This window comes from Vibrio phycocola (assembly GCF_054404255.1).
In genome coordinates this window covers 230,687-272,428 of sequence record NZ_JBTAMQ010000008.1, presented here as the reverse complement: position 1 = coordinate 272,428, position 41,742 = coordinate 230,687, and the positions used below count along the sequence as shown (strand labels likewise).

The window sequence follows — 41,742 nt, the reverse complement described above, 5'->3', positions numbered from 1 at the left end:
GCATCACTGGGCGATATTGTCACGTTAGAAGTGAACGGCACAGAATACACCGGTGATGTGATTGATGATGGCGCGGGGACACTTGTTTACTCAATTCCTGTTGCAGGCTCTGACTTAGATCAAGATAGCAGTGTTACTGCTAGCGTCACTGGAAGTGACAACTCGGGTAACACTTATAGTGCAAGCACCGTGGAGGAAGTCACACCTATTGCTGAAGTAGAGATAATAGATACTAACTCAACTTCAACTGGTGATGGTCTCCTTCTTGAACAATGGTCGGGTATCGCTAATGGTAGCGGGCGAGGAATGACAGAAGAGGAGTTTTCTCAGTTCATTATTGATACGAAAGCAACGAACCCAACACCAGATAGCAGCACCGTGATATCTGAAGTTGAATCTGCAAGTGTGTCTGGAGGGGATTTTTCAATCATATCTGGTTATATATACCTCGAGGCGGGCTCGACTTATGTATTTGATGGTACGGCCGACGATACTCTTTCAATTAGTTTAGGTGGTGACGACACTGGCACGCTTCAGTGGAGTGCGGATAGAAGTAATATCAATGAACTGACCGTTTCGCCAACCGAGAGCGGTTATTATGCGATTGAAATTGCTCACGCTAACCAGAGAGGCCCCGGTAATTATGATATTACCGTTGAAGTAGATGGCGCAGACGCAATCGATTTAAGCTCAGATAACTTCCAATTATTTAGTTCACTTGATGCTTTAGAAGCATCTGGTGTCGGGAATGTATCGAATACTATCGAGACTTCAGAGGGCGATTACGTCGTTGTCTATGGTCTAAACGAAGGCGTTGAGAATAGTAATATTACACTTGAGCCATTTACGGTTACCTCGCCGGATGTTGATGATGTGATTACAGTCGCGGTTAGTTCAACCATTTCAGGGATAACACTAACCGATGGCAATGGTCAAACGATCACCATAACCGATGAAACCACGAGTTATGATGTAACCGGATTTGATTTTGAAACTTTAGTTGTAACTCCACCTGAAGACTATGTTGGAAGTGTGGAACTGCAATTTGATGCCTTATCCACCGATGGTTCAGCTACGGCTACTCAATCCAAAACTATCACTGTGAATGTTGAGTCGAATTCAGGGCTTCGGGGGGAGTTTTATAACTATGACGATTCAATGGGTGATTATGGAAACTTAACGTCGATCGCCGATGCGATAGGCGTTATTGATGACCAAGATCCTAATGCGACCTTTATATCTACAGGTGTCTCTTATTCTAGTGGCGTTGGTATTAATACCGATGACGACTTAGGTGGTACCTCGACCGATGGGGCCAATTCTTCTAACTTTGAAACTTGGCTCGGTGAGGATGCAGGCTCCATTAATTACCATAATAAAACAACGTCTAGTGATGCTGTTGTTCGTCTATATGGTGGGGTTGAATTATCTGCAGGCGACTATTCTATTCAGGTTACGGCTGATGATGGCTACCAAATTAAAATAGACGGTGTAGTTGTGAGTGAGGTCGATCACAACCAACCACAAGCTGTTGATACATTCGAATTTAGTGTGTCAGATAGTGGTATTCATGAGATAGAAATCATCTATTGGGATCAAGGCATAAATTACGTACTCGATGTTCAGTTATCAAGTAATGGCTCTGATTATTACTTATTAGGTTCGGATGAGTTTCCTGTCGTACGTAACTATGAATCCGAACCAATATCTGTAGAGAGTTTTGCAAGCGCCCTAGATTCTAACTTAGAGGCTGAAAGCGTTGATGAAGAGCTCGTCAGTAACAGCAATCAAGGTGACACAATATACGGTGACTCAGGAAATGATGTTATTGAAGGGGGGGCAGGTAATGACTACCTTGTTGGAGGCGAAGGTGAAGATTGGTTATTAGGTGGAGATGGCGATGATACATTGATCAGCTTTTCCTATGATGAATCTGGTGATAGCTATGATGATGAAAGTGGTGACGTGCTCGATGGAGAAGACGGTGACGACTACCTAGTCGGCCTTGGTGGTGATGATATTCTTATAGGTGGAGAGGGCAGTGATGACCTCTATGGTGGTGATGGAAATGATATTTTAACTGGAGCGAGTTACGATTATTCAAGTGACACGATAATTTCAGACAACTCATCTGATAACCTCTATGGAGGCCAAGGAAATGACCGATTTGTCATAGACTCAAGTAAAGATACGTTACAGGATTTTAATAGTAGTGATGATTCAATTGACTTATCGGAAATATTAGATGTAGATGTCAGTGCGGAATATTCAGCTATTCAAGAATACTTAGAGTCACATGTGAAGATAACGGAAGATTCATTACAGGTTGATGGAGTATCTGTCGCTAATTTTGGTGATTCAGCATCGATTGGAGCTGGCGCTGATGTTTCAGTCATTGTGAATGATCTTGAATTCACGATAAAAGCGTAACGTTTCGTGTAGCGAGTAAACCAATCAGTGCATATCGAACTGACTGGTTTACTCAAATACGAAAATCAAATTTAGTAAACAGCTTGATTTTAATAACTTTATTTTTGTAGCATCATTTTTGTAAGTAATGGAATAGCTTTTCACGTTCGTGATGATTGAGCTCTTCCATTTTTTTTATGTTGATTTCAGGTATTTCATCTGGGTTAGGGTAATGTGCCAGGACTTTTTCCATGCTCGCTTCTCTAATTAAATGGAAGATCGGGTAAGGAGAGCGATTGGTTAAGTTTTCACTATCTTCGGGCTGACTACCTTGAAAGCAATAATTAGGATGGAAAGTTGCTATTTGATAAATTCCTTCCCATCCTTCTGTCTTCAATACTGCATTTAACCAATCAGTAAAAAATAAATAATCATCGAAATCACTCAGCATGTTCGGCACAACAACTACTGTCGTTTCTAGCTCATGATCAGGTAGTGTGTCTAAATCTTTCAGCTGTAGATAGACTGATTCTAATAGCGCTTCATCGTTGTCCGCTGATGTGACTGCAATTCTAATTTGGTTATTTCGCTGTGGTTTAGCAGCGAAAGGACACAAATTGAGGCCAATTACTATATTATCAAGCCATTGGTTTACTTCATTTTCGATACGTGTAATTTCAGAAGACATAGGTATTTTAGCCAATCAAAAAAGATATTAAAGATATTATCACGAGATACCAAGTGTAGGTTATATCATGGGGTTAAAAGATAATTTGCCGTAACTAGTGATTAGTCGTTTAAACACAAATTTAGGTACAAGGTGCACATTGAACAATGGATGTTATAAAGCGTTATTTAAAGGGGTACCCTACTCATATTATCGAGCAAGTAGAAGGTTTAGTTGCTCGTGGAAAGTTTATTGCTTGGTTCGACCAACGCTATCCAAAGGTACATCATATTCAAAGTGAAAAGGCACTCTATGCTTATACAATGGCAATTAAAGAGCGCTATTTAAAGAAATCACAGTCGATTAATAAAGTTGTATTCGACAGTAAAATACACGTAATTAATAACGCTCTTGGACTGCATACGTATGCGAATAAAATCCATGGAGGTAAAATAAAAAGACGGAATGAGATAAGGATTTCGACGCTGTTTAAAGATGGTCCTGAAGAGCTTCTTAATATGATTGTGGTCCACGAGTTAGCTCATATTAAAGAAAAAGAACATAACAAAGCCTTTTACCAACTCTGTTGCCATATGCTACCTAATTACTTTCAGCTTGAGTTAGACGCTCGGCTCTATATTATTTATCGCGAACTTAACGTTTGATTGGTTTAATATGACGCCTTGATGAGTAGAGAGTAATAACAAACAATGAAACAAAGTCCATTGCACCCGAGAAATCGCCACCGTGGTCAGTATGATTTTACGAAATTGGTCGAAGCAGTTCCTGAATTAAAGGCGTATATGATTCAGAACCCAAAAGGGCAGCCTACAATAAATTTTTTTGATCCCTTAGCTGTTAAATTATTGAATAAGGCGTTGCTCGCCTATCATTATAATATTCAATATTGGGATATTCCTGATGGATACTTGTGCCCACCTATACCGGGAAGAGCGGAATACCTGCATCGAATCTCAGATATGTTTAGTCAGAGTGAAGGTAAGGATAACAAGATAAAAACAGTGCTTGATATTGGGACCGGAGCAAACTGTATCTATCCCATTATTGGATCTGCTCAATACAAATGGAAGGTCGTTGGAAGCGATATTGGACAGAAATCGTTAGCAAACGCTAAGGTAATAGTGGAACAAAATCCTTCAATTCGAAAATTGATTCAATTGCGTTTGCAACAAAACCCCACTCATATATTCAAGGGCATCATTCATCAAGCTGATCGATTTGACGTTACGTTGTGTAATCCGCCATTTCACCGTTCTCAACAAGAAGCACGCCAAGGTTCATTAAGAAAAGCAAAAAATCTAGCGAATAATAAGAGTAAAAATGGCCATTCACCTCAACCGAACGTTAAGAAAACACCAGCACTAAATTTTGGTGGAAAGAGTAATGAGTTGTGGTGTGATGGTGGAGAAATTAAGTTTATAACAAATATGGCTTATGAAAGTCGTGAGTTTGCGAATCAAGTTCTATGGTTTTCTACACTATTGTCGAAATCGGAGAACATCAAACCATTTAAACAACTATTGAAAAAAATTGAAGTAGAGGCTGTTAAAGTTGTGGAAATGAAGCAAGGTCAAAAAATATCCAGGTTTGTTGCTTGGACATTTCAAAATGAAGTGCAACGCAAAGAATGGTCAAAGTTGAGGTGCTAGGCTTAGCTTTATACAGGTAACATTTTGGAGGTAGCATGAGCATAAAAGACGTTGAATTTTTTGTGCCGTGTCAACCAGGCTGGCTATGTGAACCATTTATATTGTTTTTTTCTGTACTTGTTTTGATCGGCTTTATGTTTTTCGTTCGTTTGGTATACCGAGAATATAAGCGTATAGAAAGATCTAGAAAAGTGATTAAACATCGCAAAGTTCACTATACAATTCGAAAAAATATGAATAAACCCTATAAACCTTTAAGGCAACCCAGGAATAAAAAACGTTAATTAAACTGTTTCGCGAGTTGATGATACTTGCCTTCATAAGCAAGAGGGAGTTTGTAATCAACAAGCGTGCGGTAGCGCTGCATCAGTCGGTACGCAACTCTATCTTTATTTTCCGCTAAAGCCAGTTCAATAAGCATTTTATGAGCAAAATGATTATTAGGATCAAAAATCAGAATTTTCGATGCGAGTTTTCTTGCTTGACTCGAGTGATTGGTTTTTCGCGCGCATATCGCTGCATTTTGTAAACTAGCTAGGATTTTATATCCAGAAGCTAACTGAAATACACGTTTAAAATATTTATTTGCAACATCCTCCTTCCTGAGCTTACACATTAATGTGGCATAATTAGTCAGGAGGGTAATATCATGAGAATACAATTTAAGCATACTTTGGTATAGGTACTGACCGCGAGGGTAATCACCAAGGGTTATGTAATAGTGGGCAAGCGCTAAATTGGTTGAAAGGTCATCAGGAGCATATTGATGGGCGAGAATTAGATTGAATTTTGCTTTTTCTAATTGGCCTGATTCTAAATATGCCAAGCCTAGTTGTGTTCTAACTTGTGCAGCTTTGGGATAATCGATCATTCCAGTAGAGTCGCTGTTGACGCAACCAACCAAGACAAAACACAGGTATATAATGGGTAAACACCTGAATTTTACCATCGATAAACTCCAATAAGATAAACGAAGACTAGATATTACTTGTCAAAATAAAAGTAACATCTAGTCTCTATAAATTTATCGGTCAGAGTTCCTTTTAGGCACACCTAATAAACAATGAGTACACTAACGGATGCGATCTAATCGTCATTAGTAAAGTTCGCTTCACTAAATCGGTCAAGGTCGTAAGGTGTTTGTTGGTAAACGCAGTAATTTAGCCAATTAGAAAAAAGCAGGTGGCCGTGGCTTCTCCATGTTGCTTTGGGATCATTACTGGCGCTGTTATTTGGATAGTAATTGAGTGGAACTGAAGGCTCTAATCCTTCAGCTAAATCGCGTTTATACTCGTTACCCAAGGTTGCTGCTTCATATTCTGGGTGACCAGTGACAAATACGTGGCGTTTATCTTGAGTTGCTGCCAAATAAACACCTGCTTGCTCAGATGTAGCTAAAATATCTAAATCAGTATTTTCACGAATAAATTCGACGGGGAAATCAGCATGCCGAGAATGAGGAGCGACAAAAGTATCATCGAAACCGCGTAATAAAGGGTGATACGTGTGCTGTATCTGGTGAGTATAGACCCCTGATAGTTTGTCTTTTTTGGTGCGTTTTGGTAAGTCATATAAAATATTGAGCCCAGCTTGAACTGCCCAACAAACATATAAAGTTGAGGTTACATGATCTTGAGCCCATGTAATGATTGTTTTAAGGTGGTCCCAATAAACAACATCTTCAAACTGAACTAATCCAAGAGGCGCACCAGTAATAATCAAGCCATCAAAATTACGGTCTTTGACTAACTCGAATTGACGGTAGAAGTTATTTAAATGTGCTTCAGGGGTGTTGTTGCTCGGGCGATTATCAATACGTAATAACTCGACGTCTACTTGTAATGGGCTATTTGATAACAACCGGAGAAACTGAGTTTCAGTATCAATTTTTTTTGGCATCAAGTTTAGAATTATCACTTTAAGTGGACGTATTTCCTGAGTAGATGCGCGAGTTTCCGACATAATGAAAATATTTTCATTTCTCAGAATATCAGTAGCGGGTAATTGGTCAGGTATTTTTATAGGCACAATAAACTTCCTTGAATGCTATTTTAGACGTCTATACTTCTAAAGTATACTGATCTTTGATGTGATGTCGAATTAAAATTATGCTGAAAAGCGACGATATAGTGAAATAATCGCAGTGATTTTTTATTAACTAAGGTGGAAGTTCCATTGTCTCAACGTTTAATTCTTATCCGAGGTTTGCCAGGATCTGGCAAAACAACTTTGGCGCGTAGTTTCGCAGCTGTTCATATTGAAGCGGATATGTATTTTATCGACCATAAAGGGGAGTATCGCTTCGATGCGAATAGGCTAAAAGATGCCCATCAATGGTGTTTTCAAACAGCGGTAGCGAGTTTACTCGAAGGCCATAGCATCGTTGTATCGAATACTTTTATTCAATATTGGGAAATGAAGCCATACATTGAATTTGCGACAAAAAAACAAATCGCGATTGATGTTATTTGCTGTGTAGGTGAATTTGAAAATATTCATGGAGTGAATGATGATACTCGCGATAAAATGAGAAAGAAGTGGCAGAAATGCCAGTGGCTGAAGCAAAACGTGCATCAGCCACTGAGATAATATTATCGATAGAGTGCTATTTCTGATGTGAAGGACAGCAAAAATCGGCTCTCCAAACTAATCGCTTATTTCCAACCATTGAATGCAACACTTCTCTACCTTGCATTTGGGGTATTGCTAGCAGCACATGTGCTTCATCTAGGTGACGTGAATGTTCAGCTTCATAAGCTCTGATGTGTGTAAATGTAGCGTTTAAATTTTCAGATAAAAGCTCATGAGATAAACAAATTCCTAATTCATCGCGAACCATAACTATTCCCTCATTTTTAGGCCTTTCCTAAGGTCGTTTACATCACTTCCATTTGTACAAAAATTATACATTAACCACGAATTGATGAAATATAAATCACTCATACTGGCGTGATTGACTACACAGAAATGAATGAAATAATGTTCGGTGTCTTTTGAATGAGATTGAGTCAAATTTTCATTGTTTGTGGAGTCCCTACCGAAATAGCATATAAATCGAGGACAAATAATGACAATACAATGAGTTATCATATAAATTATTACTAGTCTGAGTTATTTTAATGAAAGCAGAGGCCACGATGGCAAATATTTTTATCGTTGTACTTATACTCGCCGTTTTTTTTATTTTTGTTCAAAAATATTTGCTTAAAGGAGACGAGAATAAAGATTTTCCGTATAAAAAGAAGGGACCTGTGTTAAGTAGCTCTGAGTCCGCTTTTTATCACGCGCTGGTACAAGCCGTTGGCGAGCATGGTATTGTTTTATGCCAAACAAGTATGGCAAATTTGGTACGCCCAGCGGACATAAAAAATAAACGAAACCTCTATATTGCAAGTAATCGAATAAATAAAAGTCTATTTCAGTTTGTCATCTGTGACCCTAGAACGTTTGAACCAAGAGTTGTCATTGAGATGGACGATGGGAAGCCGCTTTCTAAATCGAAGGCAGAACGTGAAAAATTACTTATTCATGTATGCAAAAGCGCAAATTTGCCCTTAATTGGCGCTAACGTAAAATTCAGTTACCAAGTAGGAAAATTAAGGCGGCTGCTTGCAGCGCATATTGATCTTATTGAAGTCGAAAAAGAAGTGAGATTTTGCAAACGATGTAACAGTCCAATGATAATCAAGATAGCCACTCAAGGTGAACATAAAGGTCGGCGATTTTTTACGTGTAGCCGACAACCTCAATGTACCTATACCGAAAACTATAATGTCGTATTCGAAGAAGATGAAGAATAGGGGTTAGCTCGTGGTGTTCATCACGGTAGTAAGAATATCTTCACTACTCTGTTGGCAAATACAAACTTGATTACGGCCATTTCGTTTAGCTTTATATAACTCGACGTCCGCTAGTTTAAGTAAGTCTGAGAGTTGATTTTGTTGCGAATATTTGCATATCCCGATACTCAATGTGATCGGAATATGTATTCCACCAATATTAAATCTATTGTTGGCAACTGAGGTACGCAGTAACTCTCCGATTTCTGATGCTTGTTTTAAGTCCATGTCGAATAATGTAATGCAAAATTCTTCTCCCCCAATACGAAACACATTATCTTCGCCGACAAGAGTTGCTAGTAAAAGAGTTACATCAATGAGTACTTTATCACCGACATCATGACCGTGTGAATCGTTGATCTTTTTGAAATAATCGATATCTAATACTAATAAATAAAGTTGTGGATTTTTGCTTCGGTGAGATTTGTAGTGGTTAAACACCGTGTTCAATGAGAGCCTATTGTGGGCGTTGGTTAATTGATCTCGAGATGCAAGATAAAGTAGAGAATTTTCTATGATTGTCCGACTCGATTCGTAGCGATACGAAATAATCCAAATTCCACAATAACAGAGGGCAACATTGATCAGCTCTTTTGATTGTACAATCACTGCATCGGTATGGAATAAGAGAATTATTACCGTTTGAATCAATAGAACACCCGCAACGGCAACGGTAGCGTGTCGCAGGCCCATCAATAAGTATAAACCAGATGGAGCGGCACATGCCCATATATATAACCCACCAGATAGTGGCTGAGTTAGGGTACATAAAATTAGAACGCCAATCAAAAGGTAAGCATAGTAACAATTGAACAGTGGGGTACTCTTACCTTGCTTGAGTAAGGTATAAATAATACCGGAGAAAATTGAAAAGGTAGCTTCTATAAGTGTGACGAAATAGTCTCCGCCGTAGATTAAGTGGTAAACAGAAAAAAACAGTCCAGTACAGGTTAAAAATAAGCTAACACCAATTAAGACCGATGTTCTAAGTTCGTCAGATTGCTTAAATAATCTTTGGTCCATCTTGGTAATACCTTGGTGGTAGAAACTATCGAAGAGGGCACATATTACTCTTTGTACTACGCAGTTCAATATTCATCATTCAAAATTAGTAAATAAATTTCACATATGTCGCTTAAAATATGCATTTTAGCTACTATTATTCGCTGAAAAATTGAGCGAATTGTCGACATTAAGCGCAACTAACTCAAAACCAAAAAAATTATCTTGCACTCACTCTGTCGTATCGATAATATCCTTGCGTTCAAAAAAATGCGTCCGTAGCTCAGTTGGTTAGAGTATCGCCTTGACATGGCGGGGGTCGGCAGTTCGAATCTGCCCGGACGCACCAAGATTTTAATATCTCAATTTTGAATCACAATATAGATTTGGGTCCGTAGCTCAGTTGGTTAGAGTATCGCCTTGACATGGCGGGGGTCGGCGATTCGAATTCGCCCGGACCCACCAAATTTATTAACAGAACCCGCTAATTATTAGCGGGTTCTGTTTTTTGCGCTCAACGATTCTTCCTGCTTCAATTGGATGGAACCGCTAGGTACTTAGTTTACTTTTGTCAGCCCATCAATCTAAACATATCACCAGTGTTTGTTCCCCCTCTCCAGAACAATAGCTCGTTATTCTAAGAATAACTTGCTCTACCATCATTCGCCGCTCATCTATGTGGTCGCACTCTAGGCAGAGAATGAGCAGTAGAAAATAACTTGTTTTATTATTCGTTTCCCTAAATTAACCGCTTCTTATTCAATGTGCTATGTTTATTATTAATAGGCAAATTATTGTTATCTAATGGTCTTTGTCTATTCTTAGTATTAAGTGAAGTATATACACGGTTAATCGCAGTTAATGTTGATTAACCACGGTTGCATATAACCTGATGTGATTTTCTAATGTCTAGAAAATTCCATTAACCAGAAATAAAAACGCAACCAGTATCTAGGATGTATTGAGTAGATGGGAAAACTAAATAAGCAGGTATATGTGTGTACTTTTATTGCCTGCAATATATTAATTTTGTTTTGGGGGAATAACGCGCACGCAAATACGCGTGTTGATTCTTCAATGGCCAATGATCAGTCTAATGTACTGAATGTTAGCGATTCTTTTAAAAATAAAATTAACATGAATAACCTGCAGACTAGTCAAGGTTACCCTGTGGGTTTTGACGATGTTTTCGAGTATGCCCTTGATGTGTCAAAAGAATACCATGCCTTAACACGAGAAGTGGAATCTAAAGAAATTCTTAAAGATAAAGAAGAACGATATTACTACCCTGATATTACGTTTAGCTCTGAAACGACGGAATATTGGGGAGGCCCATCACCAGATCAAGAAGAAACTCAAAACTTTATAATAACCTTAGAAGCAAAACTCTATGGCAGTGGCGTGAAAGATAGGATCGCTGCGAGTGAAATGACGCTAGAAGCCGGGAACATCGGTTTAGTTGCACATGAAATTTCGATCTATTACACCGTATTGAAGTATTTGACGAAAATCGAATTAACACGGGAATACGAAGCCTTTGCTCAAGAGCTTCGAAAAGATATAGAAGTCTATTATCTCAAACAAGTCAATTCTACTAATGTCGGTGTTTCGACACAGAGTGATGCAATGCAGGCAAGGCTTGCAGTCGCCGAATTTGACGACACTGTTTACTCCGTAGTTTCGAACGTTGAACAGTATTTTAATAAGTTGGTGGAAGAGACGGGCATCGACATTGACTTTAGCGACCCTATAACTCAGGGCAAAGTTGGCTTAGATTTTGCAAGTTTAGAACCATTGCTTGTTGATGAAGAAAAAACGGTCACTTCCGACGAATTATTGGCGAATAACGCAGAATTACTGCAAACACAGAAGGCGCTTAAATCGTCCTTCTATAACGCTCGGTCAACAAGGGAGTTGGTGAAAGTAGAAGTAACCTCAGAAAACTACCTCCAAACAAATGGTGACAGTAAGACTCAAGCATTTGGTGATACCGATGAATCATCGATACAACTCAATGTTGAACTTGATATTTTTAATTATGGCTTGAAGGCTGATCAGGATTCTGCTTATAAGATGTATGAGGCAGAGAAATTTAGGTTTGATATGCAGTTTCAGCAAGTTATGGACAACTTTAGAACCAGTGTTACAACCTATAATCAGCAGAGAATCCAGCGTGATAAAACCGTAGAACAAATCGATATTCTTGCTGAATTAATCGAGAATCAAAAAGAAGAGATCTTCACTGATCAAGTAACTTATAAAGACATTGTTGAGAGTATTAGTAAGCTGAATAAAGCTAAGCAGACATTACTAAATATTGATTTGATGCTGTTTGACACTCTCTATGAGTTAGAAACATTAAAATCAAATAAAATTTTATAACTCGATTTAGATTGAACAATCAAAAAAGTGACGTGATGGCATGGAACTAATGAAACATCGAAATAAATTAATACTATTTATACTCGTGATCATCGTAGTTATCTATACGTTGTTAGTAAAGGATGTCGAGGTTGTTGCGCCAGGATCTGGGCTTACAGGCATTAAGCAAAGTAACGTTTCAGTTATTGCGCCAACTAAAAGCTACATAGTTGAATTGATGGCAGCTCAGGGAGACAAGATAACCAAGGGTGATCCTCTTTTAAAATATCGAAACCTCGAAGACGAATATCAGCTACAGCAAGTAACGGAAGAGTTAGAGCAAAATCAAAGGTTGCTCGATATTTACTATAATGAACGCTGCTTTTTAACGGGGCCAAAATTTGCCTCAATGACGAGTGAGTTACTTGATAATGAATGTGATGAATCAAAACCGCTAGCAAATGCTGGCGGGCTGTATGTATTGAGTTTTTATGAGGATTATCTGTTAGAACAGCAATATTTACTTGATATTGAAAAAGAGAGACAGAATAAAGAGCGCGAGCTACTGACCAAACAAAATATTTTGACTAAAAAGAAAAAAGCTTTGTATCGAGGCAAAGGTGCTACGGTGAGCTTTTATGATGTTGAAACCGAGTTATCGAACTTAAAGACAGAAATTATCAATTTTCAAATATCGTCGATCGATGCGAAGAAAAAGCTTAATGACAAATTGATGATATTTCGCTTACGTCGTTCTGAGCGTTTGTTAACGTTAGAAGAACAGATAGATAAAGTGAAACCTCTTATAAGCAAAGAAAAATTCACAAAACAATTACTAGAAGAAAAGCAGAATAAATCAATCATTCGTTCACCGATAGATGGTCACGTTTTGGAGCTTATTGATGGGGTATCTGAAGGGACATTTATACAAGAAGCTACCCCTCTTTTTGTGTTAAAAAAACAAGGTTCATCTCAGCAGGTAGAAGCTAAATTTGACTCGCGTTATCGCCATTTTTTAAGTATTGGTAGAGAAGTCCGCTTAAAGATTAATTCTCCTGGTTTTAGTGAAATCTTCAATGGGAAAATTGTAGAGTTAAGTTCGGATTCGATTGCTTATGAGGAACAGGGTCAGCAAGGAGAGCGATACTATCGCGTTACGGTTCAACCAGATACGGCATTTTTAGATTTGTCGCTTGATTTGGGTATGGATGTTCAGGTGCTTGTTGTCGATGACCAAGTGAGCGTACTTGAGTTTATTTTAAGTGTCTTGCCTAACGATATTAAGTTTGAGGTGTGGTAGGTGATAGGATTTGTTTCGGCAATCACTGCATCGTTAGCCGTTATCATTCTGGTGGTTATTTCCAGTCTAATCGGTTTTGTGCAATCAATCATGCCAAGCACAGGTATGGTTAAGATTAGCCAGGTTACCTATCGGTACAATCAACAAACTCCTTATATCAATGAGGATATCCTCCACGACCTTGTAGTAACTGCGGAAAAAATGCAGATTAGTTCTCGAATTAAAGCGTTTCAAATAGGCTGCAACTATGGCTTTAATGCCAGTCAGTATGAAATGAAGCACATTGCGACCTATAATTATATTGTGATCAATAAGTACCTTGGTGATACGTACTCGATTGATCCGATTCATGTAGATTCAGAGCCCGATAAAATGAATAGCTGCTTCGTCGACCTAGAAATATTTAGTGATGCTGAACTCGAAAAGATGACCGAGTCTGAAAGCTTCAGTGAAGAGAAAGAGGGAGAGAACAATGGATGATGATTCATTAGCACCGTTTGTCGATGCCTTATCTTCGGCCCTAATTATAATGGTGTTGGTTTGTATTTTCTTTATGTTACAAACAGCAACGTCATTGAGTTCCGCGGCTCGACAGCATACGTTGAACAATATAGAAGAAGAAGACAAGTCACCAATTATCTATCAACAAATTATTCGAGCCAACCTAGATGAGCACCAATTCGATTATCTGATTAACTTTAAATTGGAGAAAGAGTTTGTTGAACAAATTAAAGCACAACTGCAGGGTGCAAACAAAGTTGAGATTGTTATTCAAAGTCGCGATAACAATAGAAAAAATACGGTGAATTTAATGCGGTTTCTAGCTTATTTAAAATTACCTTCCGATATAAAGGTCCATACGTCGATGAAAATAACAAACAACGTGGTGTCTACTGTGAAATGGGAGATAGAGTAAATGTATTATTTCGGGTTGTTACTCTATATCGGTATTCCGGTATTTACCTATGTCTTCCCTCCTGCACATGAGCTGGTTGCGCAGTGTTTTAACTTGTCTCCAGAGATCACTGTATTAATTACTATCACCTATTTTTATCCGTTGTCGAACTTCATTTACAGTGTGATTAAGAAGCAAGGCGACGCCGCACATTTAGCGCACTTTAGAAGTCAGGTCATGTTGGCTTCGTCACTAGCGGTTTCATTTGGTCTTATTGGTACTTTTATTGGACTATCCGATATGATTTCTGGTATCGCTGCAGGTTTAGGGGCTGATGGTGACTTTTCACAAAAAATGGAAGCGCTTCTCGGTTCAATTGGTTCAGCACTAGGTTCGATGTCATTTGCCTTTTTAACCTCTATATTGGGCGTAAGTTGTTCAGTGAGTGTATTATTTGCATCCAATTACCTAAATGCATTTTATGAAAAAGAACTCGTTCAGGGAGAGAACGGCAACGAAAGTGGCCCGAACAACCTAATTGATGGTATTCCTGATGAAGCTCAACAGGTCATCAATGACAATTTGAAAAAGATGCAAGAATCAATAGAAAGTACAATCGAGCTCATAAACAGCAAAGATAAGATTTGGACTGATCTCTTCACCTTGTTGGAAAATAACTCAGGTTCTACAGTGGTACAGGAATTCAGCGCCAACTTAGCGGAAAATAACCGTATCAATCAATCCCAATCTGACATGGTTCGTCAAATCCATGACGATCAAGTAAGCATGTATCAAAAGATGGACGCATCACTAACGAGTTATTCAAATCATATGCAGGAGCAAACTAATGCGATCGTGACAGCAATAGGTGATATGTCCTCCGAAATCGATCGAATGGGACATGTTATTGACCAAACATCTGATAAAACTGTGCTTACGATCAGTGAAAATGGGGAAGTGATTGAAAGGGTAAATACTGCGTTCGGCGAAACATTGACAGTCACAAACCAGCAACTAAAAAGTGTTACTGATGTGTTGCACGATATTCGTGTTGCGACCGCTGTTCCATTGGAAGAATCCCTTAATATCGCGTTGAGAGAAAACGCATTTAGTTTGGTATTCCAACCTCAGTTTGATGAAGATAAACATGTGGTTGGTGCCGAGTCGTATATCCGTTGGGTTGAGCCCGTTCGCGGACCAATTCCAAATGCGAAACTGTTTAAAATCGCCAAGGACGAAGGACTTTCCATTCAACTTGAATTTTGGGTTATGCACAATACGATCAAGCAGGTATCCGAGTGGCAAGAGAGTGGTACTTGGGGGAGTGATTGGACAATTTCCATTAATGCCACTAGCGAACTATTATTAGCGCCAAACTTTATCACCGAAGTGGAAAGTACCTTAAAACTAAATAATGTCCTCCCAGGATCGATAGCATTTGAAGTCACCGAAGATGCAATCATGCTCCATGCCGCGCAAGCGAAAGATAAGATCCGACAGCTACACAATATGGGTTTGAAACTGTATATCGATAACTTTGGCACCGGTTACACCAATATTGGTCAATTAAGTGAATTCCAACCCGATCGTTTGAAACTCGCAAGAGATATTGTCAACAATATTACTGACAGTACTCAATCTGGCATTCCAGTGGTGCGTTCAGTTATGTCATTAGCACAGCAGTTGGGTATAACGGTGTCCGCTGATGGTGTAGAAACCGACGAACAATACCAACAATTGAAAGAAGAAGGGTGTCGCTTGTATCAAGGTTGGTACTTTGAGAAACCGTTAGAAGTCGAAGCTTTTGAGGAAAAATGTAGTTAATTTTCTGATAATTATGAAACAAAGTTAGATTATTAAGCAAAATCTCAAACCACAGCTAAAATTATAGTAGTTAATAGTGTAATTCGGTAAAGATCTGGCTTGACCGAACCACTAGAAATAATTTTTAGTTGGGGCAGAATATGGCATCAGTTGTAATTAATTCAATTGACGATATCAAGATCAATGGATTTGATATCGAATATAAGACACCGGAAGGCGAAACGAAAGTTATCACCGATGGGGTGATTGCAATTGCCGATGGTAGCCTGAGTGTGGAAACGCGTGAAGGTGAATTTTCGATGAATGACCTGATAAATCAATCAGGGGTCAATCTCGAAACCGCTTCTAGTGTGTTCCTTGAAAACAACTTATTTGCTTCGGGAAATTCCACCGATCAGGATCTCTTGATTGAAGGAACGAACGAGGGTGAAATACTTAGTGATGCAGAAAGTGGATCGTTACAAGCAGAGCAACTTGCCGAATTGCAAGCCGAACTTGAGGCTCAAAAGGAAGCGTTACAGCTTGCGATAGAAGAAGCGGGTATAGAACGCTTAGATACATTAGACGAACGATATCAACAGCTTAACGAATGGCAATTACAACTTTCTGCGAAAGAAGCTGAAATTGATGCTGAGCAAGAGGATTTACTTGAGCTTGCTGAAGCGATCGTTAGTCGAAGTGACGTAAACGGACAGTCATACGTTGAAGATTATGTCGTGGAATATGCCGGAGATGGCGTTGATGTTGACCCTGGGATCGAAACCAGTTCTGAACTTGTTCAAGCGATTGAAACACTCATCGAATCCCAACAAAGTGCTATTGAGTCTGCGGTTGCGACATCTTTAAGCGAAGAATCAAATACAACCTCTACAACACAATCTACCACGACTCCAACGAATACAACTAGCTCTTCGTCAAGCTCTTCAAGTTCTTCATCAAGTTCGTCTTCTAGCTCATCAAGTTCGTCTTCTAGCTCTTCAAGTTCTTCATCGACTTCGTCTTCTAGCTCCTCAAGCCCACAGCAAGAGGATGGTACGGGAGATAGTGAGGACGCAGGCCTTGAAGATTACTTAACCCTTCTGTTAGATAGTGAAGATGATTCGGGCTCGGTAGGGGATTTTATAACCAATCATAATACCGATCTAACGTTTTATGGCCAGACTGATCCAGAAACAACTGTTAACTTTGTTCTTATTGACGCCGATGGAAACACGGTTGTTGATGAATTTGTCGTTACTAATTCGTCTGGTGAGTACACCGTTGAACTTGATAGTATGTTTGCCGATGGGTCTTATTCGGTCAGCGTCAGTACGATACTTGAATCAGGTGTAGAGCTTCGTACCGAAGAAACATTTGTCATTGAAACACAAGCGCCAGATGCGCCGACAGTATCGCTTAGCACCGATTCAGATACAGCAGCATCATTTAATGATGCCGACGATACTCCAGGATATAACGTCGACACCTTAACAAGTGAAACAACGCCAACATTTGAAGGTACTGCTGAAGCGGGCACGATAATCACGCTATCGCTTGTTGATATTACTTCAGACTCAGACAATCCTACTTATACCGATTATACGGCCCTAGTCGATGACGACGGTAACTGGTCGCTCACCATTTCTTCACAGTTGGCTACAAACGGCACCTATGATTATTATGTTACCGCAACAGATACCGCAGGAAATGAGTCTGAGCGCACTGAGGCAAGCTTCACATTAGACACCAGTGTAACTTCGGAATCTGGCGATCTATCAGAAAGTTCAGACACCGCAGCAGATTATAATCAAGATAGCGATGGCCACAGCGATGGCATCACATCAAGCAGCTCTCCGAGCTTTAGTGGTACTGTCGAAGTTGACGCCGAGGTTACGTTGGTCATTAGTATCGATGGTGTCGATTACTTTGTTTCACCAACGAATAGCCAATATGTATTAAATGGTGAAGGTGCACAGTCATGGACGATAAACTCGACATCTGATGGTTATGATGGCGTGTTCACAGATATAGAGGATGGTAGCTATAGTTACTATTTCACCTACGAAGATGCAGCAGGAAATGTCGCTACATCAGATACTCAAACCCTTACAATCGATACCACAGCACCAACGGTTACAAGTAGCCTTACCACAGAGACTGATTCTGCTCCAGCAAACACGACCAACACAGATTTAAAACTGGATAACATCACCAATGATACTACTCCAAGTTTGGGTGGAGAGGCGGAAGCTGGTGCATATATTTCGGTCACCATTACATCAGCAGACGCAAGTGTAACCAATTCATACGATACGTTTGTGGATGACGACGGGAACTGGGTTGTAGAGCTCACTGAATACTTGGCACAAGGTGACTATACGGTTGATGTAACTGCGACTGATGCTGCTGGTAACTCAACCGATATCTCACACTCAATTACGATTGATACAGAGTCAGCGCTTTCTGTTACTACCGATATAGCGTCAAATATCATTGATCCTGTACAAACGCTAACAGGTACTGCCGAAGCAGATTCTATCATTACGATTTCAATCATCGCAACCGACGGAACCGAGTACACTCAAACGGTTAACGCTGATGAGAATGGTGATTGGTCATTAACGGTAGATGCCGCAGCAGGCTTAGCGGATGGGATATACAGCTACACGGTCTCAGCTGAAGATATTGCAGGAAATATCACTACAACGGATGCTGACAACTTTACCCTAGACACAACAGTCTCGCCATTTACAGTTGAGCTTGATAGTGATTCTAATAGTGGTGACATTGACGACACCATCACCAACGTGGCTACTCCGACCTTTAGCGGTACAGTAGAAGCGGGTAGTTCAATTTCATTTAACATTAATGGTGATGAATACACCGTTGATAGTAGCGATACATCTGATGGTACATGGTCAGTTACGCTTACAAATGCATTAACAGAAAGTGAAGATGCGTATCAATACACAGTGATCGCCACAGACAGTTTGGGCAATAATTCGACCCTAACCGGTGACGTTACGATTGATACCAGTATTAGTCTTTCCGGTGCACTTGATCCAGACAGCGATACGATGGATAACAGCGATGGCATTACCAGTGATAACACGCCACTATTCTCTGGTACGGGTGATTCTGGTGATACCATTAGCGTTACCATCACCAATACCGAGAATCCCAATTTAGCCGCAATAATTGAAACCGTGACGGTAGGTGATGACGGCAGTTGGTCAATCCAGTTTGCTGACGGTGCGCAGTTATCTGACGGTAACTACGAATATGTAATTAGTGCAGTCGATGATGCAGGTAATAGTACAAGTCTTGCTTCAGAGAGCCTGGTTATTGATACTCAGAACCCAGAAACGTTAACCGCAGGATTATCTGAGGAGAGTGATTATCTTTCTGCAAGTGAGCTTAGTGCCATTCAAGCTATCGATACCGATTACGTTGACACTCTAGATAATCAAACCACAGACGATACTCCTTCGTTAATCGGAAGTGTCGACGCAACTAATATCGACAGTGTTGTTATTTATCTCGACGGTAGTACGACTGGGTTAACCGCAACCTTAGCAACAGATGGTGACGGCAACCTGATTATTACCACCGACGGCAATGGTAACGAAGTGGTTGAATGGACACTAGATATCGACTCAGCTCTTGATGACGGTGAACACAGTTTTAGTATTACCGCGACGGACTTGGCGGGAAATAGCACAACATTATCGGATCAGACATTTGTTGTAGATAGTACCACCAATCAATTACAGGGTAACTTACTTGATGCCGAATCTGATACTGGCACACAAGACGATTATATTACCTCTGATCTCACCCCAAGTTTTAGTGGTAATGCTGGATCAGCTGAAGCTGGCTCAACGATTGTTCTCGATATTAATGGGGCAAGTTATGAAACAGTCACTAACGCAGACGGGAGTTGGTTTGTTACCACTGCAGATGAGTTAACGGAAGGAACGTTCAGCTTTACACTGACTCAAATTGATAGTACCGGTAACTATGCATCTGTAACAGATACACTGTACGTCGATACCAGCACAGACGTAACAATACAACTGGAAAGTGGAAGTGATTCAGGTGAGTTGGGAGATAATATTACCAATGTCACATCACCTACCTTTACAGGTACTGGTGAAGATGGTGCCACGATTGAGTTGACCATCAATGACCAAAACTACACGGAGACCGTAACCAGTGGAACATGGTCTATTGATGTATCGGGTCTCACACCGACGGCTGCTGATGAGAATACCGGAGCGCAAGAGTTTGATTATACCGTTACCAGTACTGATATCGCGGGTAATGTCGATAGTGAAACAGGTTCATTGACGGTCGACGATGAATTGATCTGGGATGGGGATCTCGACTCAAGCATGAATACTGCGTTGGGTGATGATGGGATAACCTATCTTGGTTCAACCTACGTAAGTTTTAGTGGAAGTGTTGAAGAAGGAGGAAGCGTTGAACTTACGGAGTTTAATGGCGTTACCTTAACCACGCCAATTGAAGCAACGATCAATGGTGACGGTACCTGGGATATTGATTTCTCGGCTTCTTCGGAACTACAAGGTCTAGTCAATGGCACGAATTATACCTATACGATAGAAGCGACTGATAGTGCAGGCAACGTAGATACAACCAGTGGGAACTTTACTGTAGAAACGGCACTACCTAAAATTCTAGAGCTAGATTTAGATTCAGAAACCGGACTTTCTGGTGTCGATACGAATACCGATTCCTCTTGGGACGACAATATTACGTCCGACACAACACCAACGATTTCTGGGTTAAGTCAGGTGGGTAATGACCTCACGATTGTAGTCACGGATTCGAGTGGAACAGTCATTGAAACCATTACAACTACCGTTGCCGATACTGATGTTGTTATCATCAATGAAGATGGAGAAGATCAAGAATTTGCTCCTTGGTCTATAGACTTGAGTGATTTAGGCTCTGATGCTGCATACACTATAACGGTTACCGCGGAAGATAATTCGGGTAGAACATCTTCCAGTAGTATCAATATTGAAATCGATACTCAAGCGCCGTTGGACCTAGAAAGCACGACATCTGACGATATTTTAACTAATGAAATGCCAACCTTTACCGGTTCTGTTGATGCCTCTGGTCAGCAAGTTACTCTAATTATTTCTAACCAAGATGGCACTGAAGCGTATTCGATTACCGAAACGTTTGCTGCTGATGAAGCTTGGTCGATTTCAGTACCAGATAGCACGCTTGATGATGGAAGCTATACCTATTCTATTGCTTCTCAGGATTTAGCTGGGAATTTAGGTGAGACGATATCGGCCAGTTTGGTCATCGATACAACGGGGCCTACATTTACAGCAAACCTAGACGATGCTTCGAATACTGGTGACACGAGTGATACGGTTACCTCTGATTCGCAACCAATCGTCAGCGGTAACATTGATGATCCTGACGCGACCATTAGTTTAGAAATCGACGGTCAAACCTATACTGATGCAACGATTACTGACAATGGTGATGGCACTTACGCGTGGGCGATCGCTGTTACAACACCGTTATCAGAGGGCGAGTCAAACTATACAGTTACTGCCACTGATGAAGTTGGTAATGCCAACATTGTAACTGGCGTAATTACTACCGATTACAGTATTGATGTGACCACTCAATTTGATTCACAAACCAATGAACTATCAGATGATAGCGTAATAAGTAACGATAATACGCCAACATTTAGCGGAACCGGCAATGGCGTTGGCGATACAGTCACACTGAATATCGACGGTATTGACGTTGATGGCGGGTCGGTGAGCTACACCTTTACAACGGAAGTTACGGATACCACCGATAGTGACGGAAATTATACCTGGGAGTATACAGTTCCAACGACAGATACCTTAGTCGAAGGTGATTATTCATACACCGTGACGGCGACAGATACCGCTGGAAATAGTGAAGCCGTATCAGGGGAAAGCTTTACAATTGATCTCGGAATCAGTGAATTTAGTGCATTGCTCGATTCAGAACATTCCGACGATGCTGAACCTTTCACACAAGACACATCTCCTAACTTTTCTGGTCAGGTTGAAGTTGGAAGTTCGGTTACCTTATTAATTGGTGGCGTGAGCCTTGCGGCAACCGTGAATGCAGATGGAACGTGGATAATTGATGACGGTGTTTGGGATAGCGCCGGTCTCGCTGATGGTTTGGTCGATGGTGAATACAGTTATTCACTAAGCGCAGAAGATGAAGCAGGAAATACCGATACGATTACTGGAACGTTAAATATTGATGCCTCGTTAAATTTCTCTGGTAGCTTAGATGACTCCTCTGATACCAAAGCAACCGATGCCAACGCAAATCCATTCAGCTACGATAATTACACCAGTGATAATACTCCGATGTTTTCTGGAACAGGTGATGAAAGTGATACTGTCACTTTGTCTATTGAAGCCGTTATATCTGGAGCAGGAACGGATAATGAGCTTACTGAGATCGTTGCAACTTATACTACAACGGTAGATTCAGGCGGTACTTGGGATATCAACGCCGAATCTGTAACGGCTGATGATGGCCAAATGTATACACTGGGTGACGGAGAGTACCGTTATTCATTAACCGCAACAGACACTGCTGGAAACAGTTCAGTTATATCTGAATTAATGACTATCGATACTGAGACATCGCTTTCTGGTCAACTACAAGATTCAACAGTCATCGATACCGGCAACAGTAGCACCGATGGCGTTACGCAAAATACGACGCCAATCTTTACAGGTACTGGCGAAAATGACGCTACCGTAACCTTGGTATTACATAACGAAGCTGACGGCTCTGATACGTCTGGCGATATCACTAAAACAGTAACCGTATCGGACGAAGCATGGTCGATTGCGTTTACAGACTCTGATGCTCTCAGTGATGATACAACCTACACCTATACCATTGTCGCAGAAGATATTGCTGGAAATGTGTCAGAAACTATCTCGGACAGTTTGGTTATTGATAACAGTGGCCCAGTTATTTCAGTTTCAGCTCACCTAGATACTTCAAGCGACAGTGCTCCGGTTGATGAATCACTGGTTAACAATCCAGCTAATGCCGACCTCGATGCCGATGGAATTACAGCGGATACAACGCCTCGTATCTCTGGCAGCGCCGAAATTGGTGCGTCTGTTTCTGTTGTTGAAACCGGATCAGATGCAGCTCCTGTAACAACAACAGTCGGAGATGATGGAAATTGGTATGTTGACTTAACGGAGATCTCTGGAGAAGGCACCCACGAGCTGACAGTTACCTACACTGATGGCGCTGGGAATACGACAACCGAGACCATGGATTTCGTACTCGATACACAAAATACTGTCGATGGCTCCCTTGATATTGGCAGTGATAGCGGACGAGATATTGGCAGCGATACCGACACACTCGAGGCTGCAACGGATTCGATCACTAACGCCGATACACTTGTGTTCTCTGGAACGGGTGACGAAGACCAGAAAGTGATCCTTCATATAAACGGCAGTACTTATGACGCTGTAGTTGAAGATGGAGAATGGGCGATTGATGTCTCTGGCCTTGCCGAAGGTACTTATGAGTATTATATCGATTCTAACGATACTGCCGGAAACTACGGTTCATCAGGTGTACAGAGTGTAACGGTTGACCGAACTGCCCCTGAAGTGACAACAATCTTGGATCTGAGTTCCGATACAGGAATACAAGGTGATGACATCACAAATGACAACTCGCCTTTGTTTAGTGGAACGACTGACGACGGTGATGCCATTGTACAGATTCAAATTGGCGGTGAGACAATTACTGCTGAAATAGGTGAATATGATGCTGACACCGGATTATGGTCTTGGAGCGCACAATGGACGTCGACGTTAACCGAAGGCGACCACGATTACACCATAACTGCAACCGACAAAGCTGGAAATTCAGTCAGTAATACCCAGACCCTAACCATAGATACGGTTGGAGAGATTACGGCAAGTATTGTCAGTGATTATATCGAAGAGGGTTCAGGGCTACTTATTGAAGCTGATGAACAGCTTATCTTTGCAGGAACTGCTGAAGTTGGTTCATCACTCGAATTGGTCATCACTGATAGTGAGGGTAATATCAGTAGTTATACCGACATTACCATTAGCGACAGCTACGATAGTGATGGTAACAATTGGACGTACACCTTAACCGCCGCTGAACAGGCTGCATTAAGCGACGGCAGCTACAGCTACCAAGTTGTTATGACGGATACTGCAGATAATGTTGGGAGCACGACTTCAGAAAACTTTATCATTGATACTCAAGTTGGTGGTTTTACATCAGAGTTAACCTCAGATTCGGGGCGTGCAACGGAATTCACCACCGATGAAATAACCAATGAACTTCCATTAACATTTAGCGGTTCTGCAGAAGAAGGCGCGACCGTGGTTGTTGCAATAGATGGTTACTCCTATCAGGCGGTGTTTGATGGCGTGGATCCTACCAGTTGGACGGTTATCGTCTCATCCGAATACTTAGTTTCTGGTGAAACATGGGAATCCGGTTATGCGTTAGATGCAGAAGGTGACTACGATTACAGTTTTACTGTCACTGATGTTGCTGGAAACCAGATCACGAGCACCACCGCATTAGACTCAGATTTAGTGGGAAATGGTACGGTTGTTGATGATTTAACTGGAACCATAACCATAGATAGCTCTGTCGATGCAACAGCACAACTAAGTGATAGTACTGATACAGGAAATGATTCAAGTGACGGCGTCACTCAGTCTGTGAATCCAATTTTTACTGGTTCGACAGAGCTGGATGCAGAAGTGACTATCTCCATATTGTTAGATGGTGGAGAAGTATATAGCGCTACCTTTATAAACAGTGAAGACGCCGCTGCTAGTAATGATCAGCTAACGTTTGTTGATACTGGAGGCGATACAGGTGAATGGTCGTATACCCTCTCTGATTCGTTATCAGAAAACAATGATTATACTTATGAAATTGAGGTGACGGATAAGACTGGAAACACTTCGGATACGATTTCAGGTTCAATAAGTATCGATAATGAATCGAGTGTCTATATTTCCGGTATCAGCTCATCATCTGATTCTGCACCGGAAGGTGTGGCGGATGATGACGCACGCCTTAGCGACCAGATCACCAACATAACCCCAACTCTTGAAGGAACTACAGAAGCAAATGCTGAAGTAAGCGTGATATTGACCACTGTCGACGGAACGGAAATCACACTGACTACTACTGCTGATTCTGATGGGGCGTGGAACCTCAATTTACAAGGTAACGACACACTTGACGATGCTGGGTTGTTGGACTTAGATGGTAACCTTAATGAGGATGGTGAGTACTATTACAGTGTCACTTCTACAGATGTTGCTGGTAATGTGAGTAGTAGCGAAACTGGCAGTTTTGAATATGATTCTACTGCAGAAACCGAATTCGCGTTTTCAGGAGGCTTGGCTCAAACTGAAGAAAGTGATACAGGATTACATCAAGATGACGGCATAACTACGGCACAATCTCCGACATTTAGTGGCTTTGGTGAGGTTGGAGCGAGCGTTGAATTAACGATAGATGGTCAAACGTATACCACAGAAGTAATTAATAGCGATGGTTCTTGGACTATTGATCTTGCCGAAGAGTCCACTGTACTCGATGCAGGCGATTATAGTTACACATTATCGCTAACTGATGATGCTGGTAACACAACAGCGCTTGATGCACAGCAGGTAACCGTTGATTTAACCGATCCCATCGCTACCGCAGAACTTGAAAACAGTAGTGAGTCTGACACCGGTACGTACAATTCAGATGACTATACATCTAATATACAGCCTGTATTTGAAGGGACGGTAGATGAAACGTCCAATATAAGTTTTACTATTTACCAGAAAAATAGCGATGGTGATGTAGTTGATAGCTTTACCTATGATGTGGAAGAGGTAACGGATACGTGGTCAATCGATTTATCCAGTACTGACTATGAAATGACCTCATCAGGTACTTACTATTACGCGGTCACTGCGACAGACCTTGCAGGGAATGAACTCGCCAGCAGCGAATACAGTTTCACTTTAGACCTCGAAAATACGCTACAAGTGGACATCGATGCAACAAATAACAACGGTGCGGTAGATAGTCCTGCGGTCATCTCTGGCGATACCACCACAATACAGCTAGCGGACAAAATCACTAATGACTCCGAGTTACACTTTACCGGTAGCGGTGAAGCGGGTGATACCGTAGAGATTACCGTTTACGATAGTGATAGCAATGCCGTTGCAACAGAAACCATCGTTCTTCCAGGAACACAGGGCAATGGTACGTCTGAAACCTGGTCATTCGATACCGAAGCATTATTAGATCAGGCGGATAACTCACTTTCCGAAGCCTTCACTTATAACGTTACATCAACGGACTTAGCTGGAAATACTAAAACCTATACGGGTTCGGTAACGGTTGATCAAACCATTGTGACGACATTAACCACCGAAGGCTTAACGGATGCATCCGACTCCGAGCCGAGTGGTGTGTCAGAACAGAATGATAATATTACTTACTTAACCCCAGTCCTAGAAGGAACAGTAGGTGATGAAGCAGTCAGCGTAGACATTATATTAACGTCTATCGATGGCATTGCATTAACGAGTGATGAAGCTGATCGAACATATACCGCAACGATTACAAGTGGAGAGTGGGAAGCGGAAATTGATGGCTTAACCATTGATGGTGTCTATGCCTATGATGTGGTGGCCTACAACGACCTTGGTTCGGCATCTGATACGGTGAGTGGTTCTTTTGAAGTTGATACTGTGATTGATCAATTCACAGGAACGATGAATTACGACAGTTCGAGTGCAGACGAAACAGGTGATGTTGTTAAGGTTTCGACTGAACCTGGATTTTCTGGAACAGGTGAAGTTGGCGCAACGGTCACCGTTGAATTCTTCTTGGTTAATGGTGATGGGTCTACTATTTCACAGGGTACTGAAGCTGCAACTGTCAACAGTGATGGCGAATGGGTCATAGTCGCGAGCGATTACAGTGGCTTGAATCTAGAATCTGGAGATTATGCCTATGAGATCGCGATTACTGATATCGCCGGCAACACCAATTCAGAAGAAGATTTGATCACTGGTTCATTTGAACTCGATTTTACCTTACCAATTATAGATTCTATTGATCTGGTCACTAGCAGCGATACTGGTGACTCTCAATATGATGATTATACCAATGATACCACACCAGCCTTTTCTGGTGCGGTGAGTAATGCTGATTCAGGAACGACGGTTGTCATAACTATTACTAACTCTGATACGAGTTATGACTTTACAACGAGTGTGGACACTGACGGAAATTGGTCTATCGATCTCGCAAGTGACACTGATGACACCGGGGCTTCGGTTGAACTGACTGATGGTGAATATGACATAAGTGTTGTCGCAACCGACAGTGTTGGTAATGTCAGTGAAATTAACGCAGCGAGCACCGAGTCGTTCACCATCGATACTGTAAATACCTTATCTGGAGAAATGGAATCAGGTGAACAAGATACAAACGACCTTAGTACTACAGCTACGTCAACTCTGGGTGATGGTTCAATATTAATAGAGCAGCCCGATAGAATTACAAATGACGCTACTCCAAGTTTCAGCGGAACAGGAGAAGAAGGCGATGTCGTTACTTTATCGATTACTCATGATGATGGAGACGGTGCTGTTGAAGTTTATACCACAACAGCAACGGTAGAATCTGGAGAGTGGACAATTGACGTTGACTCCGACCTTTCGGCGGATGGCGAGTATGCCTACAGTATTACTTCAAGTGACTTAGCGGGTAACAACACTGAAGTTCAGGGCGAGTTTACCCTTGATACTGGTAATCCGAGCGGATTAACGTCTTCTGGTTTAACCATTGGTTCAGATTCGGGGACGTCCGATTCAGATAATATAACCAATCTTACCCCAGTCTTAGAAGGTACCGTTGAAGATAGTGAGGGTATGACGGTTTCTGTTACGTTAGTGAGTAAAGATGGTGTTCCGTTAGATGCGGGCAGTTATACCTATGATGCGACAGTAGCGAATGGTACGTGGGAAGTAAGCTTGACCGGCCTGGATGATGATTCAGGTTTGTTAGATGGAGAATACGCATACACGGTTACTGCTACTGATATAACTGGCAATATTAGTGTTATTTCTAGTGACGAACTGACATTTGCTCTAGATAATTTGGTTGATCCAAAAACTGCTGTTCTTCAGTCTACAACAGATGAAGATATTGATGGTAATACCGTTACAAACGATCAAACACTTAACTTTAGCGGTACAGGTGAAACCGACTCGACAGTGACGGTTGAGATTTATCAAGTTGATGAATATGGCGTAGTTTCAACGGACGTGAGTGCTACGGCAACAGCCTCAGTGTCAGAAAGTGGAACTTGGAGTATCAACGATGATGATTATGCCGATTCATTAACCGCCGGAACTTACCAATACCAAGTATCGATAACTGATACTGCAGGAAACACAGAAACGATTGTTGAGGGAAGCGATACCGAAATCATCGTTGATATCTCGGGCCCGACCATTGAGTCGTTTACGCTAAGCGAATCGGCTGATACTGGGGATTCTACGTCTGATGGTATAACGAAGGATACTTCACCTGCTTTTAACGGCGTGATCAGTGAAGAAGGGACGATTACCTTGACGATCGTACCCACTAATAATGATGGCGATCAAATAACAGAACAAGCGGTCACTGTTGAAGGTATTACAACTTCGTATGACTCGGGCAGTGGTAGTTGGATTTGGGATTATGATCTTTCCAATAATTCTAGCATCGCAGCTTTAACAGACGGTAGTTACGAATATTACGTAAGTGCTAGTGATATCAATGGCAACTCTTCGGCTATATCTGAAGCGCAGGGCTTTGACGTTGATACTACCAATGAACTGAATGCTGATATGGATTCAGGGGCTCAAGTTAATGATTATGAATCAGCGAACTACAATGCGACTGATTCAACTGATGACAATGAAATTTGGACCAATCCAGACCGAATTACTAACGATTTGACTCCAACATTTTCTGGCTCAATTGAAGCATCTGATGATTCCGTTAGCCTCGTCATTTATGCTTCAGATGGAACAACGCAGATTTTAGTCACAACGGTAACCGCCGATTCCAATGGTGATTGGGATTACGATTTAGGCTCAGATGCGGCTAAGGCGCTATTGGTTGCGAGTGGGTATGCTGATGGAGAGCTGACTGACGGAGATTTCTCATACACCATTTCATCTACTGATGTGGCTGGAAATACAAAAACCTATGAAGGTGATTTTGAAATAAAAACTGACTCAGAAGTCACAGTGTCCTCCGATGGGCTAACTGATGACTCTGATTCTGAACCAAATAATGATACGACTACTTATAGCGATGAAAATAACGATAACATCACCAATCTATCCCCGATTTTAGAGGGAACAACAACGGGTGGAGCCGACTTTATTTCTGTTGTACTGACGAGTTACACAGATGTTGACGGCACTGAAACTACCCTTACCGAAGCAGACAATACATATACCGTTGTCGTTGAAGATGATGGCAGCTGGACCGTAGAGTTAAGTGATCTTCTGGAAAGTGATGGCAGTGCTGACGGGACCTATAGCTACAAAGTTATTGCTTATGACGGTGTCACTATCGAAGACGCGGTTGCCATCGAACTTGATGCAGATAACGCTGACAGTGAAGATATCTTAAGCTTTGTTTTGGATAGTCAATTTAATACTGATACCGCGAGTGCTACTGTCGATGACCTTGTTAACGTCACATTGGCTGATTCTTCGGAATATGATGCGGTTGACTCAGGTAATATTTTATTGAAAGGGACCGCCGAGCAAGATGCGGTGGTAGAAGTGACCATTTATCAAGTTAACGGTGATGGTTCGCGTACAGAGCTCGGTACGATTACTACGCGTGCATCTGTGGAAGATTCAGACGTCGATACAGACGATACTTACGTTTGGACAATTAACAGTAGTACCGACGGCTACAGCGATGTTATTGGATCAGGTTTGGCTGATGGTACCTATCAATACGATGTAACGTTAATCGACATTGCTAATAACACGACCACTATTGATACCGAAGAGTTTGTTGTTGATAGTACTGCTCCAACGTTGACGGTTTTAGGATTACTTAGTGAGAGCGATAGTGGAGACTCTAATTCTGATGCGTACACGAATGTAGCAACGCCAACCATTATTGGTACGGCAGATGAAACAGGTACGATTACGTTAACTATTACAAATGGTGACGATATCTATCAAGTTATTCAGGCGATAGATGATACCGGAGATTGGAGCATTGAACTTCCGGCAGAATACGAGCTGACAGAAGGTGAGTGGAATTATACAGTTTCGATGACCGATGAAGTGGGTCTTACCACCACGTCTAGCCCGTCATCGTTTACCGTCGATTTAACCAATGAGCTTACTGCCGACATTGCAGCAACTCAAATCGATGGCAGTGATACAAGTACTTCTGCAACTGACGAGTCTGGAGCGGTAACCGTAACTCTTCCTACCTCAACCACAAATAATGGGGAACTGAGTTTTAGCGGTGAAGCAGAAGATGCAGATAGCGTTACAATTAGCATTACAAATGATTCAGGGTATTCATACACAGATACCTTTACTATCACCACAGACAGTGATGATGAAACGCTTGAAAATTGGACTTATACCTTAAGTGATTCGAATATTTTAATTGACGAAGGGACATATCATTACACTATAACTTCATCGGATTTGGCGGGAAATGAGAAAACCATCGAAGGTGATGTTATCTATGATACGACCCAAAGTACGGTAACCGTTTTAGGTGTGAGTGATGACACTGACTCAACAAGTGTCCCAAGCGATGATGTCAATTATATCTCTTCAGAAAATCAAGATAATGTAACAAATGTAGACCCAACCCTTGAAGGAACAGTCGATAGCGCCGTTTCAATTTCAGTTCAATTAGTGTCGGTTACAACAGGCGGTAGTACCGTCACGTTGGACCCAAATAGTTACAGCTATAGCGGTACTGTTAGTGATGTACTAAATGATTCTGATACCTATGATTGGAGCGTATCGGTTGATGATATCGTAAGCACGATCAGTGCTGGCAGTGATAGTAACCTTACTGAAGGAACGTATGCGTACCAAGTTATCGCAACTGACAGTTCGGGTAACGTTACTACTTTAACCGATGGAGGCTCTGAAGAACTGTCATTTGACATTGATCTCAGTGTTGATGCATCGACCAGCGAAGGTTACCTCCACACTACAGATAACGATACAGGTAGCAGTGACTCCGATCAGATCAGCAGTGACACTAAACCGTCGTTTAGTGGTAATGGTGAAGCGGGATCTCTGGTTACGGTAACGATTTACGACGGAGATTCTGCCGTTGGCGTATTTACCACTCGAGTGAGTGACGTAGATGGTGACGGAGATGGCAACTATTCTTGGGCATTAGATACTTCGTCGGCTGATTATGGTTTCTCAGGGTTGGCAGATGGTGAGTACACGTATGCTATTTCGGAGACCGATATTGCCGGTAATACGACCGACATAACACCGACTAACAGTGCGACGTTTGAAGTGGACACTACCGCGCCAACGATAACGGATTTCGACATGATCTCCGATACTGTGAAGGACGGTTATACAGCAGACGCGAGCCCAACTTTCGAAGGAACGGTGTCGGATGCTAACGCTGTCACCCTTACTTTAACTGTCACGGATGCCGGTGGATCCTCATACGATATTGACGTCGATGTTGCTGAAGGTGATACCGATTGGAGTATTGATTTATCGGGTACAGTACTGAGTGATGGAGAAGCTAGCTATTATATTACCGTTGTTGATAGAGCTGGTAATAGTTCAGTAAGCGACACTCAAACATTTATCGTTGATACTACTAACAGCCTGACCGGAGCGATGACCACAGACTCTGACTCCGGGGCTGATGATATTAATAATTATACTGATCTTGATGCGACCAATATGTCATTTGAAGGTACTGGCGAGGTAGGAACTACCGTGTCTATTACCATTAGTGATAGCACTGGTGACGTGGTAACTATAACCGGTGTTACGATAGATACGGACGGCAATTGGAATTATACCCTCACACAGGATCAAGAAGATTTACTGAGTGATGGCACAAGTTACGAATACGAGATTAGTTCAACCAATACAGTGGGTATCACTAAAACCATAAGTAACAATGGTACAACTCTGGTTGCTACGATTGATGGGACCGAGACAACACTGTCATCTGAATCCACGACGATTAATTATGGATTTATTGTTGATGAAAGTTCACCAGATGCTGCGATAGTGGATGGTCTGAGTTTTGATACTGATACCGCTGCAGAAGTTTACATCGACTCTGAAGATACAGACCGGAATGACAATACGACCAATCTAACTTCTCCAACAATAGAAGGAAGCTTCTCTGCCCTAGAAATTGTTGACGTCGATGGTGTAGAAACAACACTTGTTGAAAGCGTAGACGTCGTTTTGTTGTCCGTCACCGCTGATGGAACGACGACAACACTCACCGATGTTAGTTTTAGCGCCACAATTAATGGGACTGACTGGAGTGCAATACTTGACTTGGAAAGTTATGGAGATGGCGTCTACTCGTACGAAGTGGTACTTACCGATATTGCAGGAAATACTTCGACGCAGACATTGGACTCAGAAGGGAATGCTCTTGAATTAACCTTAGATACGACAGCGCCTGAGACGCCAACCAATGATGGCTTCGGTGATGCAAATGATTTCCTTGACCACGGTGGCGATACGGATACTGGTAATACGAATGATAATTCGACCAGTAATACTCAACCTACCTTTACTGGTTTTGCCGAAACTGGCTCTTTGGTGACATTAGTCATTGCAGGAAACGCCTATTCAACCACCGCTGATGCGATCGATGGTTCATGGACCATTAGTTTACTTTCTGAAGGTGCAGCAGAACTATCAGATGGAACCTATACCTATACAGTCACTTCAGAAGATAAAGCAGGCAATAGTACACTCGTTGATGCCGAAATCGAGATTGATACTGCTGGGCCAGAGATTGTCTCAGTCGAACTTGAACCAGACCTATCCGTTGAAGATGACACTTGGGCGGATGAAACTGACGCTGATCTGAAGTCTGAATTAGAAGATCGTTCTACAACGACAACAGAAGTCATCGATGGCAATACCAGTTATACCGTACCACTGCTTGGTGAGGCCTCTCCGGTCTTTACGGTCTCAGCAGAAGCGGGTACGACGGCGACCTTAACAATTACTGATCTCGAAGACGCCGATATTGAATATACCTATGAAATTACTATTACTGAAAATGAGTCGGATAGTACCTCAGGAACGTATTCGGTAAATGGCGTCGAAATGGGTACAGTGAATCTTGATGCTGAAGGGGTTGCGACCATTACGGTTGAAGTCGATGAGCTTGCTGTCGATACCAACGGACAAGCAGAATATAGATATGAAGTGAGTGCCGTTGACGACGCTGGGAATGAAGCATCGAATGTGATTATAGAAACTCCGGAAGTTGATGGGTTAACGGTCGACGAAGGGTATTTCGCTCTTGATGTCACTACGGACTTGAGCAATGTCGCATTGTCCGATGGCAGCGACACTGGGTCAGATGATAGCGATCATGTAACCTATGATCAAACACCTGTATTTGAAGGTGAAGGGGAAATAGGTGCAGCCATTGAAATCGAGATTGTCGATTCCAATGGGGATACTGTTACAACGGTGAACACAGAAGTTGGTTCTGATGGTACTTGGTCTCTTGAGGTCGATAGTGAGCTAGCATCCGGCGATTACTCAGCAGTGATTACCGCAACTGATACAATGGGTAATCAGGTTAGTGAGACGATCGATGATCTTACTATCGATAGTGATGCACCGTTAGCAAGTACCATCACATCAGTAATGCCTCTTTATGACGTTACCTCTAATACTTCTTACGATTATGGACAATCTGGTGACTACATTACGTCCGCACAAACGGTCTACATTAGTGGCGCGGTGTCGGATATTTCTAGTGAAGTTGAAGAAGGTTCAATCATTACGATAACGGTATACGAAATTGATGTTGATGGAAATATCGTATCTGGCGGCGTAAGTACAATCGCAACTGCAACGGTATTAAGCAATAATACATGGGCTGCTGAAGCCACTCTAAATGTAAATGATACAACTCACTTTGGTTACTCTGTGTCAATTACAGACTTGGCAGGAAACCAAAGTAGTTCGACCATTTCGACCGAAACGGATGGTTTACAGACCTTCACAATCACACCTGTTGAACTGACGTTTACTGAATATGAAGATGTGAGTTCAGGCGCTGAAATTGATGGTCAATATCAAGGTAGTAGTACATCCTATTTCTATACTCAATTGTCTACTTTTAATGCAGTCGGTCAATTGGCTGATAATATAGATACAGATGATGTCAGCATCACTGTAGTGGATGAAAATGGCGACCCAATTTCGTCGAGCCTATACAGCTTCTCGTTAAACGACGCCACAGCTGATGATGGCGTGCAAACATGGACGCTCAACTTTGGTGGTTTATCCGATGGTACATACACCTATACTATTAACGTCAGTGATGAGAATGGGTTAACGAACTCGTTGTCTAACAGTGTCACTGTTGATAACGCAATTCCAACAGCACCGACATTAGTGTCTATCAACGGTGAGTCGGTTGTAGATCAAACATATTTAATTAATGACGAAGCGACATTCTCTGGGACGACGGAACCTTATGCGACCGTTACGCTTTACTTTAGTGCAACCAATTCTGGTGGAGGGACCGATTACTCTATTACTACGGTTGCAGATAGTAGTGGTAATTGGGTCTTGGACATCGATTCTGCTAATACTGCGACCACTGATTATACCGATGAGCTAGATGGTGAGTATTACTACAGCTTTACAGCAACAGATCTCGCGGGTAATGAAAGCGCGGCGAGCACTCCTTATCTAGTCAATTTCGACTCTACTGCTCCTATATTCAGTACAGTTTCGTTTAGCGCAGACGAAAATACCAGTGATGGTGATAGCGCTGATACATTTGCTCTCGACGATGACTGGTGGGTAGTCGGTGCACAAGAAGAGATGATTATTTCTGGTGAAATCACCGATACGGGAAGTAATTTAGATTCTCTAACGCTAACTGTTAATGGTACCGATTATTCTGAATATATTTCATTGGTTGGTGGTTCATTTACCGTTGACTTCGATGCCTTGTTAGATGCAATAAATGCCGTAGAATCCGAACAATTTGACCAATACTCATTGGTATTTACCGCGACGGATACACACGGCAATGAAACTCGTTTTGAAAAAATACTAAATTACGATGAAACGATAAGTATTACAGCATCACTCTCTGCGACTTCGGACAGTAATTCAGATGATATTACCAATGACACGACTCCAACCTTAGTTGGTGTAACCACAGACAATGCATTTGTGACCATTTATGGCAGTAATGGTACAACGGTAATTGGAACAACTACCGCAGATAACAATGGTGCATGGAGTTATACGTTTAGTGAGCTTGTTTCGGGAGACTATACCTACATCGTTACGGCGGCAGAGGATGTCAGTGGAAGCAATGAAACTGCTGGAGTGAGTGTTAGTTTCGAAGTCGATGCAACGGCGCCCGTGTTGTCAACCATAACCATTTCATCATTAACCGCTGACAGTGATGGGCTTGCTGATAGCGACGGTGTCGTTGATGGTGATGATGGTAGTATTTACGATGTTGCCGATTCAAGTACCGGCAATGGTGATTCGGCACCTATCTTAACGACGAAATATAATACGGTCTTGATTGAAGGGGCTGTTGACGATATTACCGCGACCGTTGAAGTATTCATTGGTGGGCAATGGCATGATGTGGATGTTGACGGAAGTGGCGCATATAGCTTCAATATTACCCTTGCCGCGTCTGACGATGCCTATACCTACCAAATTAAAGCGACCGATATTTCTGGAAATGAAACGTTAACTGAAAGTACCGTAACGATTGAGCCGAGTACGGTTACCATCGACGTTGACGATCTTTCGACTGATTCACTTACTGTAACAACCGATGAGAATGGTCAGGAACAATTGGTTATCAATGGTGATGTCACCACTGGATTGACCTTAGCGCTAAGTGGCACAACAGCAGCAGGAGCAACCTATATAGTGTATCTTGCTGATGCTGATGGCAATATCGTGACTGATGTTGATTCAAATAGCGTATATGAGTTCGAGGGCACAGCTGATAGCAACGGTGTATGGGAAATTAACAACACTGGCTTAGATTTGGATGATTTAGTCGATGGTTATCAAATTATTATCGAATCATCAGGGCGTACTGACACGATAGAAATTGTCGCTGATACTGATGTTGAATTGACGGATATTCAAGTACTAGGTCAAGAAGAGTCAGGAAGTGAATACTTTAACGCTGCTAATGTCACTGGCGATATTATTAGCGGTACAACCGATCCAGGCGCGACGGTAACTATTGCTCTGACCAATACGACAGCAACGTCGGGTATTACAGAGTTTACCGAAGCTGATGTGTCCGTTATTGTCGATGCAAATGGCGATTTTACCATAAGTAACAGCGGTGGCGCGCTTTCCGATGGATCTTATGAGTTTACGATTACAACAACAGATAGTTCTGGGAATGTGGCTACCGAAACCGGTACGTTTGTTATCGACACTGAAGCCCCAGATATCGCGATTGGCAATATTGTGACTTTGAGTGAAGTCGATGACTCTAATGTAGAAACGACCATTTCCTCTGGTTCTACTACAGCAGAGGACAGTGTTCAATTCAGCGGTACAATTAACTTATCTGATGACGACTATAACAAAGTGACTTTGGTTGTAACCGATACGTTGGGCTCTGAGTCAAGTTATGTGATTAGGTCTGATGATGGATCTTCTACTTCCGATGGTGTTTCATTTAATTCAAGTACTGGAGAGTGGTCTTTAACGTTAGACAATCTAACTGATGGCGACTATAGCTATGCCGTGTATATCGAAGATTCAGCTGGAAACGAAACCCAGCAGACTGCCGATGACGGTAGTTTCACGGTTAAGACTTCGATAAGTGATAGTGAAATCAGCTACAGCTTAATAGGTGGAACAGAAGATGGAACTAATGCCTATACGACGACTGATGACACCTTTGATGTTGAGTTTAGTTCTTCAAGCACAACGGGAGTTACAGTGGTCGCTACCTTATTCCAAAGTGGTGTGGCTATATCAACACCTGTGGAAATAACTGTTGATGATAGTGGGTCTCAAACGATTAATTTTGCCTCTGTTGATGCTTCAGGTGATGGTACGTATCAAGTTGAAACGGTTATTACCGATATCTACGGTAATACCACAACTGAATACATGACAGTGGAATACTCATCGACAGTATCTACGTTATCGATAGAATTACCGAGTGATACTGGCGCAAGCGATAGTGATGGCGTAACTAGCGATTCGACCGTAACAATATCCGGAATTTCGTCTAGCGAAAATGGGTGGTTGTATTCGATTGATGGTGGGAGTACGTGGTATGCAGGTTCAACCAGCTTAACCGATGAAGGCGATGGTACTTACAGTGCAACCTTTGCGCTTGGTGATGGTGTTTATACTGCCGGCGATATAGTAGTAAAACAAGTTGATGATAACGGCAATGAAAGTTCCGAAACCTCATCAATATCGGATATTACGATTGATAATTCAGCGCCAAATGCGGTGTCGCTAACATTAGACAATGATACTGGCACAGTGGGCGACAGTATTACTTCTGACGGTACGATAAATGTTTCGGGCATCGAAGGTGGTGCAACGTGGACGTATTCTTACACCACATCAGGTGGCACGGTCACCTCGAGCAGCTTCGCATCAACAGTGACGAGTTTTGAACTTGACCCAGAGGTGTACACCAGTGTGACCGTGACGGTGACGGACAGCGCGGGTAACTCAACGACGACCTCATTATCTGATATTACCGTTACAGGTACGATTTCGGCTCCAACTCTTACTTTACCGTCTAATACAGGTGTTGATGCAACCAACGACACTACCGTAACTATTTCAGGTATAAGTAGTGGCAACAGTTGGATGTATTCGGTAGATAACGGGGCAACTTGGTATCTTGGCTCTGGTACCAGTTTTGAGTTAAGCGATGGCGATTATTCGACTGGTGATATCCAAGTCAAACAGATCGATAGCAGCAATAATGAGAGCGCAGTAACTTCATCAACATCGGATGTTACAGTCGATACTCAAGCACCGGATTCAGTGTCTTTAGCACTAGATAATGATACTGGAACTGTAGGAGATAGCATTACCTCCGATGGGCAGATTAATATTACAAGTGTTGAAAATGGTGCGACGTTAGAATATTCAACCAATGGCTCTACTTGGACACCGCTTACAAGCAACGCGAGTTCAAGCACAACCTATAATTTCACGTTAGGTACGGGTACGTATTCATCCATATACGCTCGCGTAACGGATAGCGCTGGCAATTCGACCACAAGTACGCTTTCAAATGTAACAGTAACCGCGAGTTCTTCAACCATTGCGATTGCGTTAAATAGCGATACGGGCGAAAGCAACAGTGATGGTGTGACGTCAGATGCAACTGTGAATGTGTCTAATGTGACTTCTGGAAACAATTGGATGTACTCAATTGACAATGGATCAACTTGGTTTATTGGTAGTGGCTCAAGTTTTGAGTTATCAGATGGAAGTTACAGTTCGGGAGCCATACAGGTTAAGGAAGTCAGTGCGAGCGGTGAAACATTGGGAACAGCATCATTAAGTGGATCGTACACCATCGACACATCAACACCTATTGTGTCATTGTCGAGCGCACTCAATGAAATCTCTGGCCACACAAACGAAGCGGTGACCTTGGATTTCGACTACGACAACAACGGAAGTGTAGACCACTCAATTGATGTTGCGGCGAATAGTAATTGGAGTGTTAGTGCTGATGATTTAGGCCTCACTAATAATGATGCTGCGTATACCGTTGATATAACAGCGACCGACAGTGCAGGAAACAGCCTGGATAATCTCGATGTTCTGTTAAATGTAGATACGGTTGACCCGACTTTAACTAACTTCACCATTTACGATGATGTAACCAGTGGTGACACGGATGATACTGGCTTCCTTTCGAACGGTTCTTGGACCAATGACAGCCAGCCAACCTTTGAGGGAGAAACTGAAAGTGGTGCAACTGTGTCATTAACGATTGGTTCCGATGTCTACGAAGCTACCGCATCAAGTGATGGTTCATGGAGTATCACCCTTGGCACTCCACTTGATGATGGCAGTTATTCTTACTCGGTTTCGATTACTGACGATGCTGGCAATAGCTTGAGTAATGCAGCATCAGGAACATTAAATATTGATACTACGGCTCCAACGTACGAGAATTTAGCGACTGATTCTGGTACTGGTGCGGTGAGTTTTGACGTTAGTGAAGTAGGTAGTGGTATTAGTTCGATTAGTGCTATTTTGAGCGATGATACAGCATTGACTGTTGACATGAGTAGTCTTGTTAATAATGAGGGAACAGTAACAGTGAGTGATAATGATACGGGTACGACATCGGATGTTGTTATCACCATCACTGACGTTGCCGGAAATGAAACTCAGATAGATACTGATATCTAAACTCATCTGGTGAGATAGAAAAAGCCAGTCACATGACTAATGTGACTGGCTTTTTTAATTAAAAACTATGTGTTATTGAGACACTTTTACAATTGAACTTTTTACTGATATCACTTTCTGATCTTTAATTTCAAACAAATTAGGCAGTAAATTCAGCACCGCTTTATCGTGTGATATAACAATTAAAATCGCGTGAGGCGCTTCTTTTTTTATGTACTGTAGTAAGACGGTAACATCGGCATTCGATAGGTTAGACATAGCTTCGTCGAGTACAATCAAACTCTTGTTTGTGTCGATACTGGTTAAAATAAGCAATTTACGTTTCTGCCCCGTCGACATAGGAATCTGAGTAATGTCTTTTTGGAAGATGAACTCATAATCGATGTTGGCATGAGGAAACACTAGGCTGCATATCTTTGCGATTTTGTTGACATCAGTAACACCGCGTAAATAGAAATTAGCGTAAATGGTGCCGCGAATAAAGTCGGTAGCCGGTTCAATAAAAACCACTTGTTTTGAGAACACGTTCGGGTCGATATCGACGCCGTTGTAAAAGTTATTATATAAAATGGTGCCACTATATTCGGAATGAGATTGGACAATCGTAGACACTAATGTCGATTTTCCACTGCCAATATTGCCAAAGAATCCGTAAGTATTCCCTTTAGTTAGCTCTAAGTTTACGTTTGACAATAATGGAGATTGCTCTGTGGTGATATCAACGTTTTTTAATGTGATGCTGCTAATTCCATCAACATACAGCCCTTTTGAGACTAATTTAGGCTCTAGATTTTCGAATAAATCATCGACCGCAAGCCTTAGATGATGTCCCGAAATTAGAATGAAAAAGGTTTTAGTGACTAAGTTAATTACACTTGAAGCAGCTCGGCCATTCAAAATAAGAAGTGCGAACAGCACATTAAATACACTGGTATCAAACTTAGAGGTATAAAACAGCACGGTGAATAAGCAAAAGCTCGCCAAGAAAGAACTAACACGGACGAACTCTTCCCAGTTGAAGTTAAAACTCGCAAGGCTGTGGTCCCCTGAAAAGGATTTCTTACACGACTTTTCAAAGTTATCCAGTAGAGCTTGAGTGTTTAAAAAGCGAAGTTGCTTATTATTTCGGTAGTAGGAAATGCGTTCATTTAATAAATCTTGCTGCGCGGCTTCAACTTCTAGGTAGACTTTGTAGTTGCGATAGCGCATAAACGTAGAGGCGGCAATAATAACCACATAGAAAAGCAATAAGCCAAACGTATAACTACCAATAAACAGAAAAAGCAGAGCCATGACTAATAGAAAACTGGTCACATCCATAATTAGACCAGGGAGGTTGTCCCAAATCACTTTACGGTTTGACTCGACCATTCTAACCTTTGTTAGGCTGTCTTTTTGTTTGAACCCCGGCATTAGCGCGAGCAGATAACGCTCGAATTTTAATGAGTTATGTTCAATCTTTCTCAAGTGCACATGTTTTATATAGTATTTCAAACCGTATTCACAACCCCACAAGATCAAGAAGGCAGCGGTAACAAATACCAAGGTGGCAATTTGTGAGTTGTAAATTAGACGAGTATTAAATAAGTTACTGTAAAATGCTGGAATAAGAATAAAGGGTACCGCGACGAGCAGCAATAAGTTGATTTTGGGAAAAAGTTGATAAATGACTTCGACGAATGATTTAGTCTTAAGGACTTTTGGATAGCTTTCAATGAAAACGATCTCTTTACCAATTAAGGTTTCTTCGTCCACTTCTTCATGTTCGTCGCTAACCAACTTAACCCCAATTCGCTGTACGTAGCAGGGCTTTAAGTCCGATATAATGAATGCTTCGGGTAAGTCATTAACCGATTTGACTTCTCTTTTCTCAATCGAATATTCAAACAATGAATCGTTAAAGAAAGGGGTTAATTGAGATACATACTGATCAAGAGTTTCAGCTTCTATATGGCGAAACGCTTTCCAATCGAATTTCGCTTGAGACTG

General features: G+C 41.6%; 16 protein-coding genes, 2 tRNA genes and 1 pseudogene (1 of these 19 running past the window's edge). 13 read left to right on the top strand and 6 right to left on the bottom strand.

Going from position 1 to position 41,742, the window contains the following annotated elements:
* Nucleotides 1-2,430: pseudogene (locus ACXJY6_RS12855) on the top strand (hypothetical protein); the annotation flags it as partial.
* 112 nt (nt 2,431-2,542) lie between these two features.
* On the opposite strand, the gene ACXJY6_RS12850 reads toward ACXJY6_RS12855, so the two are convergent.
* Entirely contained in the window at nt 2,543-3,097 is a 555-nt protein-coding gene (locus ACXJY6_RS12850) for a DUF1415 domain-containing protein (protein WP_456049960.1), read from the bottom strand.
* A gap of 146 nt (nt 3,098-3,243) precedes the next feature.
* Here ACXJY6_RS12850 and ACXJY6_RS12845 point away from each other — a divergent pair, with 146 nt between their 5' ends.
* Both ACXJY6_RS12845 and rlmF read left to right on the top strand, forming a co-directional pair.
* A complete protein-coding gene (locus ACXJY6_RS12845) occupies nt 3,244-3,741 on the top strand; it encodes a M48 metallopeptidase family protein (RefSeq protein WP_458768582.1) in 498 nt (165 codons plus the stop codon).
* Between the two features lie 45 nt (nt 3,742-3,786).
* The gene (gene rlmF / locus ACXJY6_RS12840; RefSeq protein ID WP_456049958.1) at nt 3,787-4,746 is read left to right on the top strand and encodes a 23S rRNA (adenine(1618)-N(6))-methyltransferase RlmF; all 960 of its coding nucleotides are present in this window, start codon (nt 3,787-3,789) and stop codon (nt 4,744-4,746) included.
* Nucleotides 4,747-5,026: 280 nt separating this feature from the next.
* Here the strand turns inward: rlmF and ACXJY6_RS12835 are convergent, their stop codons facing one another.
* On the bottom strand, nt 5,027-5,695 hold the full coding sequence (locus tag ACXJY6_RS12835; protein ID WP_456049957.1) for a hypothetical protein: 669 nt from the start codon (nt 5,693-5,695) through the stop codon (nt 5,027-5,029).
* A gap of 137 nt (nt 5,696-5,832) precedes the next feature.
* Complete coding sequence (gene metA / locus ACXJY6_RS12830) at nt 5,833-6,774, bottom strand: homoserine O-succinyltransferase MetA (RefSeq protein ID WP_456049956.1); 942 nt, start codon at nt 6,772-6,774, stop codon at nt 5,833-5,835.
* A gap of 147 nt (nt 6,775-6,921) precedes the next feature.
* Here metA and ACXJY6_RS12825 point away from each other — a divergent pair, with 147 nt between their 5' ends.
* On the top strand, nt 6,922-7,335 hold the full coding sequence (locus tag ACXJY6_RS12825; RefSeq protein ID WP_456049955.1) for an AAA family ATPase: 414 nt from the start codon (nt 6,922-6,924) through the stop codon (nt 7,333-7,335).
* A 16-nt stretch (nt 7,336-7,351) separates the two neighbouring features.
* On the opposite strand, the gene ACXJY6_RS12820 is transcribed toward ACXJY6_RS12825, so the two are convergent.
* Nucleotides 7,352-7,585 carry a hypothetical protein gene (locus ACXJY6_RS12820; RefSeq protein WP_456049954.1) on the bottom strand — a complete coding sequence of 78 codons (234 nt, stop codon included), beginning with the start codon at nt 7,583-7,585 and terminating at the stop codon, nt 7,352-7,354.
* Between the two features lie 298 nt (nt 7,586-7,883).
* On the opposite strand from ACXJY6_RS12820, the gene ACXJY6_RS12815 reads away from it, so the two are divergent.
* The gene (locus ACXJY6_RS12815) at nt 7,884-8,546 is read left to right on the top strand and encodes a DUF2726 domain-containing protein (protein WP_456049953.1); all 663 of its coding nucleotides are present in this window, start codon (nt 7,884-7,886) and stop codon (nt 8,544-8,546) included.
* A gap of 3 nt (nt 8,547-8,549) precedes the next feature.
* Here ACXJY6_RS12815 and ACXJY6_RS12810 read toward each other — a convergent pair whose 3' ends face one another.
* Complete coding sequence (locus tag ACXJY6_RS12810; protein WP_456049952.1) at nt 8,550-9,608, bottom strand: GGDEF domain-containing protein; 1,059 nt, start codon at nt 9,606-9,608, stop codon at nt 8,550-8,552.
* A 251-nt stretch (nt 9,609-9,859) separates the two neighbouring features.
* Between ACXJY6_RS12810 and ACXJY6_RS12805 the strand changes: the two genes are divergently transcribed.
* From ACXJY6_RS12805 to ACXJY6_RS12770, 8 genes are all read left to right on the top strand, one after another.
* Nucleotides 9,860-9,936 (top strand) — tRNA-Val (locus ACXJY6_RS12805).
* Between the two features lie 39 nt (nt 9,937-9,975).
* Nucleotides 9,976-10,052 (top strand) — tRNA-Val (locus ACXJY6_RS12800).
* Nucleotides 10,053-10,556: 504 nt separating this feature from the next.
* On the top strand, nt 10,557-11,969 hold the full coding sequence (locus ACXJY6_RS12795; protein ID WP_456049951.1) for a TolC family protein: 1,413 nt from the start codon (nt 10,557-10,559) through the stop codon (nt 11,967-11,969).
* Between the two features lie 49 nt (nt 11,970-12,018).
* Nucleotides 12,019-13,248, top strand: a complete 1,230-nt coding sequence (locus tag ACXJY6_RS12790; RefSeq protein ID WP_456049950.1) for an HlyD family secretion protein — start codon at nt 12,019-12,021, stop codon at nt 13,246-13,248.
* A complete protein-coding gene (locus ACXJY6_RS12785) occupies nt 13,249-13,728 on the top strand; it encodes a hypothetical protein (RefSeq protein ID WP_456049949.1) in 480 nt (159 codons plus the stop codon).
* Nucleotides 13,721-14,164: a hypothetical protein gene (locus ACXJY6_RS12780; RefSeq protein WP_456049948.1), complete on the top strand. Its 444-nt coding sequence runs from the start codon at nt 13,721-13,723 to the stop codon at nt 14,162-14,164. Before ACXJY6_RS12785 ends, ACXJY6_RS12780 begins: the two co-directional genes overlap by 8 nt.
* On the top strand, nt 14,165-15,967 hold the full coding sequence (locus ACXJY6_RS12775) for an EAL domain-containing protein (protein ID WP_456049947.1): 1,803 nt from the start codon (nt 14,165-14,167) through the stop codon (nt 15,965-15,967).
* A gap of 140 nt (nt 15,968-16,107) precedes the next feature.
* The gene (locus ACXJY6_RS12770) at nt 16,108-39,753 is read left to right on the top strand and encodes an Ig-like domain-containing protein (protein WP_456049946.1); all 23,646 of its coding nucleotides are present in this window, start codon (nt 16,108-16,110) and stop codon (nt 39,751-39,753) included.
* Nucleotides 39,754-39,825: 72 nt separating this feature from the next.
* Here ACXJY6_RS12770 and ACXJY6_RS12765 read toward each other — a convergent pair whose 3' ends face one another.
* Nucleotides 39,826-41,742, bottom strand: partial view of an ATP-binding cassette domain-containing protein gene (locus ACXJY6_RS12765; protein ID WP_456049945.1) — the 3' portion only. 30 nt of this gene lie beyond the right edge of the window; only the last 1,917 of its 1,947 coding nucleotides appear in the window; its start codon lies off the right edge, out of view; the stop codon is at nt 39,826-39,828.

What these genes read in the sequence shown, in the direction of transcription:
- ACXJY6_RS12810 (WP_456049952.1), bottom strand. Translation starts at nt 9,608, where the DNA reads ATGGACCAAAGATTATTTAAGCAATCTGACGAACTTAGAACATCGGTC.
- ACXJY6_RS12780 (WP_456049948.1), top strand. Translation starts at nt 13,721, where the DNA reads ATGGATGATGATTCATTAGCACCGTTTGTCGATGCCTTATCTTCGGCC.
- rlmF (WP_456049958.1), top strand. Translation starts at nt 3,787, where the DNA reads ATGAAACAAAGTCCATTGCACCCGAGAAATCGCCACCGTGGTCAGTAT.
- ACXJY6_RS12790 (WP_456049950.1), top strand. Translation starts at nt 12,019, where the DNA reads ATGAAACATCGAAATAAATTAATACTATTTATACTCGTGATCATCGTA.
- ACXJY6_RS12850 (WP_456049960.1), bottom strand. Translation starts at nt 3,097, where the DNA reads ATGTCTTCTGAAATTACACGTATCGAAAATGAAGTAAACCAATGGCTT.
- ACXJY6_RS12835 (WP_456049957.1), bottom strand. Translation starts at nt 5,695, where the DNA reads ATGGTAAAATTCAGGTGTTTACCCATTATATACCTGTGTTTTGTCTTG.
- ACXJY6_RS12795 (WP_456049951.1), top strand. Translation starts at nt 10,557, where the DNA reads ATGGGAAAACTAAATAAGCAGGTATATGTGTGTACTTTTATTGCCTGC.
- ACXJY6_RS12820 (WP_456049954.1), bottom strand. Translation starts at nt 7,585, where the DNA reads ATGGTTCGCGATGAATTAGGAATTTGTTTATCTCATGAGCTTTTATCT.
- ACXJY6_RS12775 (WP_456049947.1), top strand. Translation starts at nt 14,165, where the DNA reads ATGTATTATTTCGGGTTGTTACTCTATATCGGTATTCCGGTATTTACC.
- ACXJY6_RS12845 (WP_458768582.1), top strand. Translation starts at nt 3,244, where the DNA reads ATGGATGTTATAAAGCGTTATTTAAAGGGGTACCCTACTCATATTATC.
- ACXJY6_RS12815 (WP_456049953.1), top strand. Translation starts at nt 7,884, where the DNA reads ATGGCAAATATTTTTATCGTTGTACTTATACTCGCCGTTTTTTTTATT.
- ACXJY6_RS12770 (WP_456049946.1), top strand. Translation starts at nt 16,108, where the DNA reads ATGGCATCAGTTGTAATTAATTCAATTGACGATATCAAGATCAATGGA.